Annotated in this window: 56 protein-coding genes, 1 tRNA gene and 1 pseudogene (2 of these 58 running past the window's edge); 30 read left to right on the top strand and 28 right to left on the bottom strand. The window is 71.0% G+C overall.

Translation table 11 applies throughout. From position 1 onward, the window contains the following. On the bottom strand, nucleotides 1–1,372 hold the 5' portion of the coding sequence (locus HD593_RS01310) for a metallophosphoesterase family protein (RefSeq protein WP_312903303.1). The gene continues 122 nt to the left of window position 1, outside the view; 1,372 of the gene's 1,494 nt are visible here — the first part of the coding sequence; the start codon lies at nucleotides 1,370–1,372; its stop codon lies beyond the left edge, outside the window. 102 nt (nucleotides 1,373–1,474) lie between these two features. Between HD593_RS01310 and HD593_RS01305 the strand changes: the two genes are divergently transcribed. Continuing rightward, the gene (locus tag HD593_RS01305; protein WP_185100311.1) at nucleotides 1,475–1,825 is read left to right on the top strand and encodes a metallopeptidase family protein; all 351 of its coding nucleotides are present in this window, start codon (nucleotides 1,475–1,477) and stop codon (nucleotides 1,823–1,825) included. Between the two features lie 109 nt (nucleotides 1,826–1,934). Next, complete coding sequence (locus HD593_RS01300; protein ID WP_185100310.1) at nucleotides 1,935–3,215, top strand: MFS transporter; 1,281 nt, start codon at nucleotides 1,935–1,937, stop codon at nucleotides 3,213–3,215. Here the strand turns inward: HD593_RS01300 and HD593_RS01295 are convergent, their stop codons facing one another. Continuing rightward, nucleotides 3,216–3,503, bottom strand: a complete 288-nt coding sequence (locus HD593_RS01295; protein ID WP_185100309.1) for a PspC domain-containing protein — start codon at nucleotides 3,501–3,503, stop codon at nucleotides 3,216–3,218. It abuts the gene before it with no gap. A gap of 90 nt (nucleotides 3,504–3,593) precedes the next feature. Between HD593_RS01295 and HD593_RS01290 the strand changes: the two genes are divergently transcribed. Together HD593_RS01290 and HD593_RS01285 are read left to right on the top strand one after the other, a co-directional pair. Then, entirely contained in the window at nucleotides 3,594–4,748 is a 1,155-nt protein-coding gene (locus HD593_RS01290; protein WP_185100308.1) for an acyl-CoA dehydrogenase family protein, read from the top strand. A gap of 49 nt (nucleotides 4,749–4,797) precedes the next feature. Further along, nucleotides 4,798–4,873, top strand: a tRNA-Lys gene (locus tag HD593_RS01285). A gap of 72 nt (nucleotides 4,874–4,945) precedes the next feature. On the opposite strand, the gene HD593_RS01280 is transcribed toward HD593_RS01285, so the two are convergent. The 6 genes from HD593_RS01280 to HD593_RS01255 all read right to left on the bottom strand — a co-directional run bounded on the left by HD593_RS01280 (nucleotide 4,946) and on the right by HD593_RS01255 (nucleotide 9,352). Next, nucleotides 4,946–5,269, bottom strand: a complete 324-nt coding sequence (locus tag HD593_RS01280; RefSeq protein ID WP_185100307.1) for a tyrosine-type recombinase/integrase — start codon at nucleotides 5,267–5,269, stop codon at nucleotides 4,946–4,948. Continuing rightward, nucleotides 5,256–5,405 carry a site-specific integrase gene (locus HD593_RS01275; protein WP_185100306.1) on the bottom strand — a complete coding sequence of 50 codons (150 nt, stop codon included), beginning with the start codon at nucleotides 5,403–5,405 and terminating at the stop codon, nucleotides 5,256–5,258. The genes HD593_RS01280 and HD593_RS01275 overlap by 14 nt, the downstream gene beginning before the upstream one ends. A gap of 87 nt (nucleotides 5,406–5,492) precedes the next feature. Then, nucleotides 5,493–5,984 carry a tyrosine-type recombinase/integrase gene (locus HD593_RS01270; protein ID WP_185100305.1) on the bottom strand — a complete coding sequence of 164 codons (492 nt, stop codon included), beginning with the start codon at nucleotides 5,982–5,984 and terminating at the stop codon, nucleotides 5,493–5,495. Nucleotides 5,985–6,255: 271 nt separating this feature from the next. Next, nucleotides 6,256–7,683 (bottom strand): DEAD/DEAH box helicase, encoded by a 1,428-nt coding sequence (locus HD593_RS01265; RefSeq protein WP_221524564.1) that lies wholly within the window; start codon nucleotides 7,681–7,683, stop codon nucleotides 6,256–6,258. A 356-nt stretch (nucleotides 7,684–8,039) separates the two neighbouring features. Next, nucleotides 8,040–8,246 (bottom strand): cold-shock protein, encoded by a 207-nt coding sequence (locus HD593_RS01260; RefSeq protein ID WP_020545593.1) that lies wholly within the window; start codon nucleotides 8,244–8,246, stop codon nucleotides 8,040–8,042. A gap of 377 nt (nucleotides 8,247–8,623) precedes the next feature. Continuing rightward, entirely contained in the window at nucleotides 8,624–9,352 is a 729-nt protein-coding gene (locus tag HD593_RS01255; protein WP_221524563.1) for an epoxide hydrolase family protein, read from the bottom strand. 22 nt (nucleotides 9,353–9,374) lie between these two features. On the opposite strand from HD593_RS01255, the gene HD593_RS63175 reads away from it, so the two are divergent. Next, nucleotides 9,375–9,500 carry a hypothetical protein gene (locus tag HD593_RS63175; RefSeq protein ID WP_281402440.1) on the top strand — a complete coding sequence of 42 codons (126 nt, stop codon included), beginning with the start codon at nucleotides 9,375–9,377 and terminating at the stop codon, nucleotides 9,498–9,500. 367 nt (nucleotides 9,501–9,867) lie between these two features. Here HD593_RS63175 and HD593_RS01250 read toward each other — a convergent pair whose 3' ends face one another. From HD593_RS01250 to HD593_RS01240, 3 genes are read right to left on the bottom strand one after another with little or no spacing between them, the layout of a single operon-like run. Beyond that, nucleotides 9,868–11,238: an NAD-dependent succinate-semialdehyde dehydrogenase gene (locus HD593_RS01250; RefSeq protein ID WP_185100303.1), complete on the bottom strand. Its 1,371-nt coding sequence runs from the start codon at nucleotides 11,236–11,238 to the stop codon at nucleotides 9,868–9,870. Between the two features lie 44 nt (nucleotides 11,239–11,282). Beyond that, nucleotides 11,283–11,720, bottom strand: coding sequence for a GFA family protein (locus tag HD593_RS01245; protein WP_185100302.1), 438 nt, complete (start codon nucleotides 11,718–11,720; stop codon nucleotides 11,283–11,285). Between the two features lie 46 nt (nucleotides 11,721–11,766). Further along, nucleotides 11,767–11,976 carry a hypothetical protein gene (locus HD593_RS01240; protein ID WP_185100301.1) on the bottom strand — a complete coding sequence of 70 codons (210 nt, stop codon included), beginning with the start codon at nucleotides 11,974–11,976 and terminating at the stop codon, nucleotides 11,767–11,769. 195 nt (nucleotides 11,977–12,171) lie between these two features. Here HD593_RS01240 and HD593_RS01235 point away from each other — a divergent pair, with 195 nt between their 5' ends. The 3 genes and pseudogenes from HD593_RS01235 to HD593_RS01225 form a co-directional block, all read left to right on the top strand. Then, complete coding sequence (locus HD593_RS01235) at nucleotides 12,172–13,119, top strand: helix-turn-helix transcriptional regulator (RefSeq protein WP_185100300.1); 948 nt, start codon at nucleotides 12,172–12,174, stop codon at nucleotides 13,117–13,119. Between the two features lie 128 nt (nucleotides 13,120–13,247). Next, nucleotides 13,248–13,766: a cupin domain-containing protein gene (locus HD593_RS01230; RefSeq protein WP_185100299.1), complete on the top strand. Its 519-nt coding sequence runs from the start codon at nucleotides 13,248–13,250 to the stop codon at nucleotides 13,764–13,766. Between the two features lie 97 nt (nucleotides 13,767–13,863). Then, nucleotides 13,864–14,001: pseudogene (locus HD593_RS01225) on the top strand (IS701 family transposase); the annotation flags it as partial. A gap of 238 nt (nucleotides 14,002–14,239) precedes the next feature. On the opposite strand, the gene HD593_RS01220 reads toward HD593_RS01225, so the two are convergent. Next, nucleotides 14,240–14,572: a hypothetical protein gene (locus HD593_RS01220; RefSeq protein WP_185100298.1), complete on the bottom strand. Its 333-nt coding sequence runs from the start codon at nucleotides 14,570–14,572 to the stop codon at nucleotides 14,240–14,242. Between the two features lie 751 nt (nucleotides 14,573–15,323). Between HD593_RS01220 and HD593_RS01215 the strand changes: the two genes are divergently transcribed. The 5 genes from HD593_RS01215 (at nucleotide 15,324) to HD593_RS01195 (ending at nucleotide 21,293) form a co-directional block, all read left to right on the top strand. Beyond that, nucleotides 15,324–15,569 carry a MarR family winged helix-turn-helix transcriptional regulator gene (locus HD593_RS01215; RefSeq protein WP_465264289.1) on the top strand — a complete coding sequence of 82 codons (246 nt, stop codon included), beginning with the start codon at nucleotides 15,324–15,326 and terminating at the stop codon, nucleotides 15,567–15,569. 198 nt (nucleotides 15,570–15,767) lie between these two features. Beyond that, the gene (locus HD593_RS01210) at nucleotides 15,768–16,238 is read left to right on the top strand and encodes a hypothetical protein (protein WP_185100297.1); all 471 of its coding nucleotides are present in this window, start codon (nucleotides 15,768–15,770) and stop codon (nucleotides 16,236–16,238) included. Between the two features lie 98 nt (nucleotides 16,239–16,336). After that, nucleotides 16,337–19,789 (top strand): serine/threonine-protein kinase, encoded by a 3,453-nt coding sequence (locus HD593_RS01205; RefSeq protein WP_185100296.1) that lies wholly within the window; start codon nucleotides 16,337–16,339, stop codon nucleotides 19,787–19,789. 116 nt (nucleotides 19,790–19,905) lie between these two features. After that, nucleotides 19,906–20,361 carry a hypothetical protein gene (locus HD593_RS01200; RefSeq protein ID WP_185100295.1) on the top strand — a complete coding sequence of 152 codons (456 nt, stop codon included), beginning with the start codon at nucleotides 19,906–19,908 and terminating at the stop codon, nucleotides 20,359–20,361. 116 nt (nucleotides 20,362–20,477) lie between these two features. Next, nucleotides 20,478–21,293, top strand: coding sequence for an endonuclease/exonuclease/phosphatase family protein (locus HD593_RS01195; protein WP_185100294.1), 816 nt, complete (start codon nucleotides 20,478–20,480; stop codon nucleotides 21,291–21,293). A gap of 11 nt (nucleotides 21,294–21,304) precedes the next feature. On the opposite strand, the gene HD593_RS01190 is transcribed toward HD593_RS01195, so the two are convergent. The 3 genes from HD593_RS01190 to HD593_RS01180 form a co-directional block, all read right to left on the bottom strand. Beyond that, nucleotides 21,305–22,177 carry a hypothetical protein gene (locus HD593_RS01190; RefSeq protein WP_185100293.1) on the bottom strand — a complete coding sequence of 291 codons (873 nt, stop codon included), beginning with the start codon at nucleotides 22,175–22,177 and terminating at the stop codon, nucleotides 21,305–21,307. A 400-nt stretch (nucleotides 22,178–22,577) separates the two neighbouring features. Further along, entirely contained in the window at nucleotides 22,578–23,399 is an 822-nt protein-coding gene (locus tag HD593_RS01185) for an ABC transporter permease (protein ID WP_185100292.1), read from the bottom strand. Further along, entirely contained in the window at nucleotides 23,396–24,340 is a 945-nt protein-coding gene (locus HD593_RS01180; RefSeq protein WP_185100291.1) for an ATP-binding cassette domain-containing protein, read from the bottom strand. The genes HD593_RS01185 and HD593_RS01180 overlap by 4 nt, the downstream gene beginning before the upstream one ends. An 85-nt stretch (nucleotides 24,341–24,425) precedes the next feature. Here HD593_RS01180 and HD593_RS01175 point away from each other — a divergent pair, with 85 nt between their 5' ends. From HD593_RS01175 to HD593_RS01160, 4 genes are all read left to right on the top strand, one after another. Then, nucleotides 24,426–25,169 carry a TetR/AcrR family transcriptional regulator gene (locus tag HD593_RS01175; protein WP_185100290.1) on the top strand — a complete coding sequence of 248 codons (744 nt, stop codon included), beginning with the start codon at nucleotides 24,426–24,428 and terminating at the stop codon, nucleotides 25,167–25,169. A gap of 229 nt (nucleotides 25,170–25,398) precedes the next feature. Next, nucleotides 25,399–25,605, top strand: coding sequence for a cold-shock protein (locus HD593_RS01170; protein ID WP_139637865.1), 207 nt, complete (start codon nucleotides 25,399–25,401; stop codon nucleotides 25,603–25,605). A gap of 217 nt (nucleotides 25,606–25,822) precedes the next feature. Continuing rightward, nucleotides 25,823–26,053 carry a hypothetical protein gene (locus tag HD593_RS01165; RefSeq protein ID WP_185100289.1) on the top strand — a complete coding sequence of 77 codons (231 nt, stop codon included), beginning with the start codon at nucleotides 25,823–25,825 and terminating at the stop codon, nucleotides 26,051–26,053. A 112-nt stretch (nucleotides 26,054–26,165) separates the two neighbouring features. Beyond that, the gene (locus tag HD593_RS01160; protein ID WP_185100288.1) at nucleotides 26,166–27,113 is read left to right on the top strand and encodes a CPBP family intramembrane glutamic endopeptidase; all 948 of its coding nucleotides are present in this window, start codon (nucleotides 26,166–26,168) and stop codon (nucleotides 27,111–27,113) included. Here HD593_RS01160 and HD593_RS01155 read toward each other — a convergent pair. Together HD593_RS01155 and HD593_RS01150 are read right to left on the bottom strand one after the other, a co-directional pair. Beyond that, the gene (locus tag HD593_RS01155; RefSeq protein WP_185100287.1) at nucleotides 27,060–27,653 is read right to left on the bottom strand and encodes a hypothetical protein; all 594 of its coding nucleotides are present in this window, start codon (nucleotides 27,651–27,653) and stop codon (nucleotides 27,060–27,062) included. The two genes, HD593_RS01160 and HD593_RS01155, sit on opposite strands and share 54 nt — an antisense overlap. Before the next feature lie 14 nt (nucleotides 27,654–27,667). Beyond that, nucleotides 27,668–28,297: a DUF4386 domain-containing protein gene (locus HD593_RS01150; RefSeq protein WP_185100286.1), complete on the bottom strand. Its 630-nt coding sequence runs from the start codon at nucleotides 28,295–28,297 to the stop codon at nucleotides 27,668–27,670. Between the two features lie 120 nt (nucleotides 28,298–28,417). Between HD593_RS01150 and HD593_RS01145 the strand changes: the two genes are divergently transcribed. From HD593_RS01145 to HD593_RS01135, 3 genes are all read left to right on the top strand, one after another. Further along, entirely contained in the window at nucleotides 28,418–29,239 is an 822-nt protein-coding gene (locus tag HD593_RS01145; protein ID WP_185100285.1) for a class I SAM-dependent methyltransferase, read from the top strand. Nucleotides 29,240–29,351: 112 nt separating this feature from the next. Continuing rightward, a complete protein-coding gene (locus HD593_RS01140) occupies nucleotides 29,352–32,504 on the top strand; it encodes an amidohydrolase family protein (protein WP_185100284.1) in 3,153 nt (1,050 codons plus the stop codon). Nucleotides 32,505–32,518: 14 nt separating this feature from the next. After that, nucleotides 32,519–33,499 carry a Rossmann-fold NAD(P)-binding domain-containing protein gene (locus HD593_RS01135; protein ID WP_185100283.1) on the top strand — a complete coding sequence of 327 codons (981 nt, stop codon included), beginning with the start codon at nucleotides 32,519–32,521 and terminating at the stop codon, nucleotides 33,497–33,499. On the opposite strand, the gene HD593_RS01130 is transcribed toward HD593_RS01135, so the two are convergent. Further along, on the bottom strand, nucleotides 33,494–34,366 hold the full coding sequence (locus tag HD593_RS01130) for an LLM class flavin-dependent oxidoreductase (protein ID WP_185100282.1): 873 nt from the start codon (nucleotides 34,364–34,366) through the stop codon (nucleotides 33,494–33,496). The genes HD593_RS01135 and HD593_RS01130 overlap by 6 nt on opposite strands. A 73-nt stretch (nucleotides 34,367–34,439) precedes the next feature. Then, nucleotides 34,440–35,459, bottom strand: a complete 1,020-nt coding sequence (locus HD593_RS01125) for an aldo/keto reductase (RefSeq protein WP_185100281.1) — start codon at nucleotides 35,457–35,459, stop codon at nucleotides 34,440–34,442. A gap of 106 nt (nucleotides 35,460–35,565) precedes the next feature. On the opposite strand from HD593_RS01125, the gene HD593_RS01120 reads away from it, so the two are divergent. Beyond that, the gene (locus HD593_RS01120; protein ID WP_185100280.1) at nucleotides 35,566–36,165 is read left to right on the top strand and encodes a TetR/AcrR family transcriptional regulator; all 600 of its coding nucleotides are present in this window, start codon (nucleotides 35,566–35,568) and stop codon (nucleotides 36,163–36,165) included. Nucleotides 36,166–36,210: 45 nt separating this feature from the next. Here HD593_RS01120 and HD593_RS01115 read toward each other — a convergent pair whose 3' ends face one another. After that, nucleotides 36,211–38,013, bottom strand: coding sequence for a serine/threonine-protein kinase (locus HD593_RS01115; protein ID WP_246547395.1), 1,803 nt, complete (start codon nucleotides 38,011–38,013; stop codon nucleotides 36,211–36,213). A gap of 70 nt (nucleotides 38,014–38,083) precedes the next feature. Beyond that, nucleotides 38,084–38,830 (bottom strand): SDR family oxidoreductase, encoded by a 747-nt coding sequence (locus HD593_RS01110; protein ID WP_185100278.1) that lies wholly within the window; start codon nucleotides 38,828–38,830, stop codon nucleotides 38,084–38,086. A gap of 158 nt (nucleotides 38,831–38,988) precedes the next feature. On the opposite strand from HD593_RS01110, the gene HD593_RS01105 reads away from it, so the two are divergent. Next, nucleotides 38,989–40,272, top strand: a complete 1,284-nt coding sequence (locus HD593_RS01105) for an acyltransferase family protein (protein ID WP_185100277.1) — start codon at nucleotides 38,989–38,991, stop codon at nucleotides 40,270–40,272. On the opposite strand, the gene HD593_RS01100 is transcribed toward HD593_RS01105, so the two are convergent. Together HD593_RS01100 and HD593_RS01095 are read right to left on the bottom strand one after the other, a co-directional pair. After that, entirely contained in the window at nucleotides 40,262–41,017 is a 756-nt protein-coding gene (locus tag HD593_RS01100) for a glucose 1-dehydrogenase (RefSeq protein WP_185100276.1), read from the bottom strand. The two genes, HD593_RS01105 and HD593_RS01100, sit on opposite strands and share 11 nt — an antisense overlap. Before the next feature lie 44 nt (nucleotides 41,018–41,061). Beyond that, a complete protein-coding gene (locus HD593_RS01095) occupies nucleotides 41,062–41,901 on the bottom strand; it encodes a helix-turn-helix transcriptional regulator (protein WP_185100275.1) in 840 nt (279 codons plus the stop codon). Between the two features lie 75 nt (nucleotides 41,902–41,976). On the opposite strand from HD593_RS01095, the gene HD593_RS01090 reads away from it, so the two are divergent. After that, the gene (locus HD593_RS01090) at nucleotides 41,977–43,203 is read left to right on the top strand and encodes a cytochrome P450 (RefSeq protein WP_185100274.1); all 1,227 of its coding nucleotides are present in this window, start codon (nucleotides 41,977–41,979) and stop codon (nucleotides 43,201–43,203) included. Nucleotides 43,204–43,210: 7 nt separating this feature from the next. On the opposite strand, the gene HD593_RS01085 is transcribed toward HD593_RS01090, so the two are convergent. Together HD593_RS01085 and HD593_RS01080 are read right to left on the bottom strand one after the other, a co-directional pair. Beyond that, nucleotides 43,211–44,044 carry an SAM-dependent methyltransferase gene (locus HD593_RS01085; RefSeq protein ID WP_185100273.1) on the bottom strand — a complete coding sequence of 278 codons (834 nt, stop codon included), beginning with the start codon at nucleotides 44,042–44,044 and terminating at the stop codon, nucleotides 43,211–43,213. A 79-nt stretch (nucleotides 44,045–44,123) separates the two neighbouring features. Beyond that, entirely contained in the window at nucleotides 44,124–45,125 is a 1,002-nt protein-coding gene (locus HD593_RS01080; RefSeq protein ID WP_185100272.1) for an AraC family transcriptional regulator, read from the bottom strand. A gap of 91 nt (nucleotides 45,126–45,216) precedes the next feature. On the opposite strand from HD593_RS01080, the gene HD593_RS01075 reads away from it, so the two are divergent. From HD593_RS01075 to HD593_RS60115, 3 genes are read left to right on the top strand one after another with little or no spacing between them, the layout of a single operon-like run. Then, nucleotides 45,217–46,725, top strand: a complete 1,509-nt coding sequence (locus tag HD593_RS01075) for a nitrilase-related carbon-nitrogen hydrolase (protein WP_185100271.1) — start codon at nucleotides 45,217–45,219, stop codon at nucleotides 46,723–46,725. Nucleotides 46,726–46,767: 42 nt separating this feature from the next. Further along, the gene (locus HD593_RS01070) at nucleotides 46,768–47,424 is read left to right on the top strand and encodes a TetR/AcrR family transcriptional regulator (RefSeq protein WP_185100270.1); all 657 of its coding nucleotides are present in this window, start codon (nucleotides 46,768–46,770) and stop codon (nucleotides 47,422–47,424) included. Nucleotides 47,425–47,455: 31 nt separating this feature from the next. After that, complete coding sequence (locus HD593_RS60115) at nucleotides 47,456–49,045, top strand: serine/threonine protein kinase (protein ID WP_312903302.1); 1,590 nt, start codon at nucleotides 47,456–47,458, stop codon at nucleotides 49,043–49,045. A 492-nt stretch (nucleotides 49,046–49,537) separates the two neighbouring features. Here HD593_RS60115 and aroQ read toward each other — a convergent pair whose 3' ends face one another. After that, complete coding sequence (aroQ, locus tag HD593_RS01060) at nucleotides 49,538–50,164, bottom strand: gamma subclass chorismate mutase AroQ (protein WP_185100269.1); 627 nt, start codon at nucleotides 50,162–50,164, stop codon at nucleotides 49,538–49,540. 65 nt (nucleotides 50,165–50,229) lie between these two features. Here aroQ and HD593_RS01055 point away from each other — a divergent pair, with 65 nt between their 5' ends. Then, nucleotides 50,230–51,006 (top strand): MBL fold metallo-hydrolase, encoded by a 777-nt coding sequence (locus HD593_RS01055; RefSeq protein ID WP_185100268.1) that lies wholly within the window; start codon nucleotides 50,230–50,232, stop codon nucleotides 51,004–51,006. Between the two features lie 60 nt (nucleotides 51,007–51,066). Here the strand turns inward: HD593_RS01055 and HD593_RS01050 are convergent, their stop codons facing one another. Next, the gene (locus HD593_RS01050; protein ID WP_185100267.1) at nucleotides 51,067–51,228 is read right to left on the bottom strand and encodes a hypothetical protein; all 162 of its coding nucleotides are present in this window, start codon (nucleotides 51,226–51,228) and stop codon (nucleotides 51,067–51,069) included. Between the two features lie 111 nt (nucleotides 51,229–51,339). Here HD593_RS01050 and HD593_RS01045 point away from each other — a divergent pair, with 111 nt between their 5' ends. The 3 genes from HD593_RS01045 to HD593_RS01035 are packed head-to-tail and all read left to right on the top strand — an operon-like array spanning nucleotide 51,340 to nucleotide 53,759. After that, nucleotides 51,340–51,804 carry an RrF2 family transcriptional regulator gene (locus tag HD593_RS01045; RefSeq protein ID WP_246547391.1) on the top strand — a complete coding sequence of 155 codons (465 nt, stop codon included), beginning with the start codon at nucleotides 51,340–51,342 and terminating at the stop codon, nucleotides 51,802–51,804. Nucleotides 51,805–51,856: 52 nt separating this feature from the next. Next, nucleotides 51,857–53,053: an MFS transporter gene (locus tag HD593_RS01040; RefSeq protein ID WP_221524562.1), complete on the top strand. Its 1,197-nt coding sequence runs from the start codon at nucleotides 51,857–51,859 to the stop codon at nucleotides 53,051–53,053. Between the two features lie 10 nt (nucleotides 53,054–53,063). Then, entirely contained in the window at nucleotides 53,064–53,759 is a 696-nt protein-coding gene (locus HD593_RS01035) for an aspartate/glutamate racemase family protein (RefSeq protein WP_185100264.1), read from the top strand. 1 nt (nucleotide 53,760) lies between these two features. Here HD593_RS01035 and HD593_RS01030 read toward each other — a convergent pair whose 3' ends face one another. Continuing rightward, on the bottom strand, nucleotides 53,761–54,256 hold the final stretch of the coding sequence (locus HD593_RS01030) for a UDP-N-acetylmuramoyl-tripeptide--D-alanyl-D-alanine ligase (RefSeq protein WP_185100263.1). It continues 878 nt past the right edge of the window; the window shows 496 of its 1,374 coding nt (coding positions 879–1,374); its start codon lies off the right edge, out of view — the gene reads right to left on this strand; the stop codon is at nucleotides 53,761–53,763.

The following is a 54,256-nucleotide window of genomic DNA, read 5'->3' as shown; positions in this document are numbered from 1 at the left end:
ACGGGGCGTTCGTTGGCTCCGGGGAAATCATACGTTGTGGGTCGGGCTCCACGTGACGCTGGATGTACACCGACTGCTCCCCCAGGCCGCCCAGCGTGATGTCGTCCCACGCCTGCAGCCGTCTGGTCTCCCTGTCGAAGTACAGGACCGACGCCTGGACCGGCGTGGGCTGGGCGTGTTCGAGCGCGCGCAGGCCCGCACCGCCCGTCGAGCCCTGGATGAGCATGCGGGTGCCCGTCGGGAACACGGTCGTGCGGCGTTCGTGGGTGTGGCCGGCCAGGATCATGGGGGCCGCGCCGGAGAAGCCGTTCCCGACCTCCCCGTCGTGCACCGCGATCAGGTCCGCCTTGCCGACCTTGGACTGGTGGGCGCGGCCGAACTCGGCGAGCGCCGCCGGGTCGGAGTCGACGGTCACGGACTTGTCCGGGGTGAAGCGGGGGTCGCCGAGCCCGTAGATGGTCAGGCCCGCCACCTGCTGCGAGGTGTTGTCCAGGACGATGGCGTTCTTCTGCTTCTCGACGGCCTTCTGGGTGGTCATCGAGTCGTGGTTGCCGCGTACGAACACGTACGGGACCTGGAGGGTGCGGATCTCGTCGACGAACTTGTTCTCCGCCTTGGTGCCGTGGTCGGAGATGTCGCCGGTGTCGACGATGAGGTCCACCGCGAACTGGTCCTTGAGCGAGCGGATGACGTTCCAGGCGATGGGGTTGAGGTGGATGTCGGAGATGTGCAGGACTCGGATGGTCTTGGGGTCGGCGTCGTAGAGCGGCAGGGTCGAGACCGTGTCGTACAGCTTCGAGACGTTCGTCACGAGCTTGGTGAGCTGGGAGCGGTACGACTCGAAGCGCGTGACGATCGACTCCGCGCTGCCCACGAGTGACGGGGCGGCGGCGATCAGGCCCGAGTAGCGCGGTTCCACGAGCGAGTTGGGACGGAACGTGAGCGCCGCGAGGGCTCCGGTGGCGGCGAGGGCCACAGAGGCCGCCAGAAGGCCCACCAGAGCCGTTCTCGGACGGCGGAAGACCATGAGAACGGCGACCAGGGCTCCCGCGCCCGCACAGAGCAACGAGCGGATGACGAGGGCCCGCACGCCGTCCAGCAGGTCGTCCTCGATCACGCCCGGCAGGCGGTCGGCCAGGCGCGGGTCCTCCAGGAGGGACCTGGCACGTTCCTGGTCGATGTTCTCGAGCGTGATACGCAGCCTGAGAGGCGCGCTGTGGGTCTGGAAGGTCAGGGTGCCGAGCGGGCTGGCGTCCACGACCGTCTCGCCGTCCCAGGCGGGGCGCAGGGACATGCCGGTCTCCACCGGACCCACTTGGGCGCGTACGGTGCCGCTGAGGAAGATGCCCAGCCAGGCACCCACCGCTGCCACCAGGAGCACCGCGGCGACCCGTGCGGCGCGTGATCGAAGGACTGCCTTTGACCTGTGCACGAACTTCATACGGTTTCTTGCTTACCTGTCGGGCGGGGCAGAATGGCAGGTGTGATCGAGGTTTCGCGGGAGAAGTTCGAGGAACTCGTGGCCGAGGCTTTGGACACGATTCCGCCAGACCTCACGCGCGCCATGAGCAATGTCGTCGTCACGGTCGTCGATGACCCGCCCGAGCCCCACCTGCTCGGCTTGTACACCGGTGTCCCCCTCACCGAACGCGGCGACTGGTACTCAGCAGTTCTGCCCGACCGGATCGAGATCTACCGCAATCCCATATGCGAAATTTGCGATACCGAGGAAGACGTGATCGACGAGGTCCGCATCACGGTCGTGCATGAGGTCGGCCATCACTTCGGCATCGACGACGCCCGGCTTCACGAATTGGGCTGGTAACCCTTTGCTTTTGGTTGGCTGCTTTGGGTTGCGGCCGGCCCCTCCGTCGGGCACCTTAGGTCACATAGCGAGCACCCTGAGTCAGGCACAGCGGAGTCCAGTGGGGGCCATGCGGGCGCGACGGCCGCCGGGACGGCATCGCCGTGCCGGAGAAGCACGACAAGTCACATATCGGGAAGTCATCGCCGTCAAGGAGTTCCGGGCACTCTGGTACGGCCAGGGCCTGTCGCTCCTCGGCGACCAGCTCGCCCAGGTGGCGCTCGCCGTGCTCGTCTACGACCGCACCGGCTCGCCGCTGGCCACGGCCGCGGTGTACGCGCTGACGTACCTGCCCTCCATCGTCGGCGGGCCGCTGCTGGCCGGGCTGGCCGACCGGTTCGCGCGCAGGGGCGTCATGCTGGCCTGCGACCTGCTCCGGGCGGCGCTGGTGGGCGTGATGGCGGTGCCGGGCGTACCGTTCTGGGCGTTGTGCGTGCTGGTGTTCTTCGTCGTGCTGCTCAGCGCGCCGTTCTCGGCCGCGCGGGCGGCGCTGCTTCCCGAGGTGCTGCAGGGCGACGCGTACGTCCTCGGCTCCGCCCTGCAGAACATGACCAACCAGGCCGTGCAGATGCTCGGTTTCGCCACCGGCGGAGCGTTGATCGCGACCATGGGCCCGTACCGCGCGCTCGCCCTCGACGCCGCCACGTTCCTGGGATCGGCGCTGATCCTGGTCTCGGGCGTACGCTGCCGGCCCGCGTCCGGAGGCCCGTCGAAGCCCTCCATGTGGTCGATGACCGCGAGCGGCGCCCGGCTCGTGTTCGGCTCGCCGAAGCTGCGCACGCTGGTGCTGTTCGCCTGGCTGTGCGGGTTCTACATCCTGCCCGAGGGCATCGCGGCCCCGTACGCGGCCAGGCTCGCCGACGGCACGCTGCCCGTACCGGTGATCACCGGCCTGCTGATGGCGGCCATGCCCGCCGGGACTGTCGTGGGGGCGTTCCTGTTCAGCAGGTTCGTCTCGCCGCCGCGGCGGCTGCGGCTCATGGGGTGGATGGCCATGCTGAGCTGCGCGCCCCTCGTCGTCACCGCGGTGCGCCCGCCGCTGGCCGTGGTGCTGGCCGCGTGGGTGCTGTCGGGGATCGGCGGGGCGTACCAGCTCGCGGCCAACGCCGCCTTCGTCCAGTACGTACCGGCCGAACGTCGCGCGCAGGCGTTCGGCCTCGTGCAGTCGGGGTTGATGGCCGTGCAGGGCATCGGCATCCTGGTGGGCGGGTTCGCCGCGGAGAGACTCGGCCCCGAACCGGTGGTCGCGCTGGCGGGGATCGCCGGAGTGATCAGCGCGGCCGTGCTGGCCCTGGTCTGGACCGAGTCCCGTGACAAGACCGCCCCGATGCGTGCCGAGGCCACCGCCTGATCACTGCTGCGGCTTCTGCTCGCCGCTCCAGTCGGTCGAGGTGGCCTTGTTCTGCTGCTTGTTGATGATGTCCTGGACGATCGAGGTCTCGTGCTCCTCGTCAGGCATGAGGAGCCAGCCGATCGCGTACAGCGCGACACCCGCCCCGCCGAACAGCGTCGCGATCGCCAGCGCGATCCGCACCAGGTTGGCGTCGATCCCGACGAACTCGCCGACACCCGAGCAGACACCCGCGATGATCCGGCCCTTGTGAGTGCGACGCAGCTTCTTGACGTTGTATTCGCTCATGCCTCAAGACTGCCCGGCGGCCCGGTGTTCGCACATCAGGATTGCCCCTGGTAGAACCCTGGTAGTCCCCCTTGCACGAGAGGACCCGCCATGGACGACCTGCTGCGCCTGGACGACAAGCTCAACCCTGACCAGCGGCTCATCCGCGACACGGTCAGCTCCTTCGTCGCCGACCGCGTCCTGCCCCACGTAGGGGACTGGTTCGAAGAGGCCGTCTTCCCCGCCCGCGACCTCGCGCCCGCGCTCGGCTCGCTCGGCCTGCTGGGGATGCACCTGACAGGGTACGGCTGCGCGGGCACGGACGCGGTGTCGTACGGGGTGGCCTGCCGCGAGCTGGAGGCCGGCGACTCCGGCCTGCGCTCCTTCGTGTCCGTGCAGGGCTCGCTGGCCATGTTCCCCATCTGGAAGTACGGCTCCGACGAGCAGAAGGAGGAATGGCTGCCCCGGATGGCCGCAGGCGAGGCCATCGGCTGCTTCGGCCTCACCGAGCCCGACCACGGCTCGGACCCCGCGGGCATGCGGACGTACGCCAAGAAGGACGGCACCGACTGGGTCCTGAACGGCTCCAAGATGTGGATCACCAACGGCTCGATCGCCGACGTCGCCGTCGTCTGGGCGCAGACCGACGACGGCGTACGCGGCTTCGTCGTCCCCACCTCCACCCCCGGCTTCTCCGCCCCTGAGATCCACAAGAAGCTCTCCCTGAGGGCCTCGGTCACCTCCTCCCTGTACTTCGACGACGTCCGCCTGCCCGCCTCCGCCGTCCTCCCCGGCGTCACCGGCCTGCGCGGCCCCCTCTCCTGCCTCTCCGAAGCCCGCTACGGCATCGTCTGGGGCGTCGTCGGCGCCGCCCGCGCCTGCCTGGAGGCGGCCGTCGACTACGCCAAGACCCGCGTCCAGTTCTCCAAGCCGATCGGCTCCTTCCAGCTCACGCAGGAGAAGCTCGCCTGGATGTACGTCGGCACGGCCCAGGCCGGCCTCACGGCCCTGCACCTCGGCGAGCTGAAGGACGCCGGACGGCTGGAGCCACGGCAGATCAGCTTCGGCAAGCTGGCCAACGTGCGGGCCGCCCTGGACATCGCCCGCCAGGCTCGCACCATCTTGGGCGGGAACGGGATCACGCTGGAGTACCCTGTGATCAGGCACATGAACAACCTGGAGAGCGTCCTGACGTACGAGGGTACGCAGGAGATCCACACGCTGGTGCTGGGGGAGGCGCTCACGGGGATGGCGGCTTACCGGTGATGGAGGCGTCGCGGACAGGGCGGTAATCTCTGTACCCTTGCTGGTGCGAGGGGCGTTAGCTCAATTGGCAGAGCTGCGGACTTTTAATCCGTAGGTTCCGGGTTCGAGCCCCGGGCGCCCTACCACTCTCACCTGCGGTTCCCCGAGATTCTGTAGTCGAGTCGTCTGATCGTGAATCACGGTGGGACACATGCGAGTCACGTACCAGTGCGGGCGTTGTTCACCTTGCGTGCGGTCTTGCGACCTGCCTTGAGGACCAGCCGGGCGGTGGCCCGGGCGCTGTCGTGATCCTGCTGCGGCAGCACCGACGTGTACGTGTCAGCGGTGAGCACGATGATGGCATGCCCGAGCAAACCCTGCACCACCCGTAGATCCGCTCCTGCCGCCAGGGCCAGCGTCGCGGCTCCATGCCTCAGGTCGTGCAGCCGCACCGGGGGAAGGCCGCCGGCCATGACCAGCTTGTGGAAGCGGTGAGTGAGGTAGTTGGGATCAATTGCCCTGCCGTTCTCACGCGAGAACATCGGAGTTGAGGCCGGTATGGACGAGCTGGCAGGAGATGGTGAGTTCGCGCCGGTCGGTGTCGAGGTCGATCCAGCGCGGGCCGGCCACCTCGGCGCGCCGCAGACCGCGCAGAGCGATCAGCCACCACAGCGCCAACAGTCGGTCGTCACGGACGAAGGCGAGGAACTCGGTGAGTTGCTCGACCGTTCACACCGCAACGGCGGGACGCTCACCGGTGCGCTTTCACGCGGCCACCCGCCGTGGGGTCCACACCATGGGATGGACGTGGCGTGGCGATGGTAGCCGTAGTCCGCGAGCCGGGTTGTCACGGATTACGTCTTCCGGACGGCTTCGGTTCAGCGCGGCCCGCAGCGTCGCGCGAATCCTTTCCAGGGTGGCCGCGCTGATCGGCTTGCCGTAGCGGGTGCGGCGCCTGGCCACAGCGGAGAACATTCTCATGACGTGCCGCCTCGACAAGCTGCGGAGCGGGATCAGGCCGAGGTACGGGATGAGGAACAGCCGGACGTGGTCACGGTAGGCCTTGTAGGTGGTGGGCCGAATCCGCTGCTCAACCACCGACAACCAGTAGCGCAGCCGCTGCCGCCGTCCGGACACGTCCGCCACCTGGACGGCGAAGTCCCCGCTGCCGTGGACGGGATTCGCCAGCCGGGCGCAGCGGTTTCCCAGCCGCTTGCCTGTCACCGCGTCGGCGCAGCCGCAACGCCGATACACCACGGGATCTTGAACGCATGCCATCGCCCTCACCCCACGCCTGGGTCACGCGAGACGACGGCGACAACAGGTCCTGACCATCCCGGGACATCGCCCGCCACCTCCGCGATGTCACCCTCAACACCATGTACCGGCAAGTGCCTCGCTGGCCCGGCAGCCGACCCATCCGCAAGATCGGGCCGGGTTTCTCCACCGCCCGGCCACTCTCTCCAGCTCTCTTGCCGACAGCTCAAGGGCCTCGACTACCTGGCCTTGGGTGAGCGGCCATCCGCTGCTACCGGAATCGTCTGCCGTTCCGTCCCGACCGACGACCGGCAACCGGTGCGGTGATGGTCACGGGGATGCCTGAGGGAGCTTGGGCACCCGTGATACGCCTCAACTCGGCCTCGCCCGACCGGACCTCGCTGGTCTGCGGGACGATACCGGCGTCGGCCATCAAGCGGGTCATGTCACGGCGCTGGTTGGGCAGCACCAGGGTGACGACGCTGCCGGACTCGCCGGCGCGGGCGGTGCGGCCGCCGCGGTGCAGGTAGTCCTTGTGGTCGTTCGGCGGGTCGACGTTGACGACGAGGTCCAGGTTGTCGACGTGGATGCCGCGGGCCGCGACGTTGGTCGCCACCAGCACCGTGACGTGGCCGCTCTTGAACTGGTCGAGAGTGCGGGTGCGCTGGGGCTGGGACTTGCCTCCGTGTAGTGCGGCGGCGCGCACTCCGCTGTTCAGCAGCTGTTCGGTGAGCCGGTCCACAGCGTGCTTGGTGTCCAGGAACATGATCACCCGGCCGTCGCGAGCAGCGATCTCCACAGTGGTGGCCTGCTTGTCGGCGCCCTGGACGTGCAGCACGTGGTGCTCCATCGTGGTGACCGCGCCCGCCGAGGGGTCGACCGAATGGACCACCGGATCGTTCAGATAGCGGCGGACCAGCAGATCGACGTTGCGGTCCAAAGTGGCGGAGAACAGCATCCGCTGGCCACCTGGGCGCACCTGGTCGAGCAGGTGAGTGATCTGCGGCATGAAGCCCATGTCGGCCATCTGGTCGGCCTCATCCAGCACGGTGATGCCGACCTGGTCCAGGCGGCACTCGCCACGCTCGATGAGATCCCTGAGCCGTCCCGGGGTCGCGACGACGACCTCCGCGCCGTTGCGCAGCGCCTGGGCCTGGCGGCCGATCGACATGCCGCCGACGACCGTGGCCAGCCGCAGCTTCAATGCTTGGGCGTACGGCGTGAGCGCATCGGTGACCTGCTGGGCCAATTCCCTGGTGGGGACGAGGATCAGGGCAAGCGGTCGCCGCGATTGCGCCCGCTGTCCGGAGGTGCGGACGAGCAGGGCCAGGCCGAAGGCGAGCGTCTTGCCCGACCCGGTGCGCCCCCGCCCCAAGACGTCCCGGCCGGCCAGGGAATTCGGCAGCGTGGCCGCCTGGATCGGGAACGGTTCGTTCAAGCCCAGGCCGGTGAGCACCTTCAGCAGCGCGGGCGGCATGCCCAGCTCAGCGAAGGTCGCGGCTGCCGGGAGGGCCGGGGTGACGGTGACCGGCAGCGCGAACTCTCCCTGGAGCGCTGCGGGACGCCGCCCGTTGCCGGACCGGCTGGAGGGGCCTGAACGGCCCTTGGCCGGAGAGCCGAATCGGCCGCCCCTGCTTCGGGCGGAGCCGCCCGTACGGGGCGAAGAGTTGCGATCGTGCGCGCGAGTCGCATGGTTCATGCAGAACCTTCCTCGATGCGGCACGTGTCAGGTGATCCTCGGTGCGATGAGCGGCACAAGAACAGCGAGCACGAGCCGAAGAAAAGACGAGTCGAACCGGCGGAAAACCGCCTGGACTCGTACGTCGAAATGGTCGGCTTTCGCCGGGAAGAACGCGGCTGTGATGCCGCGCCATAGGACTGGAGCGGGCCTGTGCCCGAACCGGGGCCATCGGTGGTGCATCCGGTGCGCGGCGGAAGAACAGCCACGCTGCGCTTCTCGGGTTGTGAGGGCACGGCACGATGGATGCCACAAAAAAAGCAACGTGCCGGGGGCGCGCCCTGCGGCGCGGGCCCCGGCTACGTGGTGTGTCAGTGTCAGGCGGGAACGATGTTCTCGGCCTGCGGGCCCTTCTGGCCCTGCGTGACGTCGAAGGCCACCTTCTGGCCCTCGCGCAGCTCACGGTAGCCGCCGTTGGCGACGATGTTGGAGTAGTGGGCGAAGACGTCGGCGCCGCCGCCGTCCTGCTCGATGAAGCCGAAGCCCTTTTCCGCGTTGAACCACTTCACGGTGCCAGAAGCCATGTTTGATCTCCTTTGATGGGTGCAAAACCGAAATCCGCATCTAACGGATCCCGCGTCGCCGCGATAGGACCACACCCGGAGATGACCGGAAAACAAAAATGCACCTGAGGCCACATACCGTCAGGTGCACACAAGTCTTTATGGGTACCACAACTGCAACTACGATCAATCTAGCACACGTGTGGCTGTGCTGCGCATGCCCCCCCGCCAACGTCGGCATCATCCGTGCTGAGACTCGAGCGTTGCCTGCGGCTGGTGACGCAGAACGCCACTTGGTCGAGACTGACGTGGCTGCCGGTGGCTCGGGTACCGGAGAAGTTGGCGCCTGATCCTCAGCCGGTAATCACGGCGGGGTCGGTGGCACGCCGTAGCCGAGCTCACCGTCCGCGTCCCTGGTGTAATTCAGCGTCTGCCTGGCCACCGTGGCGGTGGCCTGGGACGACCATCGGCAGGTTCACGTGCGCTGCGAGCAGCCCTTCGGGCGCCTGGGCGGCCAGTGTCGTGGTGATCGCCGATCCCCAGTCACCGCCCTGGGCGACCCAGCGCTCGTAGCCAAGGCGCTTCATGAGTACGGTCCACGCCGCCGCAAGGCGAGCGGGGTTCCAGCCGGTCTCGCGCGGCTTGTCGGAGAAGCCGTAGCCGGGGATCGCCGGGATCACGAGGTGGAAGGCGTCCTCAGCCTTGCCGCCGAAGCGCTCCGGGTCGGTGAGACGGTCGATGACGTTCAGGAACTCGATGACCGAGCCGGGCCAGCCGTGCGTCAGCAGGATCGGCATGGCATTTTCGTGCTTCGAACGGGCGTGGATGAAGTAGACGCCGACGCCATCGATCTTCGTGCGGAACTGCGAGTAACCGTTCAGGCGGGTCTCGAACGTGCGCCAGTCGTACTCGTGCAGCCAGTAGTCGACGAGTTCCTGCGCGGCATGGAGCGGCACTTCCTGGGTCCAGTCGTCGACGAGCTCGCGATCAGGCCAGCGGATGAGGCGCAGGCGCAACTTCAGGTCGTCGATCGCCCCCTGCGGGACGTGTACCTCGAACGGAGTGACCTGTTCGGTCGCGGGCGGCAGATCGAGCGCCGCAGCTGCGGTGAACGTGAAAGCAGACATGAGAACTCCAACCGTTGTCTCCATGACCGGGAAAATCGCATTCGACTTCGACAGGGCGGTGGACGAGGCGACGAAGCTGTTCTGGAAGAACGGCTACGCCAACACCGGACCGGCCCCGGACTCTGACGCAACGCCCTGCACGGCGTAGGCGAACAGCCGGCCGGGGGCCGTGGCCAGCCGGAAAGGCACCTCTCGCCTGCCGCATCTGCGGGTGGTCACGGCCTTCCTTCAGCCTTGCGGAGGCGAGGAGGAAGATCCGGCTCGCTGGACATGGCGTGGTGGGCCATCCGGCTGAGCCAGACGACCATCACCCAGAACGCGAGCCGGTCTCCCAGGCGCACGCGGCCGGCTTCAACGGCTCCCCCGAAGCCGCTGGACTTGGGCTGGTGATCTCGGCGGCTGGTGCGGGAGCCGAGCAGGGGAAGCTCCCGCAGCAGCCGGTTACGTGCGCCGCGCCTGCGGCACTCGTCCGGTTCACCCGCCGAGACTCCAAACCGGCGCGCCTTGCGCTTGCTCTATTGTGGGATCTTCACCAGCTTGCGGTTGAGGAACTCGCCGATCCCCAGTTCGGCCAGCTCGCGACCGAACCCGGAGTTCTTGACGCCCCCGAAGGGCAGGCTCGGCGAGTCGGCGAAGCAGGAATTGATGTACACCATGCCCGCTTCGATGCGGGTGGCCACCTGCTGGGCGTGCTCGACATCGGCGTCGAAGACGTAGCTGCCCAGCCCGAACCTGGTGGCGTTGGCCAGCCGGATCGCTTCCTCCTCAGTGTCCACGACGTAGAAGGACAGCACAGGGCCGAAGGCTTCCTCGTGGTAGAGCGGGTTGTCCTCGGTAATGTCGGTGATGATCGTCGGTTCGAGGAAGAAGCCGGGGCGGTCGACGCGGTTGCCGCCGTGGACGATGCGCGCGCCCGCGTTCCTGGCTTCCTGGATCTGCCGGAGCAGTCCCTCCAGGGCGCGTTCGCTGGACAGGGGGCCGACCTGGGTGTCCGCTTCCTTGGGGTCGCCCACCTTGATCTCGGCGAAGCGGTCCTGGAGCGCGGCCAGCATCTGCTCGCCTCGTTCTCTGCCGACCACGATCACCCGCTTGATGTTGACGCAGCCCTGGCCCGAGTTGTACGTGCGGCCCATAACGACCTGCTCGACCGCGTGCTCCAGGGGCGCGCCTTCCAGGATCAGGGCCGGGTCGCTGCCGCCCAGCTCCAGGACGGCCTTCTTGAGGTTGCGGCCAGCGCGTTCGCCGACGGCGGCTCCGGCCCGCTCGCTACCGGTCAGGGTGACGCCGCGCACCCGGAAGTCGTCGACCAGCTTGGCGATCTGGTCGACGCCGCAGAAGAGGTTCGTGTAGGCGCCTTGCGGCGCGCCCGCCTCCTCGAAGAGCCGGGCGAAGGCCAGGGCGCACTGCGGGACGCTCTCGGCGTGCTTCACCAGGACGACGTTGCCCGCTACCAGCTGGGACGCGGCGACGCGGGCGAGCTGGTAGTAGGGGAAGTTCCACGGCTCGATCGCCAGGATGACGCCGATGGGTTCGTTGATCAGCTTCGCGCCCGGCTCGCCGGGCAGTGGCCGCTCGGCGAGGAACTCCTCCCCGTGCTCGGCGTAGTAGTCGAGGATGTCGGCGACGAGATCGACCTCGAAGTAGCCCAGGCGGGTGACCTTCCCCATTTCCAGGGTCAGGTACTCCACGTACTCGTCCCGCTTGTCCCGCAGGATCTCGGCGGCGCGGGCGACGATGCGGGCCCGCTGCGCGATCGGCCTGAACTTCCAGTCCTCGCGGTAGAGCCGGTCGGCGGTGTCCAGCGCCGCGAACACCTCAGCATCCGACTGGAGCGGGAACTCCCTTACGAGTTCGCCGGTGGCCGGATTGATCGTCTGAAAGCTCATAGTGTGCTCACTCTCTGGTGTGGTCGTGTGGCTGAGGTCCTGCGCTACTTCGCGTCGCCGTCGAACCGCGCGCGGTGCCCGGCCGGCTCGATCCAGTCCTGTGCGCGGCGCAGCCACACTTCGGCGGACGGTTCCAGGCCCTCGGTGTCGTCGAGGGTGCCTGCCTTGACGATGACGAGAGCGGGCCGTTCATGCATGACGGTGAAAATCGGAGTGCCGCACTCCCCGCAGAAGAGCCGGTCGCGCAGATGGCCGTTCTCCGCGCCGATGGTCTGGTACGACTTGGGCGTGCCCTGAATATCCAGGGCGTTGCGTGCTACCAGGACGTTCACCGAGAACGCGGAACCGGTGTTGCGCTGGCAGTGGCCGCAGTGGCACAGGACGACGGCCTCAGGTTCGGCGTCGAACCGGTAGCCGATCGAGCCGCACAGGCAGTGTCCGGTACGCGTGCGGCGGCCGGGCGTCAGATCGGTGGTGCTCATTCTTCGTGCCCTTCATTATTGGTCTGCTAGTGGACCTTTGCGCGGATCAGCGGTTCGTGGGGAAGGCGTGCTTCTTGCCGCTGATGACGGTGGCCGCGGCGACGAGCAGGAGAGGACCGCCCAGGTGGCCGTCACCCGAGCCGGCGGGATGGCACCCAGAAGCGGTGAACCCGGCCGGGAAGAGGCCAAGCAGGGCCTTGACCGGGAGGCGGTTCCGCCGCGCGGTCGCCCGGACTGTCGGGAAGGTGTCGATCATGGTGGTGTTCCAAGGTGCGGTATAGGGAGCCCTTCCGGGCGCGGGGTGCCTGATGAGGGGCGAAGCCAGCGATCAGGACGATTCGAGAGTCCATCGAGCGCCCGGGGTTAGCCAGACACCCACGTCGTCCACGTCCCGCGGAGCTACCACTGACAGGGACAGGCTGAGCTGCATAAACCGAGCGATACTTGAAATATGGCAACCCACCGCGCCGTCCATACCGGCCTTCCGGAGGCTGCGAAGCGGGCCCCGGAAGCAGAAGCTCAAAAGCACGAAAATCTTGACCCGCGCGCCGAACTGAGCGAGTTCCTGCGAACCCGCCGTGATCGCCTCAGGCCGGCCGACGTCGGACTCCCCGACTACAGCCGACGGCGCCGCGTCCCGGGCCTGCGGCGCGAGGAAGTGGCACAGCTCGCCGGAGTCTCGGCGGCGTACTACACGCGCTTCGAGCAAGGGAACGCCCGCAATGTCTCACGCGAGGTGGTGGACGCGATCTCCCGCGTACTCGGACTGTCCGACGCCGAGCACGCCCACCTTCTGCGCCTGGCCCAGCCCAGACGACACCCGGAGGTCCCCCTGCGCCAGCAGGTCAGACCCGAGGTACGGGAACTCCTGGCAGCCATGGAAGGAATCCCGGCGTACGTGTGGGGCCGCCGATCCGACGTGCTGGCATGGAATCAGACCGCCTGCGCCGTCTTCGGAGACTGGACGGCCAGGGCCCCGCAGGACCGGAACTGGGCCAGGATCACCTTCCTCGATCCCGCGTCCCGCAAGCTCTTCACCGATTGGGACACCAAGGCCCGGGACGTGGTGGGACAGCTGCGACTGTGGGCTGGCCTGCACCCGGACGACACGCGGCTCGCGTCACTGATCGGCGAACTCTCCATGAAGAACGAGGATTTCCGCAAGCTGTGGGCCGCCCACGATGTCAAGAACAAGACGCACGGCACCATGCGTCTGACGCACCCGCTCGTGGGTCAGCTGACCCTGCGCTACGAAACCCTCGCCCTCCCCGGCGACCAGGACCAGTATCTGAGCACCTACCACGCCGAGCCCGGATCGCCGTCCGAGGAGTCGTTGCGATTGCTGGCCAGTTGGGGAGCCGACGCGGTCCAGGACCGGGCCGCTGACACGTCACACTGAACGTTCCGACGACACGCGCGGATACCGTGCTGTGGCTGCCGCTCGTCAGCGGGGTCCCACGGTGCAGGACGAGCCCTCCACGTACAGTTACGGCTAGTGATGCAACTTAACTGCTCCGGGAGGGCCCCATGAGCACGCCGGCCGTCAAAGTGGTGCAGCCCGGCGGCGGAGATCCGGTCGCCATCGGCGGATTCGGAGCGGTCTTCAAGATCAACAGTCGTGACAACAACGGCAACGTGGCCATCGTGGAGCATCCGTTCGCCGTGGGCACGATCACCGCACCGCACCGCCACACGCGCGAGGACGAGCACTCCATCGTGCTCGAAGGCCGGATCGGCTTCCGCTCCGACGCCGAGGAGGTCGTCCTGGGACCCGGCGGCTACATCACGAAGCCGCGCGGGCAGATGCACGCCATGTGGAACGCGGGCACAGTGCCGGGCCGCATCATCGAGGTCATCGCGCCGGGAGGCTTCGAGAACTACTTCCGCGAACTCAGCGAACTGCTCGCCGCCGCGGCCCCCGGCGCGAGCCTGCACAGGAGCGCCGAGTTCACCGGGCTCGCGGAGAAGTACGGCATCACCTACGGCGATCCCGGCTGGCTGGACGACATCGTGGCCCGTTACGGGCTCACGCCCCCCAGCCACTAGCTGGTACTACAGTCATGTTTTGTGATCTCTAGTCGGATCCGTGTCGGATGTGGTGACGTCTGAGGATCTCCAGTCGTGGGCGGCCGGGCTGGATGAGCTGTTCGCACGGGTGGCCGGCCGCTTCGGGCGGGTGGAGCCGCGTCGGCAGGCGCGGGCGTACCTGGTCGGATTGCTGGCGCCGGTGGAGCGGAAGAACGGCTGGCAACTGGCCGAGGCCGCAGGCGATGCCCAGCCTCAAACGAGCAACCGTGCAATGGTTGGCATCCCTTGACCATGCGCACTGCTTGGCTGGCCGGGCAGTGTGGCTCCGTGAGTCTCGCTGGTGCGGACCTCTGGTCACCAGGCATGGAATCGCTGGTTACTCGGCTGTGAGGCCCGCATCGTCGAGTCGCTTGATGAGGCTGGGCTTGCCCTGGTGCCGTTCCCGGAGGCGGGCGGCGGCGTCCAGCAGTTCGGTGACCGTCCGCCCCGTCTCACCTCCTGACCGGTGCTTCCGCCGCCGAACTCACGCAGCAGCTCCCACCGGACCTTCGCGCCGCCCTCTCGACCACCCGCAACAGCAGCGCGTCCTTGCGCTTGACGGGCAGAGCGCCGATCCAGGCGGCCAATGCCTGCCGATCATGCTGTACGGGCTGCGCTGCCCGGCTGGTCCCGGCGGCGGCCGCGAGCAGGTCGACGTCCAGGCGCAGGAAGCCGGCCCGGGCCCGCTGCGGCGCGCTGGGCGAACCCAGCCCGGGCGGGACTGGCGGCTCCAGCACGTCCTCCTCCTCGTCCAGCCTTCGTTCTTCGCCCCTGGCTCTTCTCATGGAAGCGGCTACAGCACGCCCCACGTGTGCAGGAGTGCTACGACAATCGTCGCGGTAACGCCGATCAGAATCGCGGCGAGCCGTGTCTGCCGGTAGAGGCGGGCGAATCTGCGAGCGTCGTGCCATTCGCGTTCATGGGCGCGCCGGGTACGCAGGTGGGAGATTCTGCCGCCTGGATGTGACCTTGAGCCTGCTGTAGTCGATGCCGTGCCGAGCCATGGCATCAAGTCTGTCCTGTCGGCAGGATGAATGGCCATTCCCGGCATCGGAAACCGGGCCCGGTGACAACGGGTGACCAGCGGAGCGACCATGTCGGCGATCTCCTGGACGTCCGCCATACGCCCAACGGTCAGCCTCTGGTTTCAGGGACGATCCGGGCGACGACGTCCTCCGTCGAGGCCGCATGGGAAGCGAGGTTCGGGTGCGGGCCATCTTCCGGGTGGCCGGCCAGGTGGACTTCCTTCAGAAATCAGGCGAGAAAAGAACTGCGGATTTCGGCGAGCCCTTCTAGCGTCAAGCTCAAAGTGCTTGGATTCAAGAAATCCATGAACGCCACGATTTGGGAATGCATCACCTACATGACGTCTCCCTATTCCGTGACTGAACGACGACGAGCGTCAACCGCGACCTGCGGGCCGAATCAGGGCTGTCCAACCCCGACCACCAGACGTTCGTCGCACCGAGCGAGTCTCCCGAGGGACGGACCCGGACCTCCGACCTGGCGGCACTGTTGCGGTGGGAGCGCAGCCGGGTGTCCCACCGCGTCACCCGGATGGAGAAGCGCGACCCGGTGTCTCGGCAGGGCTGCCCCGATGACGGCCGCCGCGCCTTCGTCCGCATCACCGGGACGGGACGGGAGGCCATCGAGCAGGCCGCGCCGGGCCATGGGCGCACCGTACGACGCCTGGTCCTCGACGCGCTCACCGCGGACGAGGTGGCTCAGCTCGGTGGGATCTTCCACCGGCTGCGCTCCCGCCTCGGCCTGTCAACCGGGTGAAGCAGCGCCGGATCCGCCCGGCCGCCACCACGCACCCCCCGGCCGGGCCCGTACGACCAGCTGATTCGCGACCGTGCGGTTGAGCGCTTTGAGTGGGGCGGAAAAAAGATCGGAAGGCTGCGAACCTTTCTCGCCCGGGCGCTATCCAACCCACATGTACGGCGAACCTGAAAAATAGACGGGAAAGGCATTCATTAAATGCAATCGAAGCTGGCCACCCTGCTCTTCGCCACCCTCACCGCCGGCAGTTGCGTCCTCGCCGGCGCCTCGCCCGCCTCGGCCACGACGCACTACGGCAAAGGCAAGAGGATCAGCTCCGAGATCGGCTGGCAGAACGCGGGCGTATACGTCGAGCCGGGTGACATGGTGCGGATCCACTACGTCAGCGGCCGGTGGACGGTCGACTACCGCGAGTTCCCCTACGTGTCCTCGGCCGGCTACCCCAGGCACATCGACCGCAGGATCTACCAGCCGTGCAAGATCCTCAGCAGGCACCCGCACGGCTCGATGATCGCGAGGATCAACAACGACCACTACAGGGTCGGCGGCAGCGCCTTGATCGAGGCGCGCCAGGCGGGCTTCCTCCAGCTGCGCATCAACGACGCCGACGGTTGCCTGCGCGACAACGACGGCTCCGTCCGCGTGAAGATCTCGGTCGCCGACCACTGAGAGATGTCCGCTCAGCCAATTCCTGCGAAAGCTCCCAGCCAAGGGCCGGGCGGCCGGTCCCTTGGCCACAGGTGGGGGTCCCAGCGATCATGAGAGCGTTGCTGGGAGAGGATCCGCACACGATCGGCGGCTACTGGCTGGCCGGCCGCCTGGGGCAGGGGGGCCAGGGCGTCGTCTACGAGGCGTACGACGGTGAGGGCGCTCGGGTGGCGCTCAAGCTCCTGCACGCCGACGGCGGCCGGACGCAGCTGGACCGGTTCGCCCGGGAGGTCGAGGCCGCGCGTAGGGTGGCCTCCTTCTGCACCGCTCGGGTGCTGGACGCCGATCTGGCCGGCCCGCGGCCGTACATCGTCAGCGAGTACGTCAGCGGGCCCAGCCTGCGCGCGGCCGTGCGGGACGGGCGGTCGTTCGCGGGGGACGACCTGCACCGGCTGGCCACGGCGATCGCCACCGCGCTGGCCGCCGTTCACGAGGCGGGGGTGATCCACCGCGATCTGAAGCCCGACAACGTCCTGCTCGGCCCGGACGGCCCCCGGGTGATCGACTTCGGTATCGCGCGTACCGAGGAGATGTCGGTGACGTCCACCGGGCTGGTCGCCGGAACGCCCGCCTACATGCCGCCCGAGTCGTTCAGCGGGCGGCGGGCGGGCGCGCCGGGCGACGTGTTCGCGTGGGGCGCCGTGATGCTCTTCGCCGCGCAGGGGAGGGACGCCTTCGGCGGGGACAACGCCGCCGCGGTGATCCACCAGGTCCTGTCGGCCATACCCGACGTGGGCGGGTTGCCGCCGGCGCTGCGCCCGCTGGTGGCGGCGGCGCTGGCCAAGGAGCCGCAGGCGCGGCCGACGGCCCGGGAGCTGCTGCTCGCCCTGGTCAGCGGGAACGGCGAGGCGGCCGGGCTGTTGCGTGCGGGCAGTGAGCGGGCGCGCCAGATCGCCTCGGACGATGGCCTGGATCCGGGGCTGGGCACGATCGCCGAGGACGCCTACACCGCACTCCCGGAGGAGCAGCGGCAACTGGTGCCCGGAGTGTTCCTGCGGCTGCTCACCCTGGACGAGTACGACATGGAGACGACCCGCCCGGTACCCGTGGCCGAGCTGGAGTACGGCGGGCAGGACCTGCGGGCCATCCTCCGGGCGTTCTCCTACGTGCTCTCCGAGCGCGACGGCCAGATGGTCCTGACCCGTCCCGCCGTCCTGCGCGCGTGGCCTCGCCTGCGCGGCTGGGTGAGCGCGGAGAGACCGGGGCTGGCGGTCGTCGGGCAGCTCGGCCAGGCCGCCCGACACTGGGACGACAACGGTCGCGGCGACGGCGACCTGCTGCGCGGCAGCCGGCTGCAGGCGGTCGAGAGCTGGGCCGTCTCCGAGCGCCGCCACATGACGCTCACCAGGCTGGAGCGGGACTTCCTCGACTCCAGCCGCCGGGCGCTGGCCCGGTCCAGGAAGGTGCGGCGCGGCGCGCTGGTCACGCTGGTCACGTTGCTCGTCGTCGCGCTCGCCGGCGCGGTCTCGGCCGTGTCCGCCGCGGGCGAGGCCAACAGGGAGCGGGAGCGGGCGGAGGCGCAGAAGCGGCAGGCGTTGTCCCGGCAGCTGGCGACGCAGAGCGTCCGGCTCGTCGGCACCGAACCGACGGTCGGGCACCTGCTCGCGGTCACCGCCTGGCGGCTCGCGCCGACCAAGGAGGCCCGCCACAGCCTCCGTAACGCGCTCGCCGGGCCCGCCGTCTTCACCAGGCCGGGCCCGGCGCTCGCGCTGGCCTTCAGCCCCGACGGCAAGGTCCTCGCGACCAACGGGGACGAGGGCGTCGTGACACTCCAGGACCCTGTCACCCACCGTCCGACCGGCTCCCTGACCGGCCAGAAGCAGATGGTCACCGAGGTGGCGTTCAGCGGCGACGGCCGGCTCGTCGCGGCGGCGGCCGAGGACGTACGGATCTGGGACGCCGCCACGCACGAGCAGGTCGGCGAGCCGCTCCGGGGCGGCGGCACCGTGGCGTTCAGCCCGGACGGCAGGCTGCTGGCCACCGGCGGCGACAGGGTGCGGCTGTGGGACGTGGCCACGCGCACACAGGTCGGTGACGCGCTCCCCGGAGCCGGCGCCGTCGCCTTCAGCCCGGACGGGAGGCTGCTGGCGACGCACTCCTCCCGCGAGACCGAGGCCCGGGTCTGGGACGTGGCCTCGCGCAGGCAGGTCGCCTCGCTCGAAGCGCATCTCTCCCCCGCCGGCATCAGCCACCTCGCCTTCAGTCCCGACGGGAAGCGGCTGGTCACCAGCAGCCACGCGTTGCGCCTGTGGGACGTCGCCACGTGGCGGCCCATCGGCAAGCCGCTCATGAACAGGCAGATCGGCGGCATCCGCGTGGCGTTCAGCCCGGACGGCTCAGTGCTGGCGACCACGAGCGACGGCGGCCGGGCCCGGCTGTGGGACCTGGCCACGCGCCAGGAGCTCGGTCCCCGTCTCGCCGGTCACACGATCGGCCTGTACAGCGTGGCCTTCAGCCCCGACGGGAAACTGCTGGCCGCCGGCGGCTTCGACGGGCTGCGGCTGTGGAGCCCGTTCACACACCGGCAGCTGGGAGCTCCCCTGCCCACGGCGGGCACCACCGCGCGTGCGGCGACGTTCAGCGGCGATCGGCGCAGCCTCCTGGCCTCCGACGCGCGGCAGGTCAGGCTCTGGGACCTCGGCTCGCGAACGCCGATCCTCACCATCAGGCCGGGGCGGCCCATCAACACCGCGGTGGGCAGCCCGGACGGTGGCACGCTGGCGATCGGCCTGGAGTCCGAGCTGACCTGGTGGGACGTCGCCGGCCGGCGCCAGGTGAGCTCGGTGCGAACCCCCCGCCACGTCATCGGGCCGGCGGCCTACAGCCCGGACGGCCGGATCCTCGCCATCGCCCTCACACCGGACCCGCAGACCGATGCGAAGCCCGAGATATGGCTCTTCGACGCGCGCACCCATCGCCGGACCGGCCGGATCGTCCGCCCCGAGAACATCGCGCAGCTGGTCATCAGCCCCGACGGCAGATACCTGACCGCGGTGGACATCGGGGAGAACGCCCAGCTTTGGGAGCTGTCCACCCAGGTCGAGGCCGGCCCGCCCATCAGCAGGGCGAAGGGCGTCGCCTTCTCCCCCGACGTCAGGACCCTGGCCGTGGCCGGCAACGCGGGAACGCGGCTGATCGACCTGGCCTCCCGCAAGCAGCTCGGCCGGGACCTGGGCGGGCACTCCGGCGTGATCACCGCGGTGGCCTTCAGCGCAGACGGCGGCACCCTCGCCACCGCGAGCGACGACAAGAGCGTCCGGCTGTGGGACGTGGCCACGCACGAGCAGGTCGGCGCCGCTCTTCCTGGCCGTAGCAGGGTCTCGCAGGTGGAGTTCGGCGACGGTGTGCTGGCCACGGTGAACGATGACGACACCTTCCGGGTGTGGGGCGTGGCCGAACCCGCGGACCTGGTGGCCGCCGCCTGCGCCCGCGCCGGCCGTACGCTCAGCGCCGGGGAGTGGGAGCAGTACCTGCCCGGCGAGCCCTTCCAGAAGGTGTGCGTACCGTCCTGAGCGGCTTGGCGCGGACATACCACTGCCATACCGCCGGTCCTTAACGTTCTTCGCGGGTGCTCCGGCCACAGGCGGAGCACCCGCGACGTTCTGGTTGACGACAAGGATCGAATTTCATGCGGAAGCTCTCCCCCTCGAAGATGCTCGCCACTGTTGTCGGGGTCTCTGCGGCCTTCGCCGTACTCGCGCCGGCCGGCACCGCCACGGCCTCCACCGCCACCGCCGCCGTCTCTTCGGCCGGCTGCAAGGACAAGTGGAGCAAGCTGAACACCAAGGACGGCTTCGTCAGCTACGTACTGAAGCTCTGCACCAACGGCTACGGCGAGGCGCGCGGCAGCGTGACGGACACCAAGAACGACGTCTGGACGACCGTGGTCGAGGTCTCCTTCAAGAAGAGCAACGGCGACGAAATCTACGGCGAGTACAAGGAGGCCGGCCGGAACAAGGGCCACAAGAGCTTCAAGTGGTCCACGACCCGCACCAACCTCGACCGGATCACGATCAGGGCCAAGCGCTGCCTCCCGAGCACGATCGTGTGCAACAACACCAAGACCTACACGCTCTACCCCTGAGCTGAGGCGTGGCGGCCGGGTAGCCCACGGTTGCCGGTGACGACCGCGTGAGAAGGGAGTGAACTCTTTTCGCGCGGTCTGTCCGGTTCGATGGCAGACCAGCACACTTGAGCGCCGTGATCCGATTTTCCCTGACACGTCTGCGTACTCTGGTGATCGGCGGCCTGATGGCGGCCGGGCTGCTGTCGTTCCCCGGCATCGCGCTGGCCTCCACCGTGACGCCGCCCGACGACCCGGCGTCGCGGGGCGCCCGCCCTCCGTACTCGGTGCTCCACATGAACGTCTGCCTGAGCGGGTACGCCGGTTGCTATCCCCGGACCCAGTATCCGAAGATCGTCGACGAGGTCGTGGAGCGCATCCAGGCCAACGACGTCAACGCGGTCACCCTCAACGAGGCGTGCAGCGGCGACGTGGCCGAGATCGCCGAGCGCACCGGCTACCACTACCGGTTCGCCACGGTCGTCTACAACGGCGCCCCGCTGGCCTGCAAGTCGCCGGGCGGACGGGGCGAGTTCGGCAACGCCGTGCTGACCAAGGAGGCGATCCGCGCCGCAGAGGACGCGCCGTACTCCAGGTTCAGCGGTGTGGAGCAGCGGCGCTGGCTCTGCGTGACGACCGCCCGCGGGGTGGACGTGTGCACCAGCCACCTGTCCACCGACGGCGAGGCCGCCGGCAGCACCAACTCGACCCAGTGCGCCGAGCTCGCCCAGGTGCTCGCCGCCCGCGGCCGGCCGACGGTCTTCGCCGGTGACGTCAACCGCCGCTCCTCGTGCGCCCCGCAGGGCCACTGGACGCTGACCGACGCGGACGCCACCCAGGCGCCCGGCATCCAGCACGCCTACGGCAACCTGACGGCTCCGGCGCTGGAGCTGGAGCAGACCACGTACACCGACCACGACGCCCTCGTCATCCGCGCCGGCCTGCCGAAGTAGCCCGTGACGCGTCAGAGGTCGAGCGATCGCCCGAGCCCGGCCAGGTAGCGGGCCAGCGCCACCCGGTTGGCGAAGAAGGCGCGCAGCTCGTCGTCCGCCTCGCCGGTGAGCCTGTGGACGGGGATCGCCGTCCACAGGCTGCGCAGGACCAGCGCGCCGGCGTACCCGTCGTGCTTCATCACGCTGCCGTAGCCGTCGGTGATGGCCTCGTGCACGGCGGGCAGGTCCGCCGCCGGCAGCAGGCCGTCGTGGGCCCGCCCGACGAGCAGCTGGCCGAGGTCGAACCCGATGGCGCCCGGCGAGTTCCAGCTCCAGTCCACGGCGACGAACTCCGCCGAGCCGTCGGCGGGCACGAGCAGGTTCTGCGGGCTCGCGTCGCCGTGGACGCCGGTGTGCGGGAGCCGCTCCAAAGCGTCCAGGATCGGGTTGATCTGGCCCGCCAGGAAGCAGATGTCCTCTCTGAGTCTTTCGTCCGCATGCGGGGTGATGAGCGGGTGCCGCCAGACCTGCTCGTCCAGGAGCGGCGGGATCATCACTCGCGAGGGGATGTTCGTGGCGAACTGGGCGAGATCGCGCACGCCCACGCCCTGCGCGGCGACGCCGGGGCCGCCGAGTCCGTGCTCGGGCGCGCGTCCGGCCTGGCGTTGTCCACGGGGCCGCCGACGGACCTGCCGCTGGACCTCGCCGGGGCCTGGACGCTGGCGGCGCGGGGCGACGTTCAGGGGGCGATCGAGCGGGCACTGGAGGTCGCGGAGTCGCCGTACATGATGTTCACGCTCTTCGCGCTCCACGACGTCGTCCGGCTCGGCCGCCCCGACCTGGTCGCGGACCGGCTGGCCGCGCTGCCCGTGGACGGCGTGCTCGCGCCGCTGTTCGCCCGGCACGCGGCCGCGCGCACGGCGGGCGAGCTCCTCTCCGTCTCGGAGTCGTTCACCCGGCTCGGCTTCCTCCTCTACGCCGCCGAGTCGGCCGCCCGGGCGGCCGCCCGCTTCGTGGAGTCGGGCGAGCCGCGCAGAGCCACCGGCGCCGAGACCCGCGCCTGGGCGCTCACGCAGCGCTGCCAGGGTGCCCGCACCCCCGCCCTGGTCGGCCTCTCCCTGCGCGGCCTCACCCCACGCCGCCGAGACCTTTCAGTGGATTCGCGGCTTGCCGCCCGAGTAGTAGACCTGGACCGAGAACGACCCTGTGATCGTCCAGCCATCACGTGTCCTTTCTCGAACAGCTCTGCACGTGACGCTACAGCCGCGCTGTCCAACGAAGGCTCTGGTCTGCGCGCGCGGCCGTTCAAGAGCGTCCTCTGCGTATGTAGGCGCGGAGCGACAGCGGGACGAAGATCGCCAGCAGCGCGGCCGACCAGAGCAGGACGGCGGCCACCGGATGCGCGAGCGGCCACGCCACGTCTCCGGACGGGGCGCCCGGGTTGCCGAACAGCTCCCGCGAGGCGGCGGTGAGGGCGCTCACCGGGTTCCAGTCGGCCAGGAAGCGCAGCCAGGCCGGCATGCCGCCGGTCGGGACGAACGCGTTCGACACCATCGTGAACGGCAGGCCCAGCGGCACCATCGCGTCGGCGACCTGCTCGTTCCTCACCGCCAGGCCCACGTAGACGCCCACCCAGCTCAGCGCGTACCGCAGCACGATCACCAGCAGGAACGCCTGGGCCGCCGGAAGCAGGCCGCGGTGCGGCTGCCAGCCCACCAGCAGGCCCGTGACCACCATGATGGCCAGCATCAGCAGGCCGGTCAGCAGGTCCGCGCCGGTCTGCCCGAACGGCACCGCCAGGCGCGCCATCGGCATGGAGCGGAACCTGTCCATCACGCCCCGGGAGGCGTCGGTGGCCATCCGGGTCATGACCCCGAGCCACGCGGAGAACGTCACCATCGCGAACAGGCCGGGCATGAGGTACTCGCGGTAGTCGCCGCCGCCCGGCACCCGGATCGCGCTGCCGAAGACGTACCCGAACAGGACCACCATCACGGCGGGGAAGATCAGCGCCGCGACGAGTTCGCCGGGGTCGTGCCGCAGGCGTCCCAGCTCGCGGCCGACCAGGGTCAGCCCGTCGGTGAACGTCCACCGCAGGCGGCTCAGCGGGGTCGTGAGTGCGGTCATCGTACGGGCTCCTTGCGGTCGGTGAGGCGCAGGAACACCTCGTCGAGGGTGGGGCGGCGCAGCCGGACGTCGGCCGCGGCGACCCCGGCGCGGTCGAGCTCGCGCACGATGCCGGCGAGCCGGAGGCCGCCGCCCGGCAGGGCGACGCTGAGCCGGTCGGCGCCGGTCGTCGTGGGATCGGCCCCGGCCAGGGCCTTCAGCACGGTCGCCGCCCGGCCCAGGGCCTCGGGGTCTTCGAGCACGACGTCGAGGCGGTCGCCGATCGTGGCCTTCAGCTCGTCGGGGGTGCCCGTGGCGATCACCCGCCCGTGGTCGACGACGGCGATGTCGTCGGCCAGGTGGTCGGCCTCGTCCAGGTACTGCGTGGTGAGCAGCACCGTGGTGCCGTCCGCCACCAGCTCGCGGACGTTGGCCCAGATCTCGCCGCGGCTGCGCGGGTCCAGGCCGGTGGTGGGCTCGTCCAGGAAGAGCACGTCGGGGCGGAGGATGAGGCTGGTGATCAGGTCGAGGCGGCGCCGCATGCCGCCGGAGTAGCCGGAGACCCGGCGGTCGGCGGCGTCCATCAGGCCGAAGCGTTCGAGCAGTTCCTCGGCCCGCCGGTGCGCCTGGCGCCGGGGCAGGTGGGAGAGGCGCCCGAACAGGCGCAGGTTGCCGCGGCCTGTGAGCTTCTCGTCCACGGCGGCGTACTGGCCGGCGAGCCCGATGCGTCTCCGCACCTCGCCCGCCTCGCGGACGACGTCGTATCCGGCGATGCGGGCGTGCCCGGCGTCGGGGTCGGAGAGGGTCGCCAGGATGCGCACCGCGGTCGTCTTTCCCGCGCCGTTCGGCCCGAGCACGCCGCAGACCGTCCCTTTCGGGACGTTCAGGTCCAGGCCCCGCAGGGCGTGGGTGTCGCCGAAGGACTTGTGCAGCCCTTCGGCGACCACGATCGGATCAGGCATGACCCCTCCACTGAGTACGTCGTACGCGGTTATGGCGGCCACGCTAAGGCACTGGGTACGATGTACGCAACAAGGAGGTGGACCGGTGACCGACGCCGAGTACGTGAGCATCTGGATGCGGCCCGAGCGCCCCGCCCGCGGGCCGAAGCCGGTCTACAGCCGCGCGCAGATCACCGAGACGGCGATCCGGATCGCCGACGCCGAAGGGCTGGAGGCCGCCACCATGCGGCGGATCGCCGCCGAGATCGGCGCGGGCGCGATGTCGCTCTACCGGTACGTCCCGAGCCGCGACGACCTGGTCGAGCTCATGGCCGACCGGGTGATGGGCGAGATCGACGTCACGGGCATGCCCTCGGGCGACTGGCGCGCCGACCTGACCCGCTACGCCGGCGGGCTGCGGGCCATGTGGCTGAGGCACCCGTGGATCTCCGCCGTGCAGCGGTCACTGCCCGGTTTCGGCCCCAGCCAGCTGCTCCTGATCGAACGGCTGATGGGGGTGCTCGACGCCCTCGTCCCGATCGACGAGAACCTCGGCCTCATCGCCATGCTGAACAGCTACGTCGAGGGCTCCGTCCGCGAGGAGATCGGCTCGGCGAGGGAGATCCGCCGCAGCGGGCTCAGCGAGTCGGAGTGGATGGCGCGGAGCGGCCCGTACGTGGACCAGCTGGTGAAGAGCGGGAGCTACCCGATCTTCACCAAGATCGTGATGGAGGCGCGCCAGCCGCATCTGAGCCGCGACGAACAGTTCCGGTACGGGCTCCGGCGCGTCCTCGACTGCATCGCCACGGCCCTCCCGCCGGCGGCCGGGTCTCCGGGGGCGGGGGAGTGAGCCGGCATGGCGGCGACACGGATTTTCCGGCGCGGGGCTCACCGGAAAGTGTGCTAGCCTGATGTGCGTTGCAGTTATGGTACCCATAAAGACTTTATGCGCGCCTGTTAGATGGATCTACAGGCGCGTTTCTGTTTTCCGGCTTTTCCGGATGGGCTCATCGCGGCGGCACGAGATTCACGAGGTGTGAATTCTCCAGTTTTCCCGGCACTGTCTGAAGGAGATCGACATGGCCACCGGCACCGTCAAGTGGTTCAACTCGGAAAAGGGCTTCGGCTTCATCGCGCAGGACGGCGGCGGCGCCGACGTCTTCGCCCACTACTCCAACATCGTCGCCAACGGCGGCTACCGTGAGCTGACCGAGGGACAGAAGGTGTCCTTCGACGTCGTTCAGGGCCAGAAGGGCCCGCAGGCGGAGAACATCGTCGCCGCCTGACCTGGCACGTAACGATCCCGGGCCCGCGCTTGAGCGCGGGCCCGGAGTCGCCCCACCACCAGCCCGCCACCGAGCAGGAACGGGACGGCCGTCGGGCCCGTCCCCCGCGTGCGGGACCCCGCGCGCCCGGCCCGGCCGCCCGGATGCGGGCCGAGGGAATCCCGGCACATTTCCCATCGGGGTCGATTTATTCGCCGCCGGGGCGCATACTTGCAGAATGAGACGTACTGCGCCGGCCGCTCGGCGACGCCCGCCTGGCAGCCCCTTCAACACCCCGGAAATACCTCCCGAGCCTGTCGAGCAGTTTGCCGCCGGAGACCGGGTGAGTCATGACAAATACGGCCTCGGGCGGGTTCTCGCGGTCGATCAGGATGAGGCTGTTCTCATCGATTTCGGCGCTGCCACCTATCGAATCGCCTCACCGTACGCCAAACTCGTGAAGCTCTGACGCTGGTACCCCTGGCTGTACCTTCCTTGGGGCGCAGGCGGGAACGACACTGACGGCCCCGCGCTGATGTGCTGGTCGCCGTCAGACAAGCGCTCCCCCAAGGAACCCACACATGACAGCGCACAGCCGGCCGGTCACCGAGCACCATCCCGATCAGGCCGGGTTGCGGGGATTCATCCGCCGCCGCCCCCTGGTCAGCTTCTTCCTCATGGCGAACCTGCTGAGCTGGGTCGCCTGGTTACCGTACATCCTGTCGGCCAACGGCCTCGGAATCCTGGACTTCGGCTTTCCTGCCCTGCTCGGCACCACCCAGTTCCTCGGCGTCCTCCCCGGCGCCTACCTCGGCCCCATCTTCGCCGCCTACGTCGTGACCAGGATCACCGACGGGAAGGCGGTCATCCGCCAGTGGATCGGGCGGATGACCAAGTGGCGGGTCGGCTGGGTCTGGTACGTCGTGACCGCCCTCGGCGTCCCCGCCGCCATCATCGTCACCGGCGTCGCGGTGAGCGAGGGGGACGTCCGCATGCCGCCCGTCGCCGTGCTGGTGGCGTACGTGCCCGGGCTGCTGATCCAGATGCTCACCACCGGGCTGGCCGAGGAGCCCGGCTGGCGCGACTTCGCGCTGGCCCGCATGCAGCGCAGGCTCGGCCCGCTCGGCGCCACCGCCGTCCTCGGCCCGCTGTGGGGTGTGTGGCACCTGCCGCTGTTCCTGAGCGAGTGGGGCGGGTGGCCGGACGTCACCTGGGAGCGGGTCGGCATGTTCCTCGCCTTCACCTGCACCTTCAGCGTGGTCGTCACCTGGGTGTTCAACCGGACCGGGCAGAGCCTGCCACTGATCATGCTGCTGCACGTCAGCGTCAACAACTTCATGTCGATCGCGTACTCGGACATGTTCCCGTCGATCGCCACCCCTGATCAGTCGAGCCAGGTCACCCTGCTCGCGGGCACCACGGCGGCCTTCCTGGTGCTCGTCGCGACGCGTGGCCGGCTGGGTTACCGTCCCGCCTCACAAGGACTGGGCGAGCCGGTCGGCGACCATGCGGCGGCGCTCCGCCGGTAGGCCGTTGGCGGTCATGGCCCTGTCGAGCAGGGCCTCGTCGAAGCCACGTGCCGCCAGGTGGTCGAGGAGGGGTTCGTACCGGTCGGGGCGGTCGCGCAGGAGCTCGGTGGCCAGCCGCAGCTCCAGGCGGACCACGGGGACGCGGTGCGGGCCGCACGCGATCAGGACGTAGTGCCGCCACGGGCCGCTGCCGACGCACTCCAACCCGTCGGAGTCGGTCTCCCGCTCGACGGTGCTGATCTCGACCTGGACGCCGTTCACGTCGTACCTGGCGAAGTACTGCGCGCTCTCGGGGAGCCAGGAGGCCGCGTACAGGCAGGGGAAGGCGGACAGGGCGGCGGCGACCAGGTGCACGTCCTCGCGCCGGGCCGCCAGGAGGTCGACGTCGCCGACGGGGAGCTCGACGCCCTGCAGCAGGGCGGCGCTCGTGCCGCCCACGCGGTACTCCGGGGTTCTCCCCGAAGCGCTCAGGGCGGTGAGCGTGGTCTCCAGTGCCGTGGTCACGTCGTCCAGCCGCAGCGTCGCCTCACTGTCTCCCATGGCGGTCAGGGTAGTCATCGCGAGGCGCCGCGCGTCAGGCCTCTGGTCAGCAGCCGGATCGCCAGGACGAGGCTCTGCAGGGCCAGTGGCGCGTTCATGGTCAGGTAGAGCGGCGTGACGACGCCGGTCACCCGGGAGAGCACCAGGAGGCTCGCCAGCATGGCTGCTCCGGTCCCGAGGAATCCCCAGGCGGACAGCCAGCGCGGGACGAGCCGCGACCGGTGGAGCATGGCGAACAGCAGGAGGTCCCCGAGGCCGAGCGCGAGGATCAGCGCGACGTGATTCACCAGGTCGCGGGCCGTTCTCAGCAGCTCCAAGCCGGCCGCGTGCTCCTGGCCCGGCACGAGGAACAGGGGCAGCAGGATCACCCCGGTGAAGTGGAACGTGGCCGCGATCAGCCTGAATCCCAGGAAACCCGGGGCGAGTGCCGCGCTCTCCGCCCGTAACGCCGGATAAAGGCACAGCGCGAAGCCGACATAGGCGGGGATCATGACGAACTGAAATATCGCGCCGATGATGATCTGGCCCTCGTGCGCGGGAATGAGAGCGCGATAGTCCGGCTCCTCCAGAACGGGCACGACACTCAGCACGCCGGCGACCATGCCGGCGATGCCCAGTGCGCCCGCGAGCCTGTCTGCCTTCATGGCGAATACCCCCATATCACGACTTACACTTGTAAGGTCAGGCGATGAACGCTATCCCTTACGCGCGTAAGGCTGCAAGGGCGGCTTGTCTAGTGGGCATGCGGTCACTATGGTGGGCGCATGCCCACTACATCGCACGAGCAACCCGATCCCCCTGCCACCCAGGCGCATCAGGCCAGGCGGATCGCGGAATCGTTCGGCACGGACGCCGAACGTTACGACCGGGCCCGCCCCCCGTACCCCGGCGCCCTCGTCGAGCGGATCGTCGCCGCCTGCCCCGGGCCCGACGTGCTCGACGTCGGCTGCGGCACAGGCATCGAGGCCCGGCAGTTCCAGGCGGCCGGCCGCAAGGTGCTGGGCGTCGATCCGGACGAGCGCATGGCCGAGGTGGCCCGGCGCGGCGGGGTCGAGGTCGAGGTGGCGACGTTCGAGGCGTGGGATCCGGCGGGCCGGTCGTTCGACGCGGTCGTCGCGGGCCAGTCCTGGCACTGGGTGGACCCGGTGGCGGGGGCGGCCAAGGCGGCCGGGGTGCTGCGGCCCGGCGGGCACCTGGCGGTGTTCGCGCACGTCTTCGACGCTCCGGCCGCCGTCGCGGAGGCCTACGCGGAGGTCTACCGGAGGGTGGTGCCCGACTCGCCGTTCAGCGACTCGGGGCCGGCCCGGGCCGTCTACGACGCGATGTTCGCCAAGTTCGCCGACGGGATCAGGGAGTCGGGCCGGTTCGGCGAGCCGGAGCTGTGGGAGTTCGCGTGGGAGCAGCCGTACACGCGGGACGAGTGGCTGGAGCTGCTGCTCACGACCGGCCGGCTCACCCTGCTCCCGGCGGACCGGCTGGCCGAGGTGCTGGACGGGGTCGGGGCCGCCATCGACGCGATCGGCGGCGGCTTCACCGTGCCCTACACGACGCTGGCCGTCGTCGCGGCCGGCGAGCGGCGGCTGTAACAGCGACCGGCATGCTCTTGACCGATCCTTCTGACCAACGTATGCAAACCGTAGACGAAGATCCGAGTCAAGCGCGGTCCCCCGCCGATCGCGTGGGTGGAGGGGAGTCCCGATGTCGCCTGACGCCAACGGCTCGATCGGCTGGACGTCCCGCCCGACCCGCCGGGCCGTCCTGGCGGGCGGCGCCGGTGCGGTCCTGGCCGCCGCGAGCGCCCCCGCCGTGGCCGCGCCCGCCAGGGCCGGCACGGCGGGCAGGACCTCCGTCACGACCGGCACCGACTTCGCCGTCGCGCCCTCGCCCGACGGCCGCTCGCTGGCCCTGGACCTGCTCGGCGTCCTGTGGGTCTGCTCCGCCTCGGGCGGCACCGCCCGGCGGCTCACCAGCGACCTGTACGACCTCGCCCAGCCCGACTGGTCCCCCGACGGGTCCGCCATCGTCTTCCAGTCGTACCGTGACGGCGTCTTCAACCTGTGGACGATCCGGCCCGACGGCTCCGCGATCAGGCAGCTGACCAGGGGCCCGTTCGACCACCGCGAGCCCCGGTACAGCCCGGACGGCCGCACCGTCGCCTACTCCTCCGACGCCGGCGGCAGCTACGGGATCCACCTGCTCGACCTCGCCACCGGAGCCTCGCGCGCCCTGACGGACACCTCCGCCGAGGAGTACGAGCCGGCCTGGTCACCCGATGGCACCAGGCTCGCCTTCGTCGTCGCCGACACCAGGATCGACGTCGTCGAGGTCGCCACCGGCGCGCGCAGCACGGCGGTCACCGTCCCCGCCGGCCAGGTCATCCACCAGCCGTCCTGGCTGCCGAACGGCACCGACCTCGCCTACCACCTGTTCCGCGCGGGCCTGAACGAGCTGGCGAGCACCGCCGGCACGCTCGTCACGGGCGAGGAGGTCTTCCCGTTCCGGGCCAGGTTCGCCCCGGACGGGCGCTACTTCTACACCTCGGCCGGCACCGTCAGGACCCGCCGCCTCGGCTCCGGCTCCGCCGGCACGGTCGGCTTCACCGCCGCGCTCACCACCACGACCCCGAAGTACCGGAAGCGGGCCCGCGTGTTCGACGCGCCCGGCTCGTTCCCCGTCGCCGGGATCGGCAGCCCGGCCGTGTCCCCTGACGGGTCCATGGTGGCGTTCCGCGCGCTCAACGACATCTACCTGATGCGGGACGGCGGCACCCCCCGGCCGCTCTTCCGCGACCGCTGGTGGAAGGCCGACCCGGACTTCTCCCCTGACGGGCGGCGCCTGGCGTTCGTCACCGACCGCACGGGGACGCTGAACGTCTGGGTACGCGACCTGGACACGGGCACCGACCGGCAGCTGACCCGGTTGACCGACTCCGCCGCCCTGTCCGTCAGGTGGTCACCCGACGGCGGGGAGATCGCCTACCTGGACCAGGACGGCGCCCTGTGGATCCTGGACGTCGCCACCGGCGACCTGCAGAAGCTCTTCAACGCCACGTTCGAGCCGGGCCGGCCGACCTGGTCCCCCGACGGCAGGACGATCGCGCTGGCCGCCGTCGTGCCGTACTCGCGGCGCTACCGCGAGGGGCTGTCCAAGATCCTGCTCGTGGACCGGGCGACGGGCGCCGGCACGTACGTCGATCCCGCGCCGCACCGCTCCCTGCAGACCCGCGGCGACGACGGCCCCGTCTGGTCCCCGGACGGCACCATGCTCGCCTTCGCCATGGAGTCGCTGATCTGGGTGCTGCCGGTGGACGGCGCCGGCCGCCCCACCGGCCGCGCCCGCCAGGTCACCCGCGAGGTGTCCGACGCGCCCGTCTGGGCCGGCGACTCCGAAACCCTGCTCTACCTGAACGGCGGGCGGCTGAGGCGCGTACGCGTGGACGGCACCTCCACCCGCACCGTCCCGCACCGCCTGACCTGGCGCAACGACCCCGGCCCCGAGCAGGTCGTGGTGCACGCCGGCCGGATGTGGGACGGCGTCTCCGCCACCGTCGCCCGCGACGTCGACATCATCGTGCGCGGCCAGCGCATCACCGCCGTCGAGCCGCACCGGGACGGGCGCCCGGGCACCCTGGTGGACGCGAGCGACAGGTTCGTCATGCCGGGCCTGATCGACATCCATCACCACCGCGAGATGCAGGGCTACGCGTACGGCTCGCGGCAGGGCCCGCTCTGGCTGGCCCTCGGCATCACCACGACCCGTTCGCCGGGCTCGCCCGCGTACCACATGGTGGAGGAGCGCGAGTCGGTGCAGTCGGGCGCCCGGCTCGCGCCGCGCTACCTGGGCACCGGGGAGGCCGTGGACGGGCCGCGCATCTACTACAACTTCATGCGCCCGACGTTCACCCACGACCAGTTGCGGCTGGAGCTGGAGCGGGCGGCCGGCCTCGACTACGACCTGATGAAGTGCTACGTGCGACTGCCGGTCGCCTGGCACAGGGAGGTGATCGACTGGGCGCACCGCCGGGGCAAGCCGGTCACCTCGCACTACCACTACCCGGCGATCGCCATGGGCGGCGACCAGACCGAGCACGTCGGCGCCACCAGCCGGTTCGGCTACTCGCGCACGGTCACGAACGTCGGCTCCGCCTACTCGGACGTGATCGCCATGTTCAACGCCTCGAAGATGGCCAGGACCCCCACCCTGTTCAACTCCACCGCCCTCTACCGGGAGGACAGCTCGCTGGCCGCCGACGAGCGGGTCCTGCGCCTCTACCCGAACTGGCGGATGGCGCAGCTCAGGGCCACGGTCGCCAACGCGCAGAACGCCGACCCGGCGGCGATCCAGGTCACCCTGCGGAACCTGGCCAACCAGGTCGCCCAGCTCGCGGCGATGATCCGCGGCGGCGGCGTGGTCACCGTCGGCACCGACGCGCCCATCGACCACGTCGCCGTCAGCCTGCACATGAACCTGCGCGCCATGGTCAGGTACGGCCTCACCCCGCTGGAGACGCTCACCACCGCGACCAGCGTGAGCGGCGAGTTCCTCGGCCAGCCGCTGGGCAGGATCGGCAAGGGCATGTACGCCGACCTGGCCATCGTCGACGGCGACCCGCTCACCCGCATCGAGGACGCCGCCAACGTCACCGCCGTCCTCGTCGGCGGCAGGCACCACACCGTCGAGCGGCTCCTCGCGCCGTACCCGTCCGCCACCACCACCGACCAGCCCGCCTCCCCGGCGCCTTCCGGCAAGGTCAGGGAGCCCGTTCCCGCGCACGCGAGCACCGCGGCCTACTGGTGGAACGACCCCGCCGAGCTCGGCAGGGCTCGCGCCTCCTGCTGCCACGACGAGTAGGCAGACTGGGCAGCATGCGAGTTCTCCTGCTGGGCGGCACCTGGTTCCTCGGCCGGCGCGTGGCCGAACGGCTCGCGGCGCGCGGCGACGAGCTGCTGCTCGCCCACCGCGGCTCCGCGCGTTCCGCACCGGACGTGCCGGGCGAGCACCTGTACGGCGAGCGGCGCGAGCTGGCCGCGCACGCCGCGCGGATCAGGGAGTTCGACCCTCAGGCGGTCGTCGACACCTGCGCGCTGACCGGCTCCGACGTCGAGGCTGTGCTGCCGGTCCTGCCGCGCGTGCCCACGGTGGTGCTCTCCAGCCAGGACGTCTACGAGGCGTACACCGGGCTGCGCACCGGACGCGAGCTGTCACCGGTCCCGCTGACGGAGGACTCGCCGCTGCGCCGGGACCGCTACCCCCACCGCGGCTCCGGCCACCCCGACGTCCCCGACGACTACGAGAAGCTGGACGTCGAGGAGCGCTGGCTGCGCGAGGGCGCCGTCGTCCTGCGGCTGCCGCTCGTCTACGGCCCGTACGACTGGCAGCGCCGCGAGGAGCCGATCCTGCGCCGGGTACGCGCCGGCCGCACCCGCATCCCGGTCGGCGCGGCCGACCTGCTGTGGACCAAGGGCCACGTGGACGACCTGGCCACGGGTGTCCTGGCGGCGCTCGACAGCCGCGCGGCCGACGGCCTGGCGGTCAACCTCGGCGAGCACATCACCGTCACGGTGGGCACCTGGTTCCGGCAGATCCTCGACGCGGCCGGTTCTGCCGCCGAGCTGGTCCGGGTGCCCGACGAGGCGCTGCCCGCCGACCTGGCCCTGTCGGGGGCCGTGGCCCAGCATCTGCTGGTGTCCGTGGCCCGGGCCCGGGAGTTGCTGGGGTGGGCTCCCGCGCCGCCCGACGGCCGGGTGGCGGAGTCGGTGCGCTGGCACCTGGCGAACCCGCCCGAGACCGCCTGGACGGAGGCGGACGCCGCCGCCGACGACGCCGCGCTGGCCCGGGCGTCATGACCTGGCGATGAGCTCGCCGGCCACCCACCGCGCGACGCCCTCGGGGAACGGGCCGGGCAACCCGAGCACGAGGTGCCGGAAGCCGGCGTCGAGCGACTCGGCGATGGCGTCCCTGGTGCGTTCGGGCTGCTCGTACGAGACCGGCACGTGGATCGAGCGGACGATCGAGGCGGGGTCCCTGCCCAGCTCGGCGCAGTAGCGGTCGAGCATCGCGCTGCGGCGCACGACGTCGTCGAGGCCGCCGCCCGGAACGTTCCAGATGTCGGCGTGCTCGGCGGCCACGCGCAGCGTGGAGGCGGCGCGCCCGCCGATGACGATCGGCGGATGCGGGCGCTGGACGGGCTTGGGATTGCAGAACGCCCCGGTGACCCGCACGTGGTCGCCCTGGAAGTCGAACGGCTCGGTCTCGGTCCACAACCTCCTGATCACCGTGCAGGCCTCGGCGAGGCTGCTCACGGCGTGGGCGGCGTCGTGGTACGGCAGGCCGTGCGCGTCGTACTCGCGGCGGGCCAGCGGGTGGCCGGGGCGGGAGCCGGCGCCGATGCCGAAGTCGAGCCGCCCGCCGGAGACGATGTCGACGGTCGCGGCGATCTTGGCGAGCATGGCGGGCGGGCGGAAGCGGTTGCTGGTCACGAGCACGCCGACGCGCAGCCGGCGGGTCTGCGCGGCCAGGGCCGAGAGCAGCGTCCAGCCCTCGTGGGTGGGGCCGTCCGGGTCGCCGTGGATGGGCATGAGGTGATCGAACAGCCACGCGTGCTCGATCTCGGGGATCGTGTCGGCCTCGCGCCAGACCCGCAGGACGTCCTGGTAGTCGACCTGCGAGGGGGCGGTCATGATGCCGAAGCTGGGGCGGGGGTCGTGCGGCATGGTGTGCTCCTTTCGAAGCCCGCGGGAGGCTCGGCGGCGTCGCGGCGCGGTCGTTTCGAGGCCCCCGGGAGGGTCAGCGGCGGCGCAGCGCGGGGTCGAGCAGGGCGGGCGGGGTGTCGTGCTTCTCGTGCGGGGCCAGGTCGACGCCGGGCGCGACGATCTCGTCGATGGCGTCGAGCACGTCGGCGGGCAGCACGGTGTCGGCGGCGGCGAGCTGTGAGTGCAGGTGGTCCAGGGTGCGGGGGCCGATGATGGCGCTGGTCACGGCCGGGTGGGCGGTGACGAAGCCGAGCGCGAGCTGGATCATGGTCAGCCCGGCCGCGTCGGCGACCTCGGCCAGCCGTTCGACCGCGTCGAGCCTGACGCGGTTGAGCGGGATGGACAGGTCGAAGCGCTCGGGCATGAACGCCGAGCGGTGGGTGGTGATCTCCTTGCCCTCGCGGACGGCGCCGGTCAGCCAGCCCGAGGCCAGCGGGCTCCACGCCAGCACGCCGAGGCCGTACTCCTCGGTGACGGGCAGGACGTGGGCCTCGATCCCGCGTTGCAGGATGGAGTAGCTGGGCTGCTCGGTGACGTACCGGCCGAGGTGGTGTTCCCGGGCGGCCCACTGGGCCTGCACGATGCGGTAGGCGGGGAAGGTCGAGGAGCCGAAGTAGCGGATCTTGCCCGCGCGCCGCAGGTCGGTCAGCGCCGACAGGGTCTCCTCGTCGGAGGTCGCCGGATCCCAGCGGTGGAGCTGGTAGAGGTCCACGTGGTCGACGCCGAGGCGGCGCAGGCTGTTGTCCAGCTCGGTGACCAGCCAGCGGCGCGAGCCGCCCCGGTGGTTGCGCTCCTCACCCATCGGCATGCCGGCCTTCGTGGCCAGCACGAGGTCGTCGCGGCGGCCGGCGATGGCCTTGCCGACCAGTTCCTCCGACTCGCCGGCGCCGTACATGTCGGCGGTGTCGATGAGGTTGATCCCGGCTTCGAGCGCGGCGTCCACGATGGCGGTGGCCTCGTCCTGGGTGGTGCGCCCGATGGCGCCGAAGTTCATCGCGCCGAGCGCGAGCGAGCTGACCTGGACGCCGGTACGGCCCAGGGTGCGGTACTGCATGACGGTGTTCTCCCTAGATCTGGCATCATGGATAAGCGGAACCGGATTCCGGTACAACGGTCACGATAGGGAACCGAGTTCCGTTTAGCAAGTCCGGGAGTGGAGGATGCGGCGCGTGAACGACATCGACGGCGGCACGGGGCGGGCGGCCCCGCGCAAGCGGGCGGACGCCAGGCGCAACGAGCGGACGCTGCTCGACGCCGCCGCGGCCGTCTTCGTGACCTCGGGCGTCGAGGCGCCGATCCGCGACATCGCGGCCAGGGCGGGGGTCGGGGTGGCCACGATCTACCGGCACTTCCCGACCCGGGCGGACCTCATCATCGCCGTCTACCGGCACCAGATCGAGGCCTGCGTCGAGGCCGGGCCCGTCCTGCTGGAGAGCAGCCCGAGCCCGCACGCGGCGCTGGGCCGGTGGATCAACCTGTTCGTCGACTTCCTGGTCACCAAGCACGGGCTCGCCGCCGTGCTGCAGTCGGACGAGGCCGGGTTCCACCAGTTGCACGCCTACTTCCTCGACCGGCTGCTGCCCGTGTGCGCCCGGCTGGTCGCGGCCGCGGCCGCCGCCGGCGAGATCCGCCAGGACCTGGAGGCGTACGAGCTCATGCGCGGCGTCGGAAACCTGTGCATCGGCGCGGAGAGCGACCCCCGCTACGACGCTCGGCGCCTGGTGGGGCTGCTCATCGACGGCCTGCGGGTACCCCGCTAACGAATATCCGGAATCACGTTCCGGAACCTGGCAGCTTGCCGAGGACTAACCGGCCGGTTCGGTGATCTTCTCGCTCGCCCGCCAGCCGCGGTAGGTGGTGGTGAAGACGGACTCGTAGGTGCCGGAGCCGCTCACCGGGACCTTCCAGTTGAGGCTGAACCTCTTCGGCCGGTTGTCCTCGTCGATGGTGAGCCGGAAGTTGAGGAACGAGGCGCCGCTCGCCTCGCTCACGTCCGCGCCCAGCCAGGAGTCGAGCAACCAGCGCAGGCGGCCGCCCGTGTCGCTGGCGGGCAGGACGCCCGTGTAGGTACGGCCGTCGGCGTGCATGCTCGTGGAGTTCAGCACGACCTGCTGGATGACGGACGGGCCCGCCATGCCGGCCACCATGAGCGCGTACCAGTCCACGTCCGCGGGCTTCTGGTCCTCCAGGAGCATGGCGGGGGCTCCCGGGCGGTCGCGGTAGAACTGCCCGTCCGTGACGACGTAGCGGGTGGCGGGCTCCTCGACGGGGTCGACCGTCATCGCGAAGCCGTCCTCCGTCCTGGAGTCACCGCTCAGCAGGCGGCCGCTCGCCTTGGCGGCGGCGCTGCTCTGGGTGAAGCCGCCGTCGAAGGCGAAGTCGGCGGTGGGCGTCACGCTGAGCGACAGGTCGAGGACGGCGGCCAGGTCGGCCGCGGTACGCGGAGCCGCGGGCGAGGGGCTGTCCTTGGCCGAGTGCGTAGCCGGCGCGGCGGATGGCGGCGAGCCGGTCTCCTGCGGGCGTGCGCCGGTTCCCGTGGCCGACGTCTGCGTGCCGGTTCCCGTGGCCGAGGTCCGCGTGCCGGTCCCCGCGTCCGAGGGGAGGTTGAGCAGGATCGCCGCGGTGCACGCGAGGGCTGTCACGGCGGCGAGGACGGGCGTGAGCCGTCGTAAGCGGCCTCCCCGCGAGGGAACCTGCCGGGGCCAGGCGGCGGCGTCCTCCGTGGGCACGGACCAGACCCGGTTCAGGCGGGCCGTCACGTCGGCCGCCGGGCTCCACGGGACGGCTCCGGTCTCGCCGTGCCGGTCCCGCCACGCGCCGGCGACCGCCGCGAGCACCCGGTCCATCGCCGGGCGCGCGCCCGGCGTCTTCGCCAGGGCCGCATCGACCGTCGGCCGCAGCGCCTGCGGCAGCGCGCTCGTGTCGACGGCCTCGTTCATGACGCGGTAGGAGAGGACCTCCGGCCGGCCCACCCCGTACGGCAGCCTGCCCGTCGCCGCGAAGACCACGACCAGCGCCCAGCCGTACACGTCGGCGGCGGGGCCGGTCGGGCCGCCCGCGTACTCCTCCGGGCTGACCCAGCCGGGAGAGCCGATCACGAGGCCCGTGCCGGTGAGGGCCGTGCCGTCGAGCGCGCGGGCGATCCCGAAGTCCACCAGCCGCGGGCCGGCGGGCGACACCATCACGTTGGAGGCCTTGAGATCGCGGTGCACGACCTGGGCGGCGTGCACGGCGACCAGGGCCTCCGCGAGCCCGGCGGCGAGCCCGAACAGCTCGTCACCGGCCAGCGGCCCGTGCGCCCTGACGTGCTCGTCCAGGGTGCGCCCGTCGATGTACTCCGTCGCCAGCCACGGCTGCCCGGCCTCGGCGTCCGCCGCGAGGATCCGTACGCAGCAGGTGCCCTGGACGCGGCGGAGCATCGCCACCTCGCGCCGGAACCGGATCCTGAACTCGGGATCGGCGGCGTGGGTGTGGTGGATCAGCTTGACCGCGGCCCGCTGCCCGGCGGCGTCCACGCCCGCGTACACGACGCCCATGCCACCGGCCCCGAGCCGCCCGGCGATCCGGTACGGCCCCACCTTCGCCGGGTCCTGCGGGCGCGGAGGCATGCTCACGGGGTCCACTTCGACTGGATGTCAGTGATCGCCAAGTGATTATGCCAGCCGGACGCGCGAGCGGTCAGGGCTTGTTGCCGGGCCAGTCGCCGTAGCGGATCCGGCCGAGGGTGGCGCCCTCGCCCGGCACCAGCGCCCGCTCGGTCACCTCGGTCCCGAAGTAGCGCGCGTGCGGGTCGGTGACGACCTCGCGCGGGTCGCCGAGGGAGGCCAGGGCCTCGCGGAAGAACTCGTCCATCCGGAACTGCTCGGGCCCGGCCACCTCGACCCCGCCGTTCAGCGGCGTCCCCACCGCGACCCGGGCCACCGCCTCGGCCACGTCGTCGCCCGCGATGGGCTGGAAGAGGACGGGCGCGATGCGTACCAGGCCGTCCTGGGTGGACTCGTCGGCGATGCCGCGGACGAACTCGAAGAACTGCGTGGCGTGCACGATCGAGTACGGGAGGCCCGACTTCTCGATGAGCTGCTCCTGCGTGCGCTTGGCCAGGAAGTAGTCGTTGGTCGGCGTGCGCCCGGTGCCCACGATCGACAGCGCGACGTGATGCCCGACGCCCTCCGCGGCCTCGGCCGTGAGCAGGTTGCCGGTGGAGGTCTCGAAGAACCTCATCACCTCCGCCGCCTCGAAGGACGGCGAGTTCGCCACGTCGACCACCACCTGCGTGCCCGACAGCGCCTCGGCCAGTCCCTCACCTGTGAGGGTGTTCACCCCGGTCTTCGGCGAGGCCGCCACCGCCTCGTGCCCCTGCTCCGCCAGCCGGGCCACCACCTTCGAGCCGATCAGCCCGGTTCCACCGATTACCACGATCTTCATGACGGCACCTCCTCGTTACTACGGAGGTTAGGCAGCTCGACAGACAACGGACATCCCAGGGAAAGGAATATTCACCATAGGTTTCGTGCAAGACAAGATGCGCCCTGACCTGGTCATACTCTAAGCATTCGCTCAGGTTGACCCCCTAGCGTGACCGGGTGTCCATCAACCTGGCAGCCCTGAAGGGCGACGGCGGGCCGCGCGACGAGGTCCCCGCGCGACCGCCCCCACCGTCGCGCAGGCACACCTGGCTGGACGCCCTGCGCGGCCTGGCCGTGCTCGCCGTGCTCTTCGAGCACCTGCTCGATCCCCTCTTCCCCGAGGTCCGCGCGGCCGTCAGCCCGTGGTTCGACTTCGGCCAGTACGGCGTCATGGTGTTCTTCCTGGTCAGCGGCTACGTGGTGCCGGCGTCCCTGGAGCGGCGGGGCAGCGTCTCCGGGTTCTGGCTCGGCCGGTTGTTCCGCCTCTACCCGCTGTGGATCGTCGCGGCGGTCGCCGGAACCGCGTTCGGCCTCCTGCGGGTGTACTCGGAGCTGCCGGTCCAGCTCGGCGAGCACCCGGTCGCGTCCGGCCTGGCCCACCTGACGATGTTGCAGGACTTCATGCAGGTGGTCAGCGTCGTCAACGTGTTCTGGACGCTCTCCTACGAGATGGTGTTCTACCTCCTGGTGACGGCGATCTTCGTGCTCTCGCCGCACCGGCCGCGTACCACCGGCACCCTCGTCGTGCTCATTGCGGCCGTGCTCGTGGGCGGGCTGCTCCCGGCCGGCGCCCTGTCGCGCGGCCTCGGAGGCGACGCCGTCGTGCTGATCGTGACCGCCGTGCTGGTGGCCGGCCTGGCCGCGGTCCTCGGCGGCGGCCACCGCGTACGGCTGTGCGGCGCCGCCGCCCTGGCCGTCCTGGCCGTCGTCCTGCTCGGCGCCAACAGCCGCATCGGGGCCTGGCAGAGCCTGGCCATCGTGGCCACCATGTTCGCCGGGACCGCGCTGCACCGGCTGGACCAGGGGCAGCTCCACCGCGCCGCGAGGTGGGCGGTCGGGCTGGTGCCCGTCGTGTGCGTCGGTGCCGCGCTCTGGTTCGGGCCCGGGTGGGGGATGTCCGACGGGCAGGCGCTGGCGTTCAGGTGGAGCTGGTCGGCGGCCGTGGCGGCGGCCTGGCTGACCTTTTTCGCGTTCCGCCTGCTGCGGCGGCCGTCCGCCTTGCTCGTGCGCCTCGGGCTGATCAGCTACTCCGTGTACCTGCTGCATCCCCTGGCGGTGCAGGTGCTGCGGCGGCTGGTGCCGTACCCGGGGGAGGTGCCGGTGACCGGGCGGATCACCTGGTCACTGGTGCTGGGGGCCGTCGTCGTCGCCGTCGCGACGCTGACCTACCGGTTCGTCGAGCTGCCTGCCCAGGCGCTCGGCCGCCGCCTGGTCCGCGCGCGGGCGGGGGTCAGCCCGTGAGCCCGGAGGCGGTGGCGACCAGGCCGCCATCGATGATCAGGTCCTGCCCGTTGACGTAGGAGGCCTCGGCGGAGGCGAGGAAGGCGACCGCGCCGGCCACGTCCTCGGCGGTGCCCAGGCGGCCGGCGGGCACCGCGGCGAGGACGGCGGCTTCGGCCTCGGCGGAGATGTTGTCGTGGAACATCGGGGTCTCGATGTAGCCGGGGCTGACCGAGTTGACCCGGATGCCCCTGGGCGCCAGGTCGGCCGCGAGCGTGCGCGCCAGGTTGTGCACGGCCGCCTTGGTCGCCGCGTAGATCGAGGCGCCGGGCAGGCCGCGGTGCAGCGTCCACGACGCGTTGATCACGACGGCGGCGCCGTCCGCGAGCAGCGGCAGCGTCTTGTGGACGGTGAAGAACACCCCCTTGAAGTTGATGGTCACGATGCGGTCGAACTCGGCCTCCGTGACCTCGCCGAACGAGGCGACGCCCGCGTTGGCGAACACCACGTCCAGCCGCCCGTACCGGTCGCGGATCGTGGCGGTCAGCGCGTCCAGGTCGACGAGGTCCGCCACGTCACCGCGTACGGCCAGGACGCGGTCACCACCGCCCAGGTCGTCCAGCGCGGCGTCCAGGCGGGCCTTGTCCCTGCCGGTGATGACCACCCGCGCGCCCTCGGCGAGCAGCCTGCGGGCGGCGGCCAGGCCCATGCCGCTCGTGCCGCCGGTGATGAGCGCGATCTTGCCGTCGAAACGTGTCTTCGTCATGGGCCCCAGCCTGCCGACCCGCCCGCGGGCGAGACAGTGCGTGCTCAGCCTGGGTCTGGCAGCACCACCCTGGCCAGGCGCTCCTCGGTGCCCGGCAGCGGGTTGTACAGCTCCAGGTGCCAGTCCGGCCGGTCGGCCACGGTCAGGGTGGTCATCTCGAAGAACAGCTCGCCGGCGACGGGGTGGCGGACCGCCTTCACCGCCTGCACGGGCGCGCCCACCTCGTGGCGGGCCCAGAGCGCGGCGAACTCGGGGCTCACCGAGCCGAGGTCGTCCACCAGCCTGGCGAACTCGGGGTCGCCGGGAGCGTGCCCGGCGTCGGCGCGGAAGGCGGCGACCACGGCGGGCGCGACCGCGTCCCACTGCACGTGCATGCCGCGGTAGCGGGCGTTGGTGAAGAACGAGACCAGGCAGTTGTGATCGAGGTCGTCGTAGCCGAACACGGCCCGCGTCCCCTCGTTGATCGCCAGCAGGTTCCAGCGGCTGTCGCGCAGGATCGCCGGTCGGGGCGCCCACGCGTCGAGCAGGCGCCGCAGCTCCGGGGTGACCTCGGCACCGGAGCCGCCGCCGGGGCGCGGCGGGTTGAGGCCGGCCAGCAGGTACAGGTGGGCGCGCTCGGGCTCGGTCAGGCGCAGGGCCCGGCCGATCGCGTCGAGCACCTCGGCCGAGACGTTGATGTCGCGGCCCTGCTCCAGCCACGTGTACCAGGACACGCCGACCCCGGCCAGCACGGCGACCTCCTCGCGCCGCAGCCCGGGGGTCCTGCGCCGGCCCGCGTCCACCATGCCGACGTCGCCGGGAGTGAGCCGCGCCCGGCAGGCGCGGAGGAAGTCGCGGAGCTGCTCGCGGCGGTGCCGCCGCGCCTCAGAGGTCTCGCTGGTCATGGATCACGGTATCGGAGCGAGGTTATAGTCAGGGCAATCCCCGATCTTCCAGGCTTTCAGGCGAAGGTGATGGGCATGTCGCTGGGCGACCTGTACGAACCACTCCAAGAGCACCACGCCAACCCCTATCCCTTCTACGAGCGGGCCAGGCAGGAGGAGCCGCTGTTCTTCTCCCCCGTGATGGGGGCCTGGGTCGTGACGAAGATGGCCGACGTCCGCCGGATCCTGCGTGACGGGAGCCGGTTCTCCTCGGCCAACACCCTGCGGCCGTACTCGCCGTTCCCTCCCGCGCTGCTCGCGGAGCTGGAGAAGGGCTTTCCCAACCGGGGCTCGTACATCACGATGGACGGCGAGGAGCACCGGCGGCGCCGGGCGCCCGCGGCGGCGGCGCTCACCCCGGAGCGGGTCGACGCGATCGAGCCGTACATCCTCGAACGCGCCTCCCGGCTCATCGACGGCTTCGCCAAGGACGGCGGCGTCGAGTTCATGGCCGGGTACGCCAACCGGCTGCCGGTGGACGTGATCGCCCGGCTGGTCGGGTTCGCCGAGCAGGACGCCACGGCGTTCGGGGACGACAGCCGGGCCGCGGCGGCCGTCAGCATGGGGCACCGGTTCAGCTCCGAGGAGGAGCAGGTGGCGTGCGCCCGGGCGTGGGTGCGCTTCCAGCGGCTCATCGAGCGGTACGTGGTCGAGCGCCGCGCCGCGCCCCGCGACGACGTGATCAGCTCCTACGTCGCCGCGTTCGCCCCGGGTGACGGGCCGCTGTCCTTCGAGGAGACGGCCGAGCTCGTCGGCCTGGTGCTGAGCATCGCCCTGCCCGGCCACATCACCACCTCGGCGCTGCTCGGCAACGGCCTGCTCCGGCTGCTCTCCCAGCCGGAGCAGTGGCGGCTGCTGTGCGAGCGGCCCGACCTGGCGCCGAACGCGGCCGAGGAGATCGCCCGCTACGACACCCCGACGCACATCTTCCTGCGGGTCTCGACCGCCGACGCCGAGGTCGGGGGACGGGACTTCCCCGCCGGCACCGAGTTCGCCCTCTGCCTGGCCTCCGCCAACCGGGACGAGGACGCCTTCGAGCGGGCCGAGACGTTCGACATCACCCGGACCCCGCACGCCAACGTGGTCTTCGGCCAGGGCCCGCACTACTGTCCCGGGGCGGGCCTGGCGCGCCGCCAGGTCGAGATCACGCTGCGCCTGCTCGCCGAGCGGCTGCCCGGGCTGCGGCTCGTACCGGATCAGCGGATCGAGTACCGCGGCACGCTCGACCACCGGGGCCCGCTCGCGCTCCGGCTGGAGTGGTGAGAGCGGGTCAGGGCTTGCGGGCCACGCCGCCCGCGATACAGTTGCCCGCCAGGTCGAGAGGCAGCTTGACCGGCTCGTCAGGGCGCCACTCCGGCAGGTGCACCACGCCCGGCTCGACCAGCTCCAGCCCGTCGAAGAAGCGGGTGATCTCCTTCAGGTCGCGGGCCCTGCCGGTGCCCAGCATCGACAGCAGGACCCCTTCCAGCGCGCGCACCTCGGGGGCGCACGAGCAGAAGTGGGTGAGCTGCAGGTAGCTGCCGGAGGCCAGGCGGGACTTGTAGACGTCCACCAGCTCCGCCGGGCCCTCGTCGTCGCCGAGGTGGTGCACCACGGCCACCAGCAGCAGGCCGATCGGGCGGGAGAAGTCCAGGAAACCCTCCACCTTCGGGTGGTGGAAGATCGCCTCGGGCTCGCGCAGGTCCGCGGTGATGACCCGGGTGTTGTCGTTGGTCTGCAGCAGGGCCCGGGCGTGGGCCAGCACGATGGGGTCGTTGTCGACGTAGACGACGCGGGCGTCCGGGTTGACGCGCTGGGCGACGGAGTGGGTGTTGTCCATCGTGGGCAGGCCGGAGCCGACATCGAGGAACTGGTCGATGCCCTGCTCCGTCATGTACTTCACGCCTCTGAACAACATCGCGCGGTTGTTCCGCGCGCCACCGCCGCCGTCGGGGAAGTGCTTCATGCCCTCCATCGCGATGGCCCGGTCGACCGCGAAGTTGTCCTTGCCGCCGAGGAACGCGTCGTAGACGCGGGCGATGCTGGGCTTGCTGGTGTCGATCTCCGGGGGCAGGTAGTCCGGGTCCTGATGGGTCCAGATCCGCTCGGGGGACGCCTCGCTCATGGTCACCTTCCGCCGTGGCCCAGTGATCGACATCGATGCGTGCCGCGAGCATAGCGGGCATGTCGCTCATGCCACAGCTTCACGTGAAACTTTCATCAGGCGCCCGGTAGGCGCTGGGAGGATGGCCGGTCCAGCGGCGGAAGGCCCGGCGGAACGCGCTCGCCTCCGAGAAGCCCAGCCTCCTCGCCAGCTCCTCGACGGATTCGTCGCCGCGGCGCAGGCTCGCGATGGCGGCGTCCCGCAGGAGGTCCTCCTTGATCTGGCCGATCGACGTGTGCTCCGCGCGCAGCAGCCTGCGCAGGTGCTGCGTGCTCACGTTGAGCCGGGCGGAGAGCTCGCCGGGCGCGGGCCAGTGGCCGCGCAGGCCGTGCTCCAGGATCCCGCGTACGCGGTCGGCGGTGGACGAGCCGTAGTCCCGCGTGGCCAGCCAGACGTGCGGCTGGTCCCCGAGGAAGTCGGCGAGGTCCTCCTCGTCCCTGATCACGGGCGCGGTCAGCAGGTCGCGGTCGAACGACAGGGCGAGCCGATCGGCGCCGAACACCGGGTGCCGGCCGAAGACGGTCTCGTAGTCGGCCGCGTACGGCGGCGCCGGCCAGGGCAGGCGCAGCTCGCGCAGGCCGACGCGCCGACCGGTGAGCCAGCTCGCCACCCGGTGAACCAGCGCGGCCAGCAGCTCGGCGGCCAGGTGATCGGGGTCGTCCAGCTCGCCGACGTCGAGCTCGATCCCGGCCCGTTCCCCGTCCGCCGACACCCGCAGCCGCGGCATGCCCGGCAGGGCCTGGCCGGCCTCCGCCAGCCGCCGCAGCGCCGCCTCCAGGTCGGGCACGTGGATCACCGAGCGCATCACCAGCCGGAACGTGCCCAGCGGCACGGGCGGCCCCAGGCCGAACAGCTCGTCCCCCGTCAGGATCCACAACTCCTGGGTCAGCTCCGCGACCTGGGTGAGCGTCACGTCCTCGCACCGGGTCGCCTCGGCCGGGATGCCGGTGCGGCGCAACAGCGACGCCACGTCGAGGCCCTGCCGCTCGCCGACGCGCACCAGCCGCCGGACCACGTCGCCCGGCTGCGTCGAGCTGTTCACCGGGTCAATGTACGTGATGCGCGGATCGGTCATGATTTCCGCTCGGGACGGTGCTGGGGCCGGCAGGGGTGCGGTTCCTAGCGTTTCGGCCATGACATCCTCCCCTGCGAAGGCGGCCGCCCGCCGCCGGTATCTCTGGCTCGGCCTCGGCCTGGTCCTGCAGTTGTTCGCCGTCGGCGGCCGGTGGGACCTGCCGCTGGCCGCGTGGCTCTTCCAGATCTTCCTGCTGAGGTTCCTGCGGACCGGGCGGCCATGGCCGGGGCTCGTGCCGGTGTGGCTGGTCGGCGTGGCGGGCGGGCTGTTCTGGGCCGTGCAGCTCGCCGTGCCGATCACCCCGTTGGTGCTGGTGGGAGTGGTCGTGCTCGGCTCGGCCGCGCTGGTGCCCTTCGTGGTGGACCGGCTGCTGTGCGGCAGGCTGGGACCGGTCGGCAGGTTGCTCGCCTTCCCGGCCGCGCTGACCGCCGTGGCGTACCTGATGGGCAGTTTCAACCCCTTCGGCACCGCGTACGGGCTGCTGGCGGTCACCCAGCACGACGACCTGGCCCTTCTTCAGGCGATCTCCGTCGCCGGGCCCTACGCGATCGCCTTCCTCATCGGCGCCGTCGCGACCGCCGCCAACCACGTGTGGGAGCACGGCGGATCCCGGCCAGCCGTCGTGGTGGCCGCCGTGCTGGCGGCGGTGATCGTGGGCGGCCAGGCGCGGCTGGCCTTCGCCCACGCCGCGAGCTCGCCCACCGTACGCGTCGCGGGCCTCAACCCGAGCGCGGCCGCCCTCGGCGAGGCCAGGCGGATGCTCGGCACCGAGCCCACCGACCTGCGGGCCGTCTCCCGGATCGAGGCGGGCACGGTCCGCGCGGCCTCCGCCGTGATCACCAGGCAGCTCTTCGACGACACCCGCAGGGCCGCGCAGTCCGGCGCGAAGATCGTCTTCTGGTCGGAGAACGCCGCCAGGATCCGCGCGGAGGACGAGCCGTCGTTCCTCGCCGAGGCCGCCGCGCTCGCCCGCGAGCAGGGCATCTACCTCAACCTCGCGGCGAACGTCTACCTGCCCGCCGCCCCCTACGGCCGCGACCAGACGGTGCTGCTCGGCCCCGATGGAAAGGTGCTGTGGACCTACCAGAAGCACCACCCCATCCCCGGGCTGGAGAACTACACGCCAGGCCGGGGCCCCGTGCCCGTCGTGGACACCCCGTACGGCCGCCTGTCCAACGTCATCTGCTACGACGCGGACTTCCCCGCCACGATGCGCGTCGACGCCGACATCATGCTCGTTCCCGGCGGCGACTGGCCGGAGATGGGCCGCATCCACACGAAGATGGCGAGCCTGCGCGCGATCGAGAACGGCTACGCCCTGGTCCGGCAGGACTACAACGGCTCCTCGCAGGCCTTCGACCACCAGGGGCACGTGCTGTCGCAGCAGGACACCACGCCCGGCGACAACCCGCCGTGGATCGTGGACGTGCCCACGCGGGGCGCGGTGACGCCGTACCGGCTGGCCGGAGACGTCTTCGCCTGGCTGTGCGCGGCGTTCACGCTCGGCGCGATCGGGGCGGGGGTGCGGCGGCGGAGCCGACCGGGCGGCTCCTTGCGTACGGGCTGATCATTCTTCTAAGTTAGGCACCGTAACTTAGGGGGCTCACCCATGAAGACCGGCGGGCGCACGGCCAGCTTCACGCTTCGTGACGTGGTCGAGGCCGGCACCCGCATCGGCCTCGACCAGCTCAGCATGCAGGGCGTCGCCGACGCGCTCGGCGTCACCACGGCCGCGCTCTACCGCCACGTGGCCGGCCGGTCGGCGCTGGAGCGGCTGGTCGGCGAGGCCATCCTGGGCGAGCTGACGCTGGTCGACGACCCCGCCGAGCCGGCGGCCGCCCACCTCGTCAGCTTCGCCATGCAGTTGCGGCGCTTCACGCTCGACCATCCGGGGACGGGCCGGTACATGCAGCGGCTGTTCCCGCGCGGGCCGTCCGGCCTGCGGCTCCTGGAGCACCAGATCATCGCGCTGGGCCGGCGCGGCTACGACCCGCCCGCCGCCGTCGCGCTCTCCTCCGCCATCGCCACCATGGCCATCGGCGCCACCGTGGCCGAGCAGGAGCGGGCCGCCCTCCTCGGCACCCCGGAGGCCGAGGAGACGCTGGCGGTGATCGCCGGCTCCGAGCTGATGCGGCAGGCCGGCGCCGGCATCCCCGCGCACACCCCGGAGGACTACTTCGTGTTCATGCTCACCGCCGCAGCCGAGGGGCTGGTCACCCAGGTCCCGCCGGGCCGGCCGGTCCCCGCCCCGGGGACCTCGTGCTGAACGCCGCCGAGCACGACGCCGAGGAGATCCCGTGCCCCAGCCGATGAGCCTGCTCCCGGAGGATCCCGCCGAGGTCGGGCCGTACCTGCTGGAAGGCCGCGTCGGGGCCGGCGGGCAGGGCGTCGTGTACACGGGCCGCGGCCCGGCAGGCGCGCTCGTCGCGGTCAAACTGCTGCACTCGCATCTCATCGCCGACGAGGCGGCCAGGACCCGGTTCCTGCGGGAGGTGCGGACGGCCAAGCGGGTGGCGCCGTTCTGCACGGCGCAGCTGCTCGACTCCGGGTTCGTGGGGGCTCGGCCGTACATCGTCAGCGAGTACGTGGACGGGCCCTCGCTGCAGGACTCGGTCAGGGAGAGCGGGCCGCGCGGCGCGGCGGCGCTGCAGCGGCTGGCGATCAACACCGCGACGGCGCTGGCCGCGATCCACGCGGCCGGGGTGGTGCACAGGGACTTCAAGCCCGGCAACGTGCTGCTGGGGCCCGACGGGCCCGTGGTGATCGACTTCGGCATCGCCAAGGCGCTGGACCTGAGCCAGTCGGTCGCCAGCAGCCAGCCCATCGGGAGCCCCGCGTACATGGCCCCCGAGCAGATCGCGGACGAGGACGTGGGGCCCGCCGCCGACCTGTTCGCGTGGGCCGCGACCATGTACTACGCGGCCACCGGCGGGCGGGCCTTCCCCGGCGACTCCATCCCGGCGACCCTGCATTCGGTGCTGAACAGCGAGCCGGATCTCGGTGGGGTGGAGGTGGGGCTGCGGCGGCTGCTGGAGGAGTGCCTGGCCAAGGACCAGGCGCGACGGCCCACCGCCGCCCAGGTGGTCGACCGCCTGCGCACCCTGCCGCCGCCGACCTGGCAGGTCGTCGCGGCCGGAGATCTGCCGGGCGAGCACGCCGCCCCTGGCTCCACCGGCCACGCCGCCGGCTCGGCCGGAAGCGTGCTGAGCGAGCCCGTTCCCACCCAGGAGACCCTTACGGGGGATCGCGCTCGGCGCCGCATGCTCGCCGTCGCCTCGGCGAGCGCGGCGCTGATCGTCACCGCCGGGGTGGGCATCGGCGTGTACGCCCTGGCACCCGCCACCGCCCAGCGGCAGGAGGCGCAGGCCGCACCGTCGCCCACCTCGGTCCCGCCCTCGGCTTCCGCGTCCACGCCATCGCCGGCGCCCACCTCGTACGAGCTGCTCGCCACCCCGGCGCCCGGCAAGGAGACCGGCCCCGCTCCCGCGTCCCCCGCGAAGACGCCCCGCAAGTCGCAGACCCCGGCCCGAGACCAGGACGCGATGCCGGGCAGCAGCCCCACCACCTCGACCAAGAAGCCCAGGTCGACGCCCACCGCCAGCAGGTCGCCCGCCGGCAAGGCCACCAGCAGCCGGCAGCCCTCCCCCAAGCCGTCACTCCAGCCCTCCACCGGCACGGTCACGTGGAACGACGCCAGCGCCTACTGCAAGTCGCAGGGGCAGACGGTGACGTTCGGCGCCGGGTGGTCGGGCATGAAGTGCTCGGACAGCGGGGCGGCGGTCACGGTGTCGGCGTTGTGCGCGTGGAAGTACCCCGCCTACGGGCAGGCCGTGGGCGTGGAGCCGGAGAACCCGTTCATGCCGTCGGCCACCTGCAACCTGTCCTGACTGTCTGGCACACCGAGTCCACTAGGCCCGTTTAGTCCGGTTCTGGTGCGGTAGGGGCCGCTCGTTGGCGGAACGTGAACGAGGCGGTCACATCCGAGCGACCGCCCGGCGCCACACGCAGGAGGTGACGATCATCCTCGCGGCATTGGCCATCCCGGTGGCGGCTCTGATCGGTCTGATGCTCATGCAACTGCTGGAGGACGTGCTCCTCCCCGCTCCCACCGACTCCCGAAAACCCGACGCCACCGAACCCGAACCCACTCCGGCGGATCTTGCTGCCCCCGCGCCCGTCGCGGCGCCCCCGACACTGGTCCACGCGGTGCCCGCGCCCCCACGCCCCTACGCTTCAGGACGCGGGCGCCCCGCCGGGCGCAGGTCGCCGAGTTGTACGCGGGTCGCCGCGAGCGGGACGAGCCCGTGGTGCTCCGCGCCCCGGACGCGCCACCAGGTGACGCGCTCGGCCTGAGCGGGGTCGCGAAGTGGGGCGCCGCGTCAGGTGACGCGGTCGGCCTGAGCGGGGTCGCATAGCGGGGCGAGGGCCGCGTCGAGGGCGTCGCGATGCAGCCGGTCCAGGCCGGTACGCGCTTCGACGGCGAGCCGCGCCGCGGCCAGCCCGGACCAGCAGCGGCCGTCGGATGCGCGTACCGGCTCGGTCTCCCCGAGCAGGCGCAGCAGCGGGGGCGTGAGCCGGTCGAGTCGTGGGCGCACCTCGCCCGCCAGGTCGGGATGCCGCCGGGGGCGCAGCTCCGGATGCGCCCGCCAGCGCGCGTGCAGCCCGCGCTGCACCATCTTGCCCGCCTCGATCTGCGCCCTGAAGAAGCGCACCCCGGCCTCCGGCGCCGTCCCGGAACGGGCCGCGAGGGCGGCGACGGCGTCGAGCAGGCGCCGCTCGCGTACGGGATCGGCGATCGGGCGGCCGTCGGCGAGCTTGGCCGCCGCCACCTCATCGGCCAGCGACAACCGCCGCACGATCAGATCCACCAGCGCCAGCAGCCCCGCCCGGTCACCGGAATCCGGCACGACGACACCCGTGGCGGCGTCGTCGGCGCCGGCGGCGGTGGGGCCGAGCAGCACCATGGACATCAGGGCCAGTGACGCGGACCTCACCACAAGGGTCATGATTTCCCACCCCCAGCACGACTACTGTGAGTAATATATATGTCACAGTAAGCCAGGGGCGGGTCATGCAGGTTCACTTCGTCGGCACCGGATCCATCTTCCATGACCGCCTCAGCGCCTCGGCACTGCTCGACGACAAGCTCCTCATCGACACCCCGAACGGATCCGTCAAGGCGATGCGCCGCGAGCGGATCGACCCGGCCACGGTCGACCTCTGCCTCATCACCCATTTCCACGCCGACCACTTCTTCGACATCATCTTCCTGCTCATGGAGCAGGGCCTGCTGCGCAAGCGGGACCGCGAGCTGATCCTCATCGGCCCGACCGGTTTCGCCGAGCGCGTGGCCCACCTGTTCGAGATCAGCTATCCGGGCACCTGGGAGAAGATCCAGCCCAACCTCCAGCCGCGTTTCGTCGAGTTCGGCCACGAGGGCGGGGAGTGGTCCGGCGAGGGTTACCGCATCCGGGCCCTGCCCGTCGAGCACACCACCCCGATCGCGCTCGGTTACTCCATCACCGACACCGCCGGCACCGTCTTCGGCTACACCGGCGACACCGTCCTGTGCCCCTCGGTCGAGCAGCTCGCGGACACGAGCTCCGCCCTCGCACTGGACACCTCGTTCCTCAGCTCGAAGGTCGGCCACATGGGCCTGGACGACGTGGAGCGGCTCGCCGACGACCATCCCGGGCTCACGCTCTTCCCCACGCACCTGGGTGAGGAGGTCACGGGCTCCGACCGGCCGAACATCGTCTTTCCCGAGGACGGGCAGACGTTCGAGCTGGGCTCCGACGGCACGGTCACGCCGGTGGCGGCCGCGGTGTCCGCGTTGAGGTCCCGTTGAGATGCGAGACGGCGGCCCGCCCGCCCGGGCGAAGGCCGCCGCCTTACCGAGTGCGACCGGCTAGATCGACATGGCCGAGCCGCCGGACAGCTGCGACAGGTTCGCCCTCAGGCGCTCTGCCCGGTCGCGGATGTCCTGCGGCACGTCCTGGCGGTCGACGGCCTGCTGGAGAAAGTCGTTGATCGAGCTCACGACATTCTGGACGCCATCGTTCTGAGCCATTTTTGCCCCCACCTCTCGACTACTTACCGTTATGCACCATAACCCGAGAGTGGGCGATTCCAGGGAACGACGCGCGGTCAATAGGGGATGTGTATTATCCCGGTTGTGCAGATGGGTGAAGGAGTCGAGTGGGGATTGCACTGCTGCGTGACCCTGGGCTGGCTCAAGGACGAAGGGCCGGTGTCGATCCGCAGGCTGGCCGCCTGGTTCGACCTCCCGCAGGAGTACCTGAAGAAGCGGCTCCAGGCCCTGACCAGGGCCGGGATCCTCGCCTCCACCCCTGGCGCCAGGGGCGGCTTCTCACTGGCCAAGCCACCTGAGCACATCACGATGATGGACGTGGTGACCGCGCTGGAGGGGCCCGCGGAGGCGTTCCGCTGCGTCGAGATCCGGCAGCGCGGCGCCGGTGCGGAGGGCGGGCAGTTCCGCCGCCCCTGCGGCATCTCCACGGCGATGCGGCGGGCGGAGCTGGCCTGGCGGCGGGAGCTGGCCGGGCAGACGATCGCCGACCTCATGGCGGGCGCGGCCCCCTCGGGTGAGCGCACCAGGCGCAACTACGCCCGCCTGCGCGGCTGATCGATTCCCCCATCCCCCACCGCTCGCCGGTCTTCTCAGGACAGGAATGAGGATGTCAGGTATCCCGGTTAGAACGCTCGTGCTGGGGCTCGGCACGTTCGCCGTCGGCACCGACGCGTACGTGGTGGCCGGGTTCCTGCCGGCGATGGCCCGGTCGCTGGAGGTCTCCGAGAGCACCGCAGGGCAGTCGGCCACCGTGTTCGCCGTCGCGTACGCGGTGCTCTCGCCCGTGCTGGCCACGTTCACCGCGCGGGTGCCGCGCCGGGCCCTGCTGACCACCGCGCTCGTCGTGCTCGCGCTGGCCAACCTCGGATCCGCGCTGGCACCCAGCTACCCGGTGCTGATGGTCACCCGGGTGCTGGCCGCCGCCGGGGCCGCCGCGTTCACCCCGAACGCCGGGGCCGTCGCCGCGTCCATGGCCGCGCCGGGGCAGCGGGCCCGCGCGCTGGCCGTGGTGGTCGGCGGGCTGACCGTGGCCACCGCGCTCGGCGTGCCGCTGGGCAACCTGGCCGACAGAACCCTGAACTGGCGGGTCGCGCTCGGGCTGGTCGCCGCACTCTGCGCGCTCTGCGCCGCCGGCGTGATCGCCGTCCTGCCCGGCCTTCCGGGCGGCCCGAGCGTCCCCCTGCGCACCCGGCTCGGCACCCTGCGCCGCCCGGGAGTCGTCGCGGTGCTGCCGCTGACCACGCTCGGCATGATGGCCAGTTACGGCCTGTACGCCTACGCCGTCCCGCTCCTGCACGCGCTGGGCGCCACGCCGGAGTCCGAGATGTGGCTGCTGTTCCTCTACGGTGCGGGCGCCTTCGCCAGCAACCTGGTCGCGGGCAGCGCCGCCGACCGGTACGGGCCGGTCCGGGTGCTGTCCGCCGGGTACGCGGCACTCGCCCTCACCCTTGGCGCCTTCGCCTGGGCCACCGGCATGGGGCCACACGCGCTGCCGGTGGCCGCGCTGCTCATGGCGGCCTGGGGCGCGAGCACCTGGTTCCAGACGCCGGCGCAGCAGTTGCGGCTGATCTCGGCCGCGCCCCAGGAGACGGCCGTGGTCGTGGGGCTGAACGGCTCCGCGCTCTACCTCGGCATCGCCCTGGGGACGGCGCTCGGCGGGCTGCTGCTGCCCGTGGGGGCGCCGGTCGCGCTGGGCGTGAGCGCGGCGCTGGCCGCCGGATGCCTGCTCTATCTGGCCGCCACCCGCCGATCGGCGGAAACTGGACAACTTTCGGCCTGCGAAATGGGCAAGAACCGCCTCTAACCTGCCCCCCATGCGCACTATCGGGCTGATCGGCGGACTGAGCTGGGAATCAACGATCATCTACTACCAGATCATCAACCAGCGGGTACGCGAACGGCTCGGCGGCAGCCACTCCGCCAACAGCCTGATCTGGTCAGTCGACTACACCACCGTCGAGGACCTCATCTTCGCCGACCGCTGGGACGAGGTGGGGACGATGCTGGCCGACGCGGGCGGCAAGCTGGAGCGCATGGGCGCCGAGCTGCTGCTCATCTGCAGCAACACCTTCAACCGGGTGTCCGACGAGGTGGCGCGCGGCACCGGCGTGCCCGTGCTGCACATCGCCGACGCCGTGGGCGCGGAGGTCGTCTCCAGGGGGTGGCGCAAGGTCGGGCTGCTGGGCACCCGGTTCACGATGGAGGAGCCGTTCATCAGGGACCGGCTGGCCGCGTACGGCTTCGAGGTGGTCGTGCCCGGGCGCGAACGGCGCGAGCTGGTGCACCGGGTGATCTTCGAGGAGCTGGTGCGCGGGCTGCTCCGGCCGTCCTCGAAGGAGGCGTACGTGGAGATCGTCGCCGAGCTGGCGGCCGAGGGGGCCGAAGGGGTGATACTCGGCTGCACCGAGATCGAGCTGCTGATCAGCGACAAGGACACGGTGGTCCCGGTGCTGCCGAGCGCCCGGCTGCACGCGGAGGCCGCAGCCGGGTTCGCCCTCGGGGAGTCGTAGGTCAGCGCAGGGCGCGGGCGCAGGCACCCAGCCCGTACTCGCTGGACGCCTTGACGAACACCACGTCCCCGGGCTCGATCAGCTCCTTGAGCAGGGTGATCGCTTCCGTCACGTCCTCGCTCCGGTGGACGGCGGTGCCCAGGCCGGACAGCTCCGCCTCCCGTGCCATGGCCGGCATGTCCTCGCCTCCCACGGTGATCAGCACGTCGATGCCGAGCTGGGCCACCAGCCGCCCCACCTGGGCGTGCCGGGCTTGCGAGGCGTCGGCCTGCTGCCCCATCCCGCCGAGGACCGCGATCGTGCGGCGGCCACCCGCCATCGCCTTGAACGCGTGCAGCCCGGCCCGCATCGACTCCGGGTTGGCGTTGTAGGCGTCGTCGATGACCGTGACGCCGTCGGGCCGTTCGGTGATCTCGAAGCGGCCCGGCGAGCGGCGCGTGGCCGCGCTCAGCCCGGCGGCGATCCGGTCGGCGGGCAGCCCGAGCGTGACGGCCACC

Origin of the sequence: Nonomuraea rubra, from assembly GCF_014207985.1 — a bacterium.
Taxonomy (GTDB): Bacteria; Actinomycetota; Actinomycetes; order Streptosporangiales; family Streptosporangiaceae; genus Nonomuraea; species Nonomuraea rubra.
The sequence above is the reverse complement of the archived record's forward strand: the minus strand, read 5'-3'. Positions and strand labels throughout refer to the sequence as shown.

Bases quoted from the DNA above. Each gene is read 5' to 3' on its own strand.
- HD593_RS01305 (WP_185100311.1), top strand. From the start codon at position 1,475: ATGGCAGGTGTGATCGAGGTTTCGCGGGAGAAGTTCGAGGAACTCGTG.
- HD593_RS01300 (WP_185100310.1), top strand. From the start codon at position 1,935: ATGCGGGCGCGACGGCCGCCGGGACGGCATCGCCGTGCCGGAGAAGCA.
- HD593_RS01295 (WP_185100309.1), bottom strand. From the start codon at position 3,503: ATGAGCGAATACAACGTCAAGAAGCTGCGTCGCACTCACAAGGGCCGG.
- HD593_RS01290 (WP_185100308.1), top strand. From the start codon at position 3,594: ATGGACGACCTGCTGCGCCTGGACGACAAGCTCAACCCTGACCAGCGG.
- HD593_RS01280 (WP_185100307.1), bottom strand. From the start codon at position 5,269: ATGTTCTCGCGTGAGAACGGCAGGGCAATTGATCCCAACTACCTCACT.
- HD593_RS01265 (WP_221524564.1), bottom strand. From the start codon at position 7,683: ATGAACCATGCGACTCGCGCGCACGATCGCAACTCTTCGCCCCGTACG.
- HD593_RS01260 (WP_020545593.1), bottom strand. From the start codon at position 8,246: ATGGCTTCTGGCACCGTGAAGTGGTTCAACGCGGAAAAGGGCTTCGGC.
- HD593_RS01255 (WP_221524563.1), bottom strand. From the start codon at position 9,352: ATGTCTGCTTTCACGTTCACCGCAGCTGCGGCGCTCGATCTGCCGCCC.
- HD593_RS63175 (WP_281402440.1), top strand. From the start codon at position 9,375: ATGACCGGGAAAATCGCATTCGACTTCGACAGGGCGGTGGACGAGGCG.
- HD593_RS01250 (WP_185100303.1), bottom strand. From the start codon at position 11,238: ATGAGCTTTCAGACGATCAATCCGGCCACCGGCGAACTCGTAAGGGAG.
- HD593_RS01245 (WP_185100302.1), bottom strand. From the start codon at position 11,720: ATGAGCACCACCGATCTGACGCCCGGCCGCCGCACGCGTACCGGACAC.
- HD593_RS01240 (WP_185100301.1), bottom strand. From the start codon at position 11,976: ATGATCGACACCTTCCCGACAGTCCGGGCGACCGCGCGGCGGAACCGC.
- HD593_RS01235 (WP_185100300.1), top strand. From the start codon at position 12,172: ATGGCAACCCACCGCGCCGTCCATACCGGCCTTCCGGAGGCTGCGAAG.
- HD593_RS01230 (WP_185100299.1), top strand. From the start codon at position 13,248: ATGAGCACGCCGGCCGTCAAAGTGGTGCAGCCCGGCGGCGGAGATCCG.
- HD593_RS01220 (WP_185100298.1), bottom strand. From the start codon at position 14,572: ATGAGAAGAGCCAGGGGCGAAGAACGAAGGCTGGACGAGGAGGAGGAC.
- HD593_RS01210 (WP_185100297.1), top strand. From the start codon at position 15,768: ATGCAATCGAAGCTGGCCACCCTGCTCTTCGCCACCCTCACCGCCGGC.
- HD593_RS01200 (WP_185100295.1), top strand. From the start codon at position 19,906: ATGCGGAAGCTCTCCCCCTCGAAGATGCTCGCCACTGTTGTCGGGGTC.
- HD593_RS01185 (WP_185100292.1), bottom strand. From the start codon at position 23,399: ATGACCGCACTCACGACCCCGCTGAGCCGCCTGCGGTGGACGTTCACC.
- HD593_RS01180 (WP_185100291.1), bottom strand. From the start codon at position 24,340: ATGCCTGATCCGATCGTGGTCGCCGAAGGGCTGCACAAGTCCTTCGGC.
- HD593_RS01170 (WP_139637865.1), top strand. From the start codon at position 25,399: ATGGCCACCGGCACCGTCAAGTGGTTCAACTCGGAAAAGGGCTTCGGC.
- HD593_RS01165 (WP_185100289.1), top strand. From the start codon at position 25,823: ATGAGACGTACTGCGCCGGCCGCTCGGCGACGCCCGCCTGGCAGCCCC.
- HD593_RS01160 (WP_185100288.1), top strand. From the start codon at position 26,166: ATGACAGCGCACAGCCGGCCGGTCACCGAGCACCATCCCGATCAGGCC.
- HD593_RS01155 (WP_185100287.1), bottom strand. From the start codon at position 27,653: ATGGGAGACAGTGAGGCGACGCTGCGGCTGGACGACGTGACCACGGCA.
- HD593_RS01150 (WP_185100286.1), bottom strand. From the start codon at position 28,297: ATGAAGGCAGACAGGCTCGCGGGCGCACTGGGCATCGCCGGCATGGTC.
- HD593_RS01145 (WP_185100285.1), top strand. From the start codon at position 28,418: ATGCCCACTACATCGCACGAGCAACCCGATCCCCCTGCCACCCAGGCG.
- HD593_RS01140 (WP_185100284.1), top strand. From the start codon at position 29,352: ATGTCGCCTGACGCCAACGGCTCGATCGGCTGGACGTCCCGCCCGACC.
- HD593_RS01135 (WP_185100283.1), top strand. From the start codon at position 32,519: ATGCGAGTTCTCCTGCTGGGCGGCACCTGGTTCCTCGGCCGGCGCGTG.
- HD593_RS01130 (WP_185100282.1), bottom strand. From the start codon at position 34,366: ATGCCGCACGACCCCCGCCCCAGCTTCGGCATCATGACCGCCCCCTCG.
- HD593_RS01125 (WP_185100281.1), bottom strand. From the start codon at position 35,459: ATGCAGTACCGCACCCTGGGCCGTACCGGCGTCCAGGTCAGCTCGCTC.
- HD593_RS01120 (WP_185100280.1), top strand. From the start codon at position 35,566: ATGCGGCGCGTGAACGACATCGACGGCGGCACGGGGCGGGCGGCCCCG.
- HD593_RS01115 (WP_246547395.1), bottom strand. From the start codon at position 38,013: ATGCCTCCGCGCCCGCAGGACCCGGCGAAGGTGGGGCCGTACCGGATC.
- HD593_RS01110 (WP_185100278.1), bottom strand. From the start codon at position 38,830: ATGAAGATCGTGGTAATCGGTGGAACCGGGCTGATCGGCTCGAAGGTG.
- HD593_RS01100 (WP_185100276.1), bottom strand. From the start codon at position 41,017: ATGACGAAGACACGTTTCGACGGCAAGATCGCGCTCATCACCGGCGGC.
- HD593_RS01095 (WP_185100275.1), bottom strand. From the start codon at position 41,901: ATGACCAGCGAGACCTCTGAGGCGCGGCGGCACCGCCGCGAGCAGCTC.
- HD593_RS01090 (WP_185100274.1), top strand. From the start codon at position 41,977: ATGTCGCTGGGCGACCTGTACGAACCACTCCAAGAGCACCACGCCAAC.
- HD593_RS01085 (WP_185100273.1), bottom strand. From the start codon at position 44,044: ATGAGCGAGGCGTCCCCCGAGCGGATCTGGACCCATCAGGACCCGGAC.
- HD593_RS01075 (WP_185100271.1), top strand. From the start codon at position 45,217: ATGACATCCTCCCCTGCGAAGGCGGCCGCCCGCCGCCGGTATCTCTGG.
- HD593_RS01070 (WP_185100270.1), top strand. From the start codon at position 46,768: ATGAAGACCGGCGGGCGCACGGCCAGCTTCACGCTTCGTGACGTGGTC.
- aroQ (WP_185100269.1), bottom strand. From the start codon at position 50,164: ATGACCCTTGTGGTGAGGTCCGCGTCACTGGCCCTGATGTCCATGGTG.
- HD593_RS01055 (WP_185100268.1), top strand. From the start codon at position 50,230: ATGCAGGTTCACTTCGTCGGCACCGGATCCATCTTCCATGACCGCCTC.
- HD593_RS01050 (WP_185100267.1), bottom strand. From the start codon at position 51,228: ATGGCTCAGAACGATGGCGTCCAGAATGTCGTGAGCTCGATCAACGAC.
- HD593_RS01045 (WP_246547391.1), top strand. From the start codon at position 51,340: ATGGGTGAAGGAGTCGAGTGGGGATTGCACTGCTGCGTGACCCTGGGC.
- HD593_RS01040 (WP_221524562.1), top strand. From the start codon at position 51,857: ATGTCAGGTATCCCGGTTAGAACGCTCGTGCTGGGGCTCGGCACGTTC.
- HD593_RS01035 (WP_185100264.1), top strand. From the start codon at position 53,064: ATGCGCACTATCGGGCTGATCGGCGGACTGAGCTGGGAATCAACGATC.